The sequence below is a fragment of the Shimia sediminis genome (genome assembly GCF_003990645.1).
In the GTDB taxonomy this organism is placed as follows: Bacteria; Pseudomonadota; Alphaproteobacteria; order Rhodobacterales; family Rhodobacteraceae; genus Shimia; species Shimia sediminis.
This window is the reverse complement of the sequence record NZ_RYZK01000004.1, coordinates 337,242-393,502: the sequence shown is the minus strand read 5'-3', so window position 1 is coordinate 393,502 and position 56,261 is coordinate 337,242. Positions and strand designations below refer to the sequence as shown.

57 protein-coding genes (2 of these 57 cut by a window edge) are annotated in these 56,261 nt (G+C 57.6%); 28 read left to right on the top strand and 29 right to left on the bottom strand.

Annotated features, from left to right (window positions below):
- The 5 genes from EK369_RS11950 to EK369_RS11930 all read left to right on the top strand — a co-directional run.
- Positions 1 to 51, top strand: partial view of a branched-chain amino acid ABC transporter permease gene (locus tag EK369_RS11950; RefSeq protein ID WP_206198081.1) — the end only. It extends 945 nt beyond the left edge of the window; the window shows 51 of its 996 coding nt (coding positions 946–996); its start codon lies off the left edge, out of view; the stop codon is at positions 49 to 51.
- Positions 52 to 76: 25 nt separating this feature from the next.
- Positions 77 to 952, top strand: a complete 876-nt coding sequence (locus EK369_RS11945) for a dioxygenase family protein (protein WP_127114461.1) — start codon at positions 77 to 79, stop codon at positions 950 to 952.
- A 4-nt stretch (positions 953 to 956) separates the two neighbouring features.
- Complete coding sequence (locus EK369_RS11940; RefSeq protein WP_127114460.1) at positions 957 to 1,796, top strand: 3-oxoadipate:acetyl-CoA acetyltransferase; 840 nt, start codon at positions 957 to 959, stop codon at positions 1,794 to 1,796.
- 214 nt (positions 1,797 to 2,010) lie between these two features.
- Positions 2,011 to 3,069: a TAXI family TRAP transporter solute-binding subunit gene (locus EK369_RS11935; protein ID WP_127114459.1), complete on the top strand. Its 1,059-nt coding sequence runs from the start codon at positions 2,011 to 2,013 to the stop codon at positions 3,067 to 3,069.
- Between the two features lie 23 nt (positions 3,070 to 3,092).
- Positions 3,093 to 4,991: a TRAP transporter permease gene (locus EK369_RS11930; RefSeq protein WP_127114458.1), complete on the top strand. Its 1,899-nt coding sequence runs from the start codon at positions 3,093 to 3,095 to the stop codon at positions 4,989 to 4,991.
- 614 nt (positions 4,992 to 5,605) lie between these two features.
- Here EK369_RS11930 and EK369_RS11925 read toward each other — a convergent pair.
- The 5 genes from EK369_RS11925 to EK369_RS11905 are packed head-to-tail and all read right to left on the bottom strand — an operon-like array spanning position 5,606 to position 8,596.
- Positions 5,606 to 6,076 (bottom strand): flavodoxin domain-containing protein, encoded by a 471-nt coding sequence (locus EK369_RS11925; protein ID WP_164726973.1) that lies wholly within the window; start codon positions 6,074 to 6,076, stop codon positions 5,606 to 5,608.
- Between the two features lie 22 nt (positions 6,077 to 6,098).
- Positions 6,099 to 6,902, bottom strand: a complete 804-nt coding sequence (locus EK369_RS11920) for an IclR family transcriptional regulator (RefSeq protein ID WP_127114456.1) — start codon at positions 6,900 to 6,902, stop codon at positions 6,099 to 6,101.
- Positions 6,903 to 6,954: 52 nt separating this feature from the next.
- Positions 6,955 to 7,524 carry a cupin domain-containing protein gene (locus EK369_RS11915; protein WP_127114455.1) on the bottom strand — a complete coding sequence of 190 codons (570 nt, stop codon included), beginning with the start codon at positions 7,522 to 7,524 and terminating at the stop codon, positions 6,955 to 6,957.
- A gap of 20 nt (positions 7,525 to 7,544) precedes the next feature.
- Positions 7,545 to 8,237: a cupin domain-containing protein gene (locus EK369_RS11910; RefSeq protein ID WP_127114454.1), complete on the bottom strand. Its 693-nt coding sequence runs from the start codon at positions 8,235 to 8,237 to the stop codon at positions 7,545 to 7,547.
- A 38-nt stretch (positions 8,238 to 8,275) separates the two neighbouring features.
- On the bottom strand, positions 8,276 to 8,596 hold the full coding sequence (locus EK369_RS11905; RefSeq protein WP_164726972.1) for an SCP2 sterol-binding domain-containing protein: 321 nt from the start codon (positions 8,594 to 8,596) through the stop codon (positions 8,276 to 8,278).
- A gap of 263 nt (positions 8,597 to 8,859) precedes the next feature.
- Here EK369_RS11905 and EK369_RS11900 point away from each other — a divergent pair, with 263 nt between their 5' ends.
- Positions 8,860 to 10,080: an NAD(P)/FAD-dependent oxidoreductase gene (locus tag EK369_RS11900; protein WP_127114452.1), complete on the top strand. Its 1,221-nt coding sequence runs from the start codon at positions 8,860 to 8,862 to the stop codon at positions 10,078 to 10,080.
- Between the two features lie 178 nt (positions 10,081 to 10,258).
- Entirely contained in the window at positions 10,259 to 10,618 is a 360-nt protein-coding gene (locus EK369_RS11895) for a YceI family protein (protein WP_127114451.1), read from the top strand.
- A gap of 22 nt (positions 10,619 to 10,640) precedes the next feature.
- On the opposite strand, the gene EK369_RS11890 is transcribed toward EK369_RS11895, so the two are convergent.
- From EK369_RS11890 to EK369_RS11880, 3 genes are all read right to left on the bottom strand, one after another.
- Entirely contained in the window at positions 10,641 to 11,051 is a 411-nt protein-coding gene (locus tag EK369_RS11890) for a DUF4345 family protein (protein WP_127114450.1), read from the bottom strand.
- Positions 11,052 to 11,199: 148 nt separating this feature from the next.
- A complete protein-coding gene (locus tag EK369_RS11885) occupies positions 11,200 to 11,913 on the bottom strand; it encodes a dienelactone hydrolase family protein (RefSeq protein ID WP_127114449.1) in 714 nt (237 codons plus the stop codon).
- A 52-nt stretch (positions 11,914 to 11,965) separates the two neighbouring features.
- Positions 11,966 to 12,955: a TAXI family TRAP transporter solute-binding subunit gene (locus tag EK369_RS11880; protein WP_127114448.1), complete on the bottom strand. Its 990-nt coding sequence runs from the start codon at positions 12,953 to 12,955 to the stop codon at positions 11,966 to 11,968.
- A gap of 352 nt (positions 12,956 to 13,307) precedes the next feature.
- Between EK369_RS11880 and EK369_RS11875 the strand changes: the two genes are divergently transcribed.
- Entirely contained in the window at positions 13,308 to 13,676 is a 369-nt protein-coding gene (locus tag EK369_RS11875; protein WP_127114447.1) for an antibiotic biosynthesis monooxygenase family protein, read from the top strand.
- Between the two features lie 116 nt (positions 13,677 to 13,792).
- On the opposite strand, the gene EK369_RS11870 is transcribed toward EK369_RS11875, so the two are convergent.
- The 4 genes from EK369_RS11870 to EK369_RS11860 all read right to left on the bottom strand — a co-directional run bounded on the left by EK369_RS11870 (position 13,793) and on the right by EK369_RS11860 (position 15,985).
- On the bottom strand, positions 13,793 to 14,374 hold the full coding sequence (locus tag EK369_RS11870; RefSeq protein ID WP_127114446.1) for a DUF2269 family protein: 582 nt from the start codon (positions 14,372 to 14,374) through the stop codon (positions 13,793 to 13,795).
- A 174-nt stretch (positions 14,375 to 14,548) separates the two neighbouring features.
- Positions 14,549 to 14,998, bottom strand: a complete 450-nt coding sequence (locus tag EK369_RS11865) for a hypothetical protein (protein WP_127114445.1) — start codon at positions 14,996 to 14,998, stop codon at positions 14,549 to 14,551.
- A 385-nt stretch (positions 14,999 to 15,383) separates the two neighbouring features.
- Positions 15,384 to 15,542, bottom strand: coding sequence for a hypothetical protein (locus tag EK369_RS21790; protein WP_164726971.1), 159 nt, complete (start codon positions 15,540 to 15,542; stop codon positions 15,384 to 15,386).
- Between the two features lie 176 nt (positions 15,543 to 15,718).
- Positions 15,719 to 15,985, bottom strand: coding sequence for a hypothetical protein (locus EK369_RS11860; RefSeq protein ID WP_127114444.1), 267 nt, complete (start codon positions 15,983 to 15,985; stop codon positions 15,719 to 15,721).
- A 262-nt stretch (positions 15,986 to 16,247) separates the two neighbouring features.
- Here EK369_RS11860 and EK369_RS11855 point away from each other — a divergent pair, with 262 nt between their 5' ends.
- On the top strand, positions 16,248 to 16,526 hold the full coding sequence (locus EK369_RS11855) for a hypothetical protein (protein ID WP_127114443.1): 279 nt from the start codon (positions 16,248 to 16,250) through the stop codon (positions 16,524 to 16,526).
- A gap of 343 nt (positions 16,527 to 16,869) precedes the next feature.
- Here EK369_RS11855 and EK369_RS11850 read toward each other — a convergent pair whose 3' ends face one another.
- Both EK369_RS11850 and EK369_RS11845 read right to left on the bottom strand, forming a co-directional pair.
- Complete coding sequence (locus tag EK369_RS11850; RefSeq protein WP_127114442.1) at positions 16,870 to 18,051, bottom strand: 3-hydroxybenzoate 6-monooxygenase; 1,182 nt, start codon at positions 18,049 to 18,051, stop codon at positions 16,870 to 16,872.
- Between the two features lie 98 nt (positions 18,052 to 18,149).
- Complete coding sequence (locus tag EK369_RS11845) at positions 18,150 to 18,896, bottom strand: class II aldolase/adducin family protein (RefSeq protein ID WP_127114441.1); 747 nt, start codon at positions 18,894 to 18,896, stop codon at positions 18,150 to 18,152.
- A 147-nt stretch (positions 18,897 to 19,043) separates the two neighbouring features.
- Here EK369_RS11845 and EK369_RS11840 point away from each other — a divergent pair, with 147 nt between their 5' ends.
- On the top strand, positions 19,044 to 19,982 hold the full coding sequence (locus EK369_RS11840) for a LysR family transcriptional regulator (RefSeq protein WP_127114440.1): 939 nt from the start codon (positions 19,044 to 19,046) through the stop codon (positions 19,980 to 19,982).
- 116 nt (positions 19,983 to 20,098) lie between these two features.
- Here the strand turns inward: EK369_RS11840 and nagA are convergent, their stop codons facing one another.
- The 4 genes from nagA to EK369_RS11820 are packed head-to-tail and all read right to left on the bottom strand — an operon-like array spanning position 20,099 to position 23,911.
- Entirely contained in the window at positions 20,099 to 21,244 is a 1,146-nt protein-coding gene (gene nagA / locus EK369_RS11835) for an N-acetylglucosamine-6-phosphate deacetylase (protein ID WP_127114439.1), read from the bottom strand.
- Positions 21,241 to 22,269: an SIS domain-containing protein gene (locus EK369_RS11830; RefSeq protein WP_127114438.1), complete on the bottom strand. Its 1,029-nt coding sequence runs from the start codon at positions 22,267 to 22,269 to the stop codon at positions 21,241 to 21,243. The genes nagA and EK369_RS11830 overlap by 4 nt, the downstream gene beginning before the upstream one ends.
- 17 nt (positions 22,270 to 22,286) lie before the next feature.
- Positions 22,287 to 23,036: a GntR family transcriptional regulator gene (locus EK369_RS11825; protein ID WP_127114437.1), complete on the bottom strand. Its 750-nt coding sequence runs from the start codon at positions 23,034 to 23,036 to the stop codon at positions 22,287 to 22,289.
- Positions 23,033 to 23,911, bottom strand: coding sequence for a glucosamine kinase nucleotide-binding domain-containing protein (locus tag EK369_RS11820; protein WP_127114436.1), 879 nt, complete (start codon positions 23,909 to 23,911; stop codon positions 23,033 to 23,035). Before EK369_RS11820 ends, EK369_RS11825 begins: the two co-directional genes overlap by 4 nt.
- Positions 23,912 to 23,932: 21 nt before the next feature.
- Between EK369_RS11820 and EK369_RS22300 the strand changes: the two genes are divergently transcribed.
- The 7 genes from EK369_RS22300 (at position 23,933) to EK369_RS11790 (ending at position 30,087) form a co-directional block, all read left to right on the top strand.
- On the top strand, positions 23,933 to 24,055 hold the full coding sequence (locus tag EK369_RS22300; protein WP_268920612.1) for a hypothetical protein: 123 nt from the start codon (positions 23,933 to 23,935) through the stop codon (positions 24,053 to 24,055).
- Between the two features lie 20 nt (positions 24,056 to 24,075).
- Entirely contained in the window at positions 24,076 to 24,984 is a 909-nt protein-coding gene (locus EK369_RS11815; RefSeq protein ID WP_127114435.1) for an N-acetylmuramic acid 6-phosphate etherase, read from the top strand.
- Positions 24,981 to 26,234, top strand: a complete 1,254-nt coding sequence (locus EK369_RS11810) for an ABC transporter substrate-binding protein (protein ID WP_127114434.1) — start codon at positions 24,981 to 24,983, stop codon at positions 26,232 to 26,234. Before EK369_RS11815 ends, EK369_RS11810 begins: the two co-directional genes overlap by 4 nt.
- Before the next feature lie 68 nt (positions 26,235 to 26,302).
- Positions 26,303 to 27,217, top strand: a complete 915-nt coding sequence (locus EK369_RS11805; protein WP_127114433.1) for a carbohydrate ABC transporter permease — start codon at positions 26,303 to 26,305, stop codon at positions 27,215 to 27,217.
- A gap of 10 nt (positions 27,218 to 27,227) precedes the next feature.
- Positions 27,228 to 28,067 (top strand): carbohydrate ABC transporter permease, encoded by an 840-nt coding sequence (locus EK369_RS11800; RefSeq protein ID WP_127114432.1) that lies wholly within the window; start codon positions 27,228 to 27,230, stop codon positions 28,065 to 28,067.
- Positions 28,064 to 29,098: a Gfo/Idh/MocA family protein gene (locus EK369_RS11795; protein ID WP_206198080.1), complete on the top strand. Its 1,035-nt coding sequence runs from the start codon at positions 28,064 to 28,066 to the stop codon at positions 29,096 to 29,098. The genes EK369_RS11800 and EK369_RS11795 overlap by 4 nt, the downstream gene beginning before the upstream one ends.
- Positions 29,095 to 30,087, top strand: a complete 993-nt coding sequence (locus tag EK369_RS11790) for an ABC transporter ATP-binding protein (protein ID WP_127114431.1) — start codon at positions 29,095 to 29,097, stop codon at positions 30,085 to 30,087. Before EK369_RS11795 ends, EK369_RS11790 begins: the two co-directional genes overlap by 4 nt.
- A 350-nt stretch (positions 30,088 to 30,437) precedes the next feature.
- Here EK369_RS11790 and EK369_RS11785 read toward each other — a convergent pair whose 3' ends face one another.
- Entirely contained in the window at positions 30,438 to 31,241 is an 804-nt protein-coding gene (locus EK369_RS11785; protein ID WP_127114430.1) for a phytanoyl-CoA dioxygenase family protein, read from the bottom strand.
- 158 nt (positions 31,242 to 31,399) lie between these two features.
- Between EK369_RS11785 and EK369_RS21785 the strand changes: the two genes are divergently transcribed.
- The 3 genes from EK369_RS21785 to EK369_RS11770 all read left to right on the top strand — a co-directional run bounded on the left by EK369_RS21785 (position 31,400) and on the right by EK369_RS11770 (position 34,067).
- Positions 31,400 to 31,588, top strand: coding sequence for an ATP-binding cassette domain-containing protein (locus EK369_RS21785; protein WP_164726970.1), 189 nt, complete (start codon positions 31,400 to 31,402; stop codon positions 31,586 to 31,588).
- 400 nt (positions 31,589 to 31,988) lie between these two features.
- Positions 31,989 to 33,002 (top strand): helix-turn-helix domain-containing protein, encoded by a 1,014-nt coding sequence (locus tag EK369_RS11775; RefSeq protein WP_127114428.1) that lies wholly within the window; start codon positions 31,989 to 31,991, stop codon positions 33,000 to 33,002.
- An 81-nt stretch (positions 33,003 to 33,083) separates the two neighbouring features.
- Complete coding sequence (locus EK369_RS11770; RefSeq protein ID WP_127114427.1) at positions 33,084 to 34,067, top strand: ATP-grasp fold amidoligase family protein; 984 nt, start codon at positions 33,084 to 33,086, stop codon at positions 34,065 to 34,067.
- Here the strand turns inward: EK369_RS11770 and cysK are convergent.
- The gene (gene cysK, locus EK369_RS11765; protein WP_306461213.1) at positions 34,061 to 35,050 is read right to left on the bottom strand and encodes a cysteine synthase A; all 990 of its coding nucleotides are present in this window, start codon (positions 35,048 to 35,050) and stop codon (positions 34,061 to 34,063) included. The two genes, EK369_RS11770 and cysK, sit on opposite strands and share 7 nt — an antisense overlap.
- A 175-nt stretch (positions 35,051 to 35,225) precedes the next feature.
- On the opposite strand from cysK, the gene EK369_RS11760 reads away from it, so the two are divergent.
- Positions 35,226 to 35,654, top strand: a complete 429-nt coding sequence (locus EK369_RS11760; RefSeq protein WP_127114426.1) for a c-type cytochrome — start codon at positions 35,226 to 35,228, stop codon at positions 35,652 to 35,654.
- 24 nt (positions 35,655 to 35,678) lie between these two features.
- Positions 35,679 to 36,122, top strand: a complete 444-nt coding sequence (locus tag EK369_RS11755; protein ID WP_127114425.1) for a c-type cytochrome — start codon at positions 35,679 to 35,681, stop codon at positions 36,120 to 36,122.
- Positions 36,123 to 36,140: 18 nt separating this feature from the next.
- Here the strand turns inward: EK369_RS11755 and EK369_RS11750 are convergent, their stop codons facing one another.
- Positions 36,141 to 38,600, bottom strand: a complete 2,460-nt coding sequence (locus tag EK369_RS11750; RefSeq protein WP_127114424.1) for a GcvT family protein — start codon at positions 38,598 to 38,600, stop codon at positions 36,141 to 36,143.
- 135 nt (positions 38,601 to 38,735) lie between these two features.
- Between EK369_RS11750 and EK369_RS11745 the strand changes: the two genes are divergently transcribed.
- Positions 38,736 to 39,335 carry a TetR/AcrR family transcriptional regulator gene (locus tag EK369_RS11745; protein WP_127114506.1) on the top strand — a complete coding sequence of 200 codons (600 nt, stop codon included), beginning with the start codon at positions 38,736 to 38,738 and terminating at the stop codon, positions 39,333 to 39,335.
- 49 nt (positions 39,336 to 39,384) lie between these two features.
- On the opposite strand, the gene EK369_RS11740 is transcribed toward EK369_RS11745, so the two are convergent.
- Genes EK369_RS11740 through EK369_RS11730 form a run of 3 tightly spaced genes read right to left on the bottom strand, consistent with a single transcriptional unit; the run spans position 39,385 to position 44,013 of the window.
- Positions 39,385 to 40,059: a TetR/AcrR family transcriptional regulator gene (locus EK369_RS11740; protein WP_127114423.1), complete on the bottom strand. Its 675-nt coding sequence runs from the start codon at positions 40,057 to 40,059 to the stop codon at positions 39,385 to 39,387.
- A gap of 1 nt (position 40,060) precedes the next feature.
- Positions 40,061 to 41,602, bottom strand: a complete 1,542-nt coding sequence (locus EK369_RS11735) for a trimethylamine methyltransferase family protein (RefSeq protein ID WP_127114422.1) — start codon at positions 41,600 to 41,602, stop codon at positions 40,061 to 40,063.
- A complete protein-coding gene (locus EK369_RS11730; RefSeq protein WP_127114421.1) occupies positions 41,599 to 44,013 on the bottom strand; it encodes a GcvT family protein in 2,415 nt (804 codons plus the stop codon). Before EK369_RS11730 ends, EK369_RS11735 begins: the two co-directional genes overlap by 4 nt.
- A gap of 309 nt (positions 44,014 to 44,322) precedes the next feature.
- Between EK369_RS11730 and EK369_RS11725 the strand changes: the two genes are divergently transcribed.
- Positions 44,323 to 45,966 carry a sulfatase-like hydrolase/transferase gene (locus tag EK369_RS11725; protein ID WP_127114505.1) on the top strand — a complete coding sequence of 548 codons (1,644 nt, stop codon included), beginning with the start codon at positions 44,323 to 44,325 and terminating at the stop codon, positions 45,964 to 45,966.
- 90 nt (positions 45,967 to 46,056) lie between these two features.
- On the opposite strand, the gene EK369_RS11720 is transcribed toward EK369_RS11725, so the two are convergent.
- On the bottom strand, positions 46,057 to 47,112 hold the full coding sequence (locus EK369_RS11720) for a saccharopine dehydrogenase C-terminal domain-containing protein (RefSeq protein ID WP_127114420.1): 1,056 nt from the start codon (positions 47,110 to 47,112) through the stop codon (positions 46,057 to 46,059).
- 14 nt (positions 47,113 to 47,126) lie between these two features.
- Positions 47,127 to 48,659: an L-piperidine-6-carboxylate dehydrogenase gene (gene amaB, locus EK369_RS11715; RefSeq protein ID WP_438672163.1), complete on the bottom strand. Its 1,533-nt coding sequence runs from the start codon at positions 48,657 to 48,659 to the stop codon at positions 47,127 to 47,129.
- Between the two features lie 113 nt (positions 48,660 to 48,772).
- Here amaB and EK369_RS11710 point away from each other — a divergent pair, with 113 nt between their 5' ends.
- A complete protein-coding gene (locus EK369_RS11710) occupies positions 48,773 to 49,207 on the top strand; it encodes an Lrp/AsnC family transcriptional regulator (RefSeq protein WP_127114419.1) in 435 nt (144 codons plus the stop codon).
- 38 nt (positions 49,208 to 49,245) lie between these two features.
- Here EK369_RS11710 and betC read toward each other — a convergent pair whose 3' ends face one another.
- Both betC and EK369_RS11700 read right to left on the bottom strand, forming a co-directional pair.
- Complete coding sequence (gene betC, locus EK369_RS11705) at positions 49,246 to 50,766, bottom strand: choline-sulfatase (protein ID WP_127114418.1); 1,521 nt, start codon at positions 50,764 to 50,766, stop codon at positions 49,246 to 49,248.
- A 379-nt stretch (positions 50,767 to 51,145) separates the two neighbouring features.
- Positions 51,146 to 52,108 (bottom strand): NAD(P)-dependent oxidoreductase, encoded by a 963-nt coding sequence (locus EK369_RS11700; RefSeq protein WP_127114417.1) that lies wholly within the window; start codon positions 52,106 to 52,108, stop codon positions 51,146 to 51,148.
- Positions 52,109 to 52,235: 127 nt separating this feature from the next.
- On the opposite strand from EK369_RS11700, the gene EK369_RS11695 reads away from it, so the two are divergent.
- A complete protein-coding gene (locus EK369_RS11695; protein ID WP_127114416.1) occupies positions 52,236 to 53,111 on the top strand; it encodes a LysR family transcriptional regulator in 876 nt (291 codons plus the stop codon).
- On the opposite strand, the gene EK369_RS11690 is transcribed toward EK369_RS11695, so the two are convergent.
- The gene (locus tag EK369_RS11690) at positions 53,108 to 54,010 is read right to left on the bottom strand and encodes a LysR substrate-binding domain-containing protein (RefSeq protein ID WP_127114415.1); all 903 of its coding nucleotides are present in this window, start codon (positions 54,008 to 54,010) and stop codon (positions 53,108 to 53,110) included. The two genes, EK369_RS11695 and EK369_RS11690, sit on opposite strands and share 4 nt — an antisense overlap.
- A gap of 122 nt (positions 54,011 to 54,132) precedes the next feature.
- On the opposite strand from EK369_RS11690, the gene EK369_RS11685 reads away from it, so the two are divergent.
- Positions 54,133 to 55,872 (top strand): amidohydrolase, encoded by a 1,740-nt coding sequence (locus EK369_RS11685; protein WP_127114414.1) that lies wholly within the window; start codon positions 54,133 to 54,135, stop codon positions 55,870 to 55,872.
- Positions 55,872 to 56,261: the beginning of a CobW family GTP-binding protein gene (locus EK369_RS11680; protein ID WP_127114413.1), read on the top strand. It continues 540 nt past the right edge of the window; the window shows 390 of its 930 coding nt (coding positions 1–390); it begins with the start codon at positions 55,872 to 55,874; the stop codon falls past the right edge of the window. The genes EK369_RS11685 and EK369_RS11680 overlap by 1 nt, the downstream gene beginning before the upstream one ends.

The following is a 56,261-nucleotide window of genomic DNA, read 5'->3' as shown; positions in this document are numbered from 1 at the left end:
GAGCTTTTGTCACTACGACAGCTGCCTCCCACCGAAAACCAAGCGCGCTGACACACATACAAATAGAGGTATACCCATGTCCAATCTGGTTGATCTTTCAAAAATTGACTACTTCACCGAAGAGTCGTCCGTCGAGGCCGTGCTTGGGCGCAATGGCTCGAATGCCGATGACCGCTTGGTCCAGGTCTGGGGGGCTCTCGTCAAGCACCTACACGCCTTTGCCAAGGAAATTGAACTGCGCCAAGATGAATGGGACCTTGCGATTGATTTCCTGACCGCAACCGGACAAATCTGTGACGAGAACCGGCAGGAGTTTATCCTTCTGAGTGATGTCATGGGGTTCTCGATGCTGACGGATGCGATCAACAATCGCCGCCCCGAAGGCGCGACCGAGAACACGGTGTTTGGTCCGTTCCACGTCGAGAATGCTCCTGAATATGAGATGGGAGCGAATATTTCATTGGATGGGAAAGGCCAATCCTGCCTGTTCGAGGGCCGAGTACTGGATCTTGAAGGAAACCCGGTCGAGGGGGCTCGGGTTGACGTCTGGTGTGACAACGAAGACGGCTATTACGATGTGCAGCAGCCCGGTATCCAGCCAAAATGGAACAATCGGGGGGTCTTCACCACTGGCTCCGACGGCAAGTATTCTTTCAAAGGAAGCAAGCCGGTGTCCTATCCCATTCCTCATGATGGGCCGGTCGGCAAGCTGCTGATCAAACTGGACCGTCACCCGTATCGCCCCGCGCATATGCACTACATGGTCACGGCACCTGGATTTCAAAAAATCGTAACCCACACCTTTGTTGGCGAAGATGAATACCTCAAGTCTGACGCCGTGTTCGGTGTCAAAGCGTCGCTTGTTGCTCCGTTTGTTGAAAACACAGAAGGGGACACGATGTGGCGTTCGCCTTTCGACTTCGTAATGGTTCCAGAGAAAACGGGATCATAAGGAAATGACACAAAAGCCTTGTATCATTTGCGTGGCGATAACAGGATCGCTGCCGCAGAAGTCTGACAACCCGGCTGTGCCGATCACGGTGTCGGAGCAGATCGAAAGCACTCAGGAGGCTTTTGAAACGGGTGCGACCATCGCGCATTGTCATGTCCGGAATGACGATGGCAGCCCAACGTCGGATCCTGAAAGGTTCGGTCGATTGTTGGAGGGGTTGAACCAGCACTGTCCTGGTATGATTGTTCAGTTTTCAACCGGTGGCCGCTCCGGTGCTGGGCATGAACGGGGGGGCAGCTTGACGCTTCGGCCGGACATGGCGTCTTTGTCGGTTGGGTCAACCAACTTTCCAACACGCACCTACGACAACCCTCCAGATCTTGTCGATTGGCTGGCTGCCCAGATGACGGAACACGCTGTGATGGCGGAAATTGAGGCCTTTGACCTCAGCCACATTCACCAGGCTGTTGGGATGAGCAAGGCCGGAAAATTGCCCGGGAAACTGTATGTCCAATTCGTCATGGGGGTGCGGAACTCAATGCCTGCCGACAGGAATGTGTTTGACTATTATGTGAGCACCATGGAGCGGCTGGCGCCCGAGGCAGAATGGTGTGCGGCAGGGATCGGGCGTCACCAACTAGAACTGAATGAATGGTCCGTCGCAGCTGGTGGGCACGCGCGAACAGGACTTGAGGACAATGTCCGGCTTGACCGTGAAACCCTTGCGCCTTCAAACGCTGCGCTGGTTGCCCGTACGGTGGAGATATGCCACCGCCATGAGCGCTCGGTGGCGACTTGGGCAGAGGCGCGGTCGCTTCTTGGTCTCAAGCAGGTGGTTGGTTGATCCGTTGGGTGGCCGGCGCGTGCGTTGGCCACCAACTTCTCAGATGTCCGAAGCCGACCTTTGTCCATAAGATTGAGCTGGATCTGGAAGAATAGGCAACACGTACTGGTCCGCCTCACGACGACAAACAGATACCCAATCATGTATGTTTGAGGCGGTGTATTGTATTATTGTTGTATGGAAATTCTGCTAATGATCGTTCCCACCATAGCGGTTGGCTCATCACGCCGAAATTATTTCGGCAAACTTAAAACGCTCTCAAACGCGCGCTTTTTGCCAGGAAGAACCAAGCCAACTTAGAAAGGGAGAGATCTTAATGTTCAGCAAATCCAATTGGGTAGCCTCAATCGTATTGGCAGCCATGTCGTTCGGGACGGCGGCAAGTTCACAAAGCCTTGGTATCGGTGCCAGTAAGCAAGGCTCGCAGAACTATGCGGCCAATGCCGGCTTCGCAAAGCTTCTGGTTGACGAGCTGGGGTATGACGTTCGTGTCCAGTCTTTTGGTGGCTCCGGACAAACAATGCCTCTTGTCGACAACGCTCGCCTGGACTTGTTGCTTGCGCCTAGCCCAGACTTTTCAGCTGCTGCCGGTGGAACCGGTGCGTTCGAAGGACGACAGCTTGGCAACTTGCGAATCGTCGCCGCGATGGGTGGTTCTGCCTATGGATTCATGGTCAACAAGGCCAGCGACATGACGATGGTGTCGGACTCCAAGGGTAAGACAATCACCTACGGATACACCGCGCAGCCTACGCTCCGACCACAAGTCGATGCGATTCTTGCCGGTGGTGGTTTGAGCATCGATGAGATGAAGCTGGACAACGTACCTTCGGTCCCCAACGGCGTCGATGACCTGATTTCAGGCACGGCAGAGGTCGCCTTCTTCGCTCTGGCAGGCGGTAAGACCCGTGAGGCAGACGCAGCTATTGGCGTTCGCTGGCTTGGCCTGGAAGATACCCCAGAAGCGCTTGCGGGGGTGCGAACCTTCGTGCCAACCGCTTACATCGATACAGTTCCTGCCGGGTCTGCCCCTGGTGTCGAGGTCGATACGAACATGATGTTCTATGATTACGTTCTTTTGGCTGGCGCTCATGTGTCGGACGACACGATCGCTCCGATTGTCGAATACATCCATCAGAACCCGGAAAAAGTTCGCGCCATCTTTAAGACTTTTGCCCGTTTCGATCCCGCAAAAATGGCGCCCGACATGGGGGACCTCGTCTATCATCCGGCTGCGGCGGCTTACTATCAGCAGAACGGTGTTTCGCAGTAGACTTTGCTGAATAGAGAAGAGTGATGAGCGCGACATCAAACACCACCTCACGTGTGGAACTGGTAAACCAAGTTCTGAGAGGGCTCATTGTAGCCCTCTCAGCCATTTATGCGGCCGATCTACATCGTTATGTCGGCGTGCCTGTCTATGATGCGCAGCTCCTGGTCGCGTCCTTCGCTCTTGCCGTTGCTTCAGGGTTTCTGAGTTTTGCGGAAACGACGAAAAACTCTTTTGTGCGGGGCATCACCGCTTTATTTGCAGCGATTGTGCTTGTGACAGGTGCCTTTGTTGCAGTGAGCTTTGTTCAACTATCCATGGATGCTCCGTTTACCCCGCCATCTCTGGTTGCGATCTGCTTTGTCCTGCTTGGTGGATTGTTGCTGCTTCTGCGTCGCGCGGCGGGAACAGGAATTCTTATCGTAGCGCTGGTTTTTATAGCCTACGGGCTCTGGGGGCATCTGCTCCCCGGTGACCTCCAGAGCCGGCAAACCTATTGGGACGAATTGGTGATTTACTTAAGCCTGGATGCCAACGGCATACTGGGCACGGCTTTGAAGGTCGCTGTGGTCATCGTGGTTCCCTACTTGCTCTTTGGCCAGTTTCTCACCAGTTGCGGTGCGGCGGAGTTTTTCAATGACCTTGCGCTGTCGGGGATGGGACGTTTCCGGGGTGGCCCTGCCAAGGTTGCCGTTGCCGCCTCTGCGCTGTTTGGATCAATCTCTGGGTCAGCGGTTGGAAATGTGGTGGGAACCGGCGTTGTCACGATCCCTATGATGAAGAATGCCGGCTTCCAAAGCAGATATGCAGGTGCGGTTGAAGCGGTTGCTTCCACCGGAGGCCAATTGGTTCCACCGGTTATGGGGGCCGCGGCGTTTATAATGGCCGATTTCATCGGCGTGGATTACTCGACTGTAATGCTTGCAGCATTGCCATCTGCATTGCTGTACTACTGCGCTATTTTCATTAATGTTGATCTGACCGCGGCCAAGCGTGGAGTTGCGCAAGTTGATGAAGCGGACATCCCCAGCGGCCGCGAAGCTTTAAAGCAGGGATGGCACTTTATCCTGCCTTTTGCGGTTCTGATTTACACACTGTTTGCGATGCACATGCGCCCGGAACGGTCCGCGATCCTGTCTATTCTGGTTCTTCTGGCTGGCAGCCTTGTGTTTGGCTACAAGGGCAAGCGCATCACCTTTACGCAGATCTGTAGGGCCATCGCGTCGACTGGTCGGTCTGCAATCGGGTTGATAATCGTCTGTGCCGCAGCCGGTTTGATTATCGGCATTTTGAACATTTCTGGTCTCGCTTTTAACCTGACTTTGCACATTGTGACCGCGAGCGGAGGCAGCTTGCTGCTGCTTGCCATTATCACCGCATTAATCTCAATTGTGCTTGGCATGGGTATGCCAACGGTGGGTGTGTACATTCTGCTGGCAACGCTGGTCGCTCCCGCGTTGATCGAATTCGGCGTTCCAGTGATTTCGGCGCATCTTTTTGTGTTCTACTTTGGTCTGATGTCCATGATCACTCCACCTGTTGCTCTGGCATCTTTTGCAGCAGCAAACATTGCACACTCTTCCGCCTGGGAGACGAGCAAAGAGGCAATGAAATTGGCTTGGCCAGCTTATCTCGTGCCTTTCCTTTTCCTGTATGCACCAGGTTTGATCCTGGAAGGAGACCTGATGCTGGCGCTCTGGTCGGTTGCAACGGCGCTGGTCGGAATCTACATGGTCACCGCCAGCTTTGTCGGGTATTTTCTTTGCCCGAGAGGGATGGCAGCCCGGGGAATCCTGGTGGTAGGCGGGATACTGTGCCTTTTACCTGCCGATTTGCATGCTTCAGGGATCTGGACCGACATCGGTGGCTTATGCGTGCTCGGAGCATTCCTGATGATTGCCAGAGGTCGGTTCAGAACCGCCTAATTGCGTCAAGTTTGTCAGAGACTCCCGAGCTTGCGATGCTGGCCGGAACAGTGGACTGCAACACCGATTTCGGTGAAAGATTTGGACTGAGGGGCATGCGGGCGATCACGCTTTGATGGCAGCCGCTGTGGGGGAAGAGGGCACTAGAATAGGTGTCCATCCACTCTTTCCACTTCTTGGCGGGTAAGGCCGTCGAAGGATTTGTTTTTTCGCAGTTGAGGTGTCAATTATGATTGTCTGTCAATTGATGGTACGCCTGCTGACCGGACAGAAGAGGGGGCAGACCTAAAGGGTGCCGACTATGCGGAAGAGCGTATCCTGATGTTGTTGAAAGATCAGGTGATCATCAGCAAGATAGAGATACGATTGTCGTGTTGGGGCGGGACAGCATGTCTTTTTGCCGTCGCCGCCGATTCTTTCGCAATGGGAACCAAAACTCAACGGAACATAACCCCACACAGGCACAGGCATCAGGGTGTAATCTCGAAAATATCCGACAATTTTGAAAGTGAGTTTGGAAAGCTGGCGCTTGCGGCGAGCTTTTCAAGAGCGTTTTGTTTCCCGGTTGTGCCTACGGGTGGCATCGCGTCACGTCAGGCGAGAAGTGACGGTAATCACGCCGGTTCTTTGGTCAGCGCTTCAATCCAGCCGTCAATCCATTCCAGCGCTGCGTCTTCCGGGTAAACACCGGACTTCGCGTCATGTTCCATGCGATCCACCAGACGCTTCGCGCCCAGTTCTGCAAAGATTGCATCAAAGGCCTTGCCTCCGCCGCAAAAGGTTTGCGGATAGTCCATGCTGCCCAATGCGATAACGCCGTAACGCACGGATGACAAATCAGGTCGATCCTTTGTAAGGAGTTCATAAAACGCTTTGCCATTGTCGGGCACTTCGCCTGTTCCGTAAGTCGAGCTGCAGATCACATAGGTATCGCGTGCATCCAACATCTTTTGCGATGCCTTTTCCATGCGAACGACACGAGCCTGGTGGCCGGCCTCTAAAAGCTTGTCGGCAACTTCGTCAGCGACCATTTCAGCCACGCCGCTCATCGACGCAACAAGAACAACAATTTGTTGATTGCTCATTTTTTCCCTTTCGCAAACCCCGTTACTCGGGTTTTGCACTGTCAGAACCGGCCGAACCGGGACGTTTTTCATTGAAGGCTGCTGAGAGGCCCAAGGTAACTTCCTGGGCGGCGGCCTGGACATAAATCGATAGCCGTTCGACCATCTGTGAATTCACTTCATGTTCGTTCAGAACAAGCGTTATGCTGCCAATTACCGATTTGTTGGCTGCGAATATTGGCGCCGCGATTCCGACTTTTCCCAGGTCCAATTGGCCATAGGCAACAACAAGAGAGTCGTTGCGGATCTGTTTCATATTGCGCCGGAACTCTTCCCAAGAGGCCCCAAGACCTGCGGCTTCGATTTCTGCCTCATGATCGGCAAAAATCACCTTGAGGTTGCGCGTGGGAATGTATGCAAGGACCACACGAGAGGCGGCTCCAAGAAACAGGCCCAATGGTCGCCCCCGTTCGTAGGAGAGCACCTTTTCCGGATCAACAAAACCTTCACTATGAACGCACATGACCTGGTGGCGAAATTTTCGACACAACAAGGTTGAACCGCTGTCATCGGTCAGGTCGACCAACCGTCGCATGACCGGTGTCGCAGTTTTCACCAATTGATCTTGGCGCCTGATCATTCTGTCGAACTCGATAATCGCTGGCCCAAGAGTGTAAACTCCTGGGTTCAGAGCTTCGACCAAACCAAACGCGCTGAGGCTGTTGAAATAGCGGTACGTTGAGCTGCTAGACAGTGAAAGGCGTTTCGTTGCTTCTTCAACTGTCCACTCAGGTTCCTCAATGGTGAAAAGCTTCATGACGGACAAGAGTTTATCTGCAGTTGTCATCAAGCTTTTCTCCAGTAATTCGTTGGCCAATATTAGTTAAATGCAGCACGACCTACCAGTCGTCGTCATCATCTGTTTCAGACGTCAGCTCATCTACAATTTCCTGCCACCTATTGCCCGTTGTATCTACAGGCGGATGAATCTCTCCACAATTGCTACAGGTGCGCATTTCTGCGTCACTGTTGAAGGCTTCAGTCGACCGCAAGTAGGCCTGTTGAGGGAGTTCCTCAGCGGTGTCCCACGTGACCCGAGCCACCTCAGACGAGCATTTTTCGCAGTACCAAGCAACAGCCTCAAGGCCGGCGTGTTCAGCCTTGTAGCGGTACTGAATGGTCTCTTCCGAAGGCACCACACGGTGTGGCGTGCGTGCGGGTACATAGATCATTTCGCCCGGTGTGCCATTGATGTAGTTCACGCTGCTATCACGGAACTCAACTTTGGCGGCGCCGGACATCAACACGATCATCGTATCCTTTTCACAGATCAGGTGAAAAGGCTGAATGCGATCGCTGCGGCTGATGTTGGCTTGAGGGTCCACACCCTCCGAGATTGCTGGGTACTCGTCAAAGCAGCCGATCTGCTGAGCGAGTTGGTAAGTCTGGTGAAATCGCCTACGTGGCATCTTTCTATCTCCTCGCTAAATCAAGCGGACGTAGCTTCGATGAGCAAATCACGGCAATGCTCACTTGCTTCGTAGTTGGTGTGGTAGTTAGTCCAGCCCCAAACGTTCATCGGGAACAGGTCATGTTCATGACCGCATTCCGAGCACTTCCGGATCTCGGGGTTTTCGTTGTATTCTTGGCCGAATTCGTAGCTTTTCAGAAGCGTTTCCAACGGAGCATAATAGCCAGGAACAGGGCCGCGGATTTCGTTGTAGTTCACAACATCAAATTCGTGGTCCAGCATTACATTCTGACACTTGTGACAATGGAATGTCAGGCCTTCATGCTGCCGCACGCCCTCTGCGGATTGTCGCTGCACGATAATCATGAGCAACACATTTTCCGGGTCTCTTTCGTTTTCGAAGAACGATCCCACGTGGTGGCTGCGTGGACCAACCATGAGTGTGCCCGTTCTAACCGCCGATCCTTTGGACGCCAGGCAAAGAAAAGTTTCATCAACAGAGTTGGTGTGGTGAAAGTGACCCATGCCCGCCTCTCCCAAGTCGCCCTGGAACAGAGCAATGCCGGGAACAAGACATTCGTCTGTCACGTAAGGAAACGGTGTGGTGAGTGTCGTGTTGGCCGTCCGTGCTGCATGGAATGCATTTGCCGCCAAAGGTGGGCGGTCTGGATCGGGTGGCGCAATTGTCAGCTGGGTGCTGTCTGTGCTCATTGGCTAACGTCCCATTTCGAGTTTCAAATAATGTCCGATTAAGCCCGGTCGGGCCCAATGATTGAACCGAGCTTCCAGCCTGCATCAACGTTACCGTCGATGGTCATCCGGCCAGCCATAAATGCTTCGGTTGGGTCCTTGCTGCCGTCAGAGATCTTGCAGAAGTCACCGAACTTGATGTTCACGACTGTTTCAGCGTCATTGTCTTCGTTGGAAACAACATGAGGAACATTCTTGGCGTCGATATAGATAACACCTTCGTCACCGAAGTTGAACTTGACGGTGTGGCCAAAGCCGCTGTCTTCGCCAACACGTTTGCGCATTTCCTGTGTCATTTCGTCTAGCGTCGGTTTTGTCATCTGGTCTTTCCTCCCATAGAGCGATGTTGTGAGTTTGAGGCGATCTGTGAGACCGTCTTGTTGAAGCAAAAATCGCATATATTGGGAAAAGAGTCAATTGCTGCGGTGAAATTTGTTGTTAAAAGCGAAAAATGATGACATATGATGCTGAAAGATACGTTCCGTAAGCGTGTTGGCTCCTTGGTGCCTGCCTGCGCTGGGCGGAGTTTCTAACTACTGCAAGGGGTCGTTGTGTCCCGGCTGATGAACGAAGGGGTGGAGTTTTGCCACAGAAACGAAAAATCGTGATTGTTGGAGGTGGACAAGCAGGAGGCCGCGCGGCTTTGGCCGCGCGTGTAGCAGATGAATCTGCCGAAATCTCTCTGATCTCCAATGAGTTTTGCGCACCCTATGAGCGCCCAATTCTCTCCAAAGCGATGTTGCTGGATGGGGAGACCAAGCTTCCCTGTGTTCTTGACGAAGTCACGGCCGAATCTCAGGACATCAACCTGCACCTCGGCCTAACAGCGACCGGTATCGACCCGGCCGCCCAAATAGTTCTGTTCGGCGATGGCACCAGCATGACCTATGACAGGTTGATTCTTGCAACGGGCAGCCGACTAAGGCGTATTTCGTTGGAAGGTGCGGATGAGGGCAATGTTCACTATCTGCGCAGCATGGACGACTGCACCAAATTGCGCGGCCAGCTGACCAAGGGCAAAAAACTCGCCGTCATTGGTGGAGGGTTCATTGGCCTTGAGGTCGCGGCAACCGCGCAAAAGCTCGGGTGCCACGTGACGATCATTGAGGCGGGTGAAACTTTGTTGCCCAGGATCGGGTCACCAACGGTCAGCGCGTTTGTACAAAACTATCACACCGAAAATGGGGTCCATTTTCTGTTTGGTGTACAAGCCAAGGCAATGGTCGGCGGCAATCTGCAATTGTCTGACGGGACGTCGCTGCCGATCGACATGATTCTGGCGGGAATTGGGGTTGATCCCGAAACTACATTGGCAGAGTCAGCTGGGTTGGAGGTCGAGAATGGCATCAAAACAGATAGCTATGGGCGGACGTCCGATCCAAATATTTTTGCCATTGGTGACGTGGTGAACCAGATGAACCCTGCCTACAATCGTCACATGCGTTTGGAATCTTGGGAAAATGCCAATATCCAGGGCGATGCCGTCGGCAAGTCAGCGGCTGGGGAAATGACCGAAGTTTCAACAATTCCTTGGTTCTGGTCGGATCAGGGTGATTTGAATATTCAGATCCTTGGTCTCTTAGACCCGGAGCAAGCCTGCGTTGAACGCGCGGGCGAGGAAGGTGGACTTACCCTCGTTCAGCTAACCGAAAACAAAATTCGAGGGGCTGTTACGATAAACCAGGCGCGTGATATGCCACTGCTGCGTAGAATGATAGCGGATCCGAGTTTTCACGGTGACGAAGCCAGTTTCAGTGATGAGGCGGTTCCTCTTCGAAAGATTATGAAATCAGCACGCCGTTAAATGCGCTTTGCGTCTTGCAAAGTGGTCGTGCCTGCGGCTGACGCTGTAAATTGCGGAGCTGTTCCATGAGAGCCGTTCGGCGCTTCTGACCACCGCGGCCTGCATCGCAGCTACACGCGTGTATGGCTGAATAGGCAAGGCTCCGGTTGCCTCTCGCGTTCCGCTCTCGACTCCCGTATTGTGGCCGTTTACCGGCCTTGAGAAACGAGATGCCAATTTCACGGTTGGTGGAGATTTCTTTTCTGCATCTACAGCAGACCACATCACCTTTGCTTCGATACATATTGCGGTGACGGGTGAGATTGCAGCCCTGATCTCAAGGGACCCAATGATGAATGGCGCGGCCCAATCTGTGACGCTTAATCCTGGTGCCAAATGGCTCAAAGCGGGCTCTTACAATAAAGAGCAAAAAGATTGTTCGACTGTAAGCGCGACAATCTCCTTGATTCGTTGGAATTCTGGCTTGGGTATGTATGCGTCCGTTGTCAGCGACAAAGTTGATGAATTCATCTCGATCGAAGCCAAGAAGGCGAGCTGATCCACGCGTACACTCAGGCGTTCTATGCGGGCCTGGATACCAGAAAAAGGCTGAGCAGGCCGACGATGGACAGGGTGAACGGCACCAGTTCTCTGGACAGGATCGTGATCTGGGCATCGTTCAAACCATCGAAGTTGATCCCCAGCAGCCGAGTGACGACGACAAGAGTCAACGTGGTGCAAACCGCTACCAAGCCAGGCTTGAGGAACGAGCGAAAGAAAACACCATAGAGGGCAAACAGCCCCAACCCTAGGTGGAAGCCTCCAAAATCAACCCGAATACTGGTGATACCATCGGGTGCCAGAACGGCCGTCCCGCTGATAACGCTGGGATCCAAAACGCCTGTTACTCCGGCAAGGCACATGATCAAGCCGCACAGAAGCAATGCGGCTCTAGGAACCCACGACAAGGTTTTTCGTGTTTTGGTGGACATTTAGGTTCTCCCAAGTAACGAGACTGCAGATTGGGGGCGGGAACATGCCGCCCCTTTTTGAAAGATTTATGAGGTCAAGTGCCGAACTTTGAATTCTACCCTTGAGGTCGTTTCAGCTACCAAAGTTTGGTACTGGCGGTGTTTCCTGTCAGGCGCCAAAATGGTTTTGGAAAAAGTCCAGTGTCGCGGCTTCGGCGGAAACAGCAGCTTCTTCTGCGCGGCCTGTTCGTCCTAGTCGGGCGAATGCGTGACCAACGCCTTCGTGTACCGTCACCGTGCTTCCGCTTGATTGTTCAACATGGGCTGTGATGGCAGCTTGGGCTTCTGGTGGGCACAGATGGTCATCAGCGCCAAGATGAATCAACAGCGGTGCCTGCGGGCCTGTGCTTGTGTCGAGGTCTTGGCTGATTGCCACAGGATAAAAGCACACGACGGCATCCGCCGCATTCGACGTTGCCATGCGAAAGGCAACGCGGCCACCAAGGCAGTAACCAACAACACCAATTTTACCCTTGAGTTTGCCGTCCTCGCGAAGAAGCGCCGCCGCGGCATCCATGTCGCCCAGGCTCGCTTCCAGATCGAAGCCCTGCATCAAGGTCATTGCCTTGTTGCGATCCTCTTCCAGAGCAGCATTCAGTTCGATACTGCGTTCCTGGCGCCAGAACATGTCAGGTGCAATGACATCGTATCCTTGCTCGGCAAACCAGTCCGAGGCAGCTCTGATATTGTCATTCACTCCGAAAATTTCTTGAATCAGGACGAGTCCGCCGATGGGAGCATCCGATACAGGCCTGCTGCGGTACGCCAAAAAAGATTGACCATCTGATGCTTCGATAGTGATGGTTGTGCTTTCAATTGCCATTGATTTGCTCCGTTTTGCGCGACAATGCGCGCTTAAAATTTAGGGGAGGGAGTTACCCGGTAACGCCTGCTTCTTTGTAGTAACGAGCTGCGCCTGGGTGCAGGGGGATGGGCGAATTTGCCATGCGTTCCGGTACGATCGGATAGCTTAATGGGCTGTGATGGGCTGGAATGTGACGGAATTGCTGTTCGATCACCTCACGTGTCTCAACAAGACACCAAGTCAGCAAATGGGCCAGATCTTCGGGCATGTCGTCGCGCACCAATACCGCAAAGTCAGAGAAGTTCAGAGCAGGCATGTCCTCGGTTTGACCCTCCCAGAAATTCGCGGGGATAACGGCGCGCGGCCAGCCAAACTTGGTCTCCAGCGCGTCAAGCGCAGCGTCTTCGGCGGGCAGAAACACCAATGACCGATTTGCCACTGCATCCCGCCACCAAGGTGTCATGTAGGCTTCTTGCAGCAAGGCATCGACTTCACCGTCGCGCATGCGGAAAACGGACTGCTCGGGTCGGGTGTCCGTGATCAGCTTTCCCCCCCACGATTCCAGAGTGGCTTGATCGATGCCATGCGCCTCAAGGTAACGTGCTGCCGTGTAGCCAATCAGATTTGTCCCGTCATCTTCTGACGTGGCCAGGGTGATTGGCGGTTTTTTTTCGCGCAGCTCTTCAAAAGTGGATACGCCGAACTTTGGATCAATGGCAAACACCATACGGTCTGTTTGCGGAAGAACGGCGAGTGCGCGCAGTCTTGGGAGCGGATTTCCTTCGAAAACTCCCTCGCCAGTCAGCGCTCCGGGTAGCATCTGTACTGGGGTCGCAATGCATAGGTCGACTTCGCCGTTGGAAACCGCAATCGGTGAATCGGCTCCGGCAATCAGGTTCCAGATTGCAACACGCGATCCTTTTTCCGTGCGATCGCAGACCTCCTGACACAGCCAAGAACAAATTCGGTGAAAGTTGGCTTGCCCCCAGTCGCCTGTAAAATTCAGTCGAACACTGCGATCAAGTCTGGGCTCATTTAGCTTGGAGAGGTCAGAGGTCATTTTCGGTCATTTCCTATTTTCATTGCCTATTTATAGGATAGATGTTACATTAGCAATGTCTGTATTCCCATAAAGTGGGAAAAATGGAGAATAAAGTGGCTGATCAGCGTTAGTCTGCTTTCGTGAATTCTACGAGCCATTCCAGCTCGAGCTATAATGGGCATTTGAAATGTATGATCTAAGTGACAGAGGCTATAGAATCGGCTACAAAACAATAGCAGGCTATGTTGATCGCAGAACAGCATGAGCCCTTTGAGACTAGTCATAGTACTTTGCAGCGACTTGAGCGCTCCGAGAAGCACCGAGCAGTACACCCTTCGATAGATCAAAACCAACCAATCAGGAGAAAGAAATGGCGAAACTTGTAGAACTTGATGAGGTCGTAACACTGGCCGACCAACTTGCGACCAGTGAAGGTCCGGTCGTGTTGGTCAATGTTTTTTCCATCGACCCAAAAGACGAAGATGCGCTGATCAAGGCTTGGGCGCATGACGCCGGTTTCATGAAGTCGCAACCGGGTTACGTTTCCACGCAGATGCACAAAGGCCTCGCAGGAAGCGGGAGCTACATGAACTACGCGATCTGGGAAAATGTGGAGTCTTTCCGCAATGCATTCACCAACCCAGAGTTCCAAGCCCGGATTGGACAATACCCCGAAAGCGCGGTCGTGCGTCCGCACTTGTTCTCGAAACTTGCAGTGCCCGGTTTCTGCGTCGCATAGCGATCTCAAAAAAACAGCCAAGGCCCGGAACGTCTGTTCCTCGGGCCTTGGTCACCATGCCGGGCGCGCAACGACCCATCACCTCAAGCGGTGTTTTGCGGGTGCCCGGGCAAATGCTAAAAGGCCCCTGTGTTCCGGCGCTTGGCACGTTCGTTAAATCCGGGCAGGAAAACCGTTGCTATCAACGCCCATTCCAACGCAAATCCGATGCCTGCCAGGACCATCACCCAGTTTTGAGGTTGGAAGGTTCCGAGCGTCAGGATCAGGATCAGGAGCGAGACATCCAAGCCTAGGACAAACATCGAGAAACCATTGTTGCGAAGGGTCTCGATGTCGCGAAGCGTGTGGTCGACATTAAACAATCGCCCAAGGCGCCGCAGGTCAAGCCGCACCTTCACGTGTAGAACAATAAGCCACAATGAGAACAGCCCAACCATGCCCCCCAGCCACGGTGTAACCAATACCTCGATGGGCCCGTAATAGTTCGCGATCAGCCACCCCCCTGAAGCAAAAAGGACAGCGGCCCCGGGCAGGGTCAGCGCATTGTAAGACACAGTCATCACGCGAACAGCGCTGAAATGAGACTCCTGTGTTGCCATGCGACGTGACAGGATGTCCTGAACCAACACGGAAAACAGCCCGGCAGAAACCAGCAATATTCCAATGAGATGTGCGAGTTTCATCAAAGTGAATAGCATTTGAGCGCCTCTGGTGATGTGCGAGATAGATGGGCTTGTGTTCGGTTTGGGCCCAGTCGAACAGGCAAATCTGTACCCTTTCGGCCCACGGCTACGTGTAATCCAATCAATGTCTTGCAAACTGCAGGGATATGCCTTTTGCGCTGGCAGGCCTCATACCTCATACCTCATACCTCATACCTTCGCTTTGCGGCGGAGGCGGCCTTTTAAACGCAGTCCGTCGCGCATGCTCATGCCCAAGAGGGTTAGGTTCGTTGCGCCAGCGAACAATTCGAGCGTCTGGACGAGATAGAAGGTACTGTCGAATTCACCAGACTTGGCTTTTGCTGCAAGAAAGAGCGCCGCAGGAATTAGGATCAGAACTCCGTTTGCCGCAATGATTGGCATCCTCCGAGCTTTGGCTCCTAGAACTCCACCGCGTCGTTTGCCTGCAAGAGAGAAGCCGGAGCCACCAACAGCAGCCATCGCTGGCACCAGCACTAAAAACCCCCACGGGATTGATGATTTAACTGCTATGACTTGAGCTTCGGTTCCGAAGAGCTCAACTGCAACGGTGGAAAACCAGAAGCCGGCGATTATGAAAAAGGCCAGCGCGCCTGCAATTGGGTGGATTTTCTGTTTCACGGGACATCTCCATTCTTAAGTTCACTACAATAGCGAGCTATGTTGTTTTTACCGGGTTTCGGTGCATCTAGCCTTGTCTTGCCGTTTATATAGTAAGCTATGCAAAAAATACAACCCTACGCTCAAAAATGGGCTGCAAGTCCGGCAACAGAAGAGCCATAGCTCTCTGTTCTCGGGTTCTGAATGCTTCAGGTGCGGAAATTGGGCGATTGCAGCTTTGGGTTAAGGTGGAGCCTATTGAAACAAAGGCGACCAAAGTGGCCGTTCTTAGGTGCACATTGCGTGGAGCACTATCTCAAGCGGCGGCCCAAAATGCCGCCCTTTGGCCTACACGGTGCCGCCAAGATATCTAGAACATTTGAATGTAGGCGACCGCGAATCCATTTTATTTTCGCACGCCGTCAAGCCCAAAGCGGACCGAGTAAGTAATGTCAAAGTTCCCGCCGGTTCTGGTCAGGTAGGTTATGCCAAGTTCAACAATGCCATAGGTGGGGTCGTCCAGAAACTCATCCAAATCGTTTACAAGCTCATGTTCGATACCCAATGTGGCCTTGGGTGACTATGTTCCCGGCGTCAGCGCTTTGGAGATTCTCGCCTTCGCCCAGACGCTGCCGTAACGCATCACTGGTCCATCAACACCGGAACACCGATTGCCGAAATTATCCGCGGTCTTCTCGATCCAGGTTTTTGGTACAGGACACCCGCGATCGGGGTCAGCACTCAGCCCTGCGGAAGCCAGCCGATGTGTGACTTATCGAAATGCTCCACCAGCTCAGATTGAACGTACAGCCGGTCGTCATCTTGTTTCCGGGTGAGCGTCGATGCCGGGCTCTGGGGCAGTGAAATATCCGTTTCACCTAACATGTACTCGATTCGCGCGGACATACCCCAGTTTTGGTTGAACTGTTTCAGAACGTCAGCACGCAAGCCCCACCCGGTATACGTCCGATCGGCTACGCCAATGCTTTTTGGTGTCCGTATTTTCATAGAACGCACCAAGGGCAAACAAGGTGCTTGGGTCCAGGAATTTGACAAACAGGGCACCTAGTCGAACTGTCTGAGCATCGAACTGTACAATGCTGCCGCTGCCACTTGCATGTTCGGCACCGTTGTTACCCGCGAAACACAGATACGGTTCTACGCGATACCGAAAGACTCGTTTGAAAGACAGCTTTCGAGAAGGCCCGTGCTCGCAAGATTTTAGATGCCAGCTATGCCTAAGGGCAACTGGCCTGCCGGCCGGCGCCTCATGACCGATGTTCGTCAGCCAACACCATGGTTGCTGTGGCAGCAGGTGCCAAACGCAAGGGTAGCGCTTTGTTGTTATGGTTTCCTCTTGAAAAGTCGGAATAAAGTTCTTGTTGCTTCCCAAAATCCACACAATCCTCAAAAAGAAAAACGCCCAAAATGGGCCGGAAAGAAGTCGAAAAGTACAGAAGTTTCTGTGAAAGCTTCTCGCCGCAGCGACATGGTTTTGACACAAGGGGCCGCCACAAATGATCTCCCGGAGGGCAACGAGATCGACTAAAGGCTTGCACGACACGGACCCGTCGTCGTGCATCGGCAGACCTGGCGAATCCTTTGGTTGGCGTGTGCAGGACTTTTAGCAAAGGAGTGACACGCGTAGCTGCGTTGAGGCAGCCCTACGGGCCAATTATGGACGGCAGTGGAACTGGCGGCTGTCGAGTTGGGCATTTGAATCAGCCACGATGTCAATCCTCAGGGAATTGGTACGAACCACCTCGGAGCGTAATCAACTCGTTCGCAGGATTTGCGTAACTCTGTTCGGTGCAAAGATACAATCGACGGGTTGGGCGTGCAGCACTGCCAACCACTGCAAGAGCCGCGGCCTTTGTCCGTGTGGGTGGTTGTCAGCTCTCAAGCCCGTTTGAGCCGTACAACCAATAAAGCTGATTGCACCATTCTTCGGTCGTCATGTTCGACATCACGTGATCACGCACGGCGGCCTTGGTGCCATCGGGGTGGTATATATAGTCACCGATCAGGCGCGAGTTCATCTGGACCCGAGCGGTCCGCACGCGCCGTTGATTTTGGTAAGTCTCCAGCGCATTCTCAATGTCACCCCCGTAGTTTTCCATGCAATGGGACAGCGACACTGCATCTTCCAAAGCCATACACGCCCCCTGCGCAAAGTACTGCAACATTGGGTGTGCAGCATCTCCCAGAAGGGCAACGCGACCCTCGCGCCAATTGGAAATCGGGTCTCGATCGCAAAGCACCCAAAGCTTCCAATCCTGCCCGTGTTCAATGATCTGACGGGCCTGCGGGGCGATATCTTCAAACCCCTGAATCACTTCTCTGCGGCTCACAGGACGCCCCGAGATGTTCTCTTGCAGATCACGGTGATAGGTGACAACCAAGTTGTAGACCTTTCCGCCCTTCAACGGATAGTGGACGATGTGGCACTTGGGGCCTGCCCACAAAGTGGCTGCATTCCATCGCAGTTCCTCTGGCATCCGTTCGGTAGGAATGACGCTCCGGTAGGTTGCATGGCCTGAAATCCTGGGCTCGCCGTCACCAATCATTTGTGCGCGGATCGGTGAGCGAAGCCCTTCCGCGCCAATCAGGGCCGCGCCATTGATGGTGCCCTGCGAAGTATGCAGACTGACGCTTTTGCCGTCTTGTTCATAACCGCTAACCAAGGTGTTTGTGCGGATGTCGATCAGGTCACTTGCTTCGCAGAAATCCAGCAAAACTGTGTGTAAATCCGCGCGATGAATAACCGCATAGGGATTTCCCATACACTGTCGAAATTCCTCTCCCAGTGGGATTGAGGTGATGGAATCGCCGCTTTTTGCATCCATGAGTCGCAAGGACTCCACGAAAACTGCCTTTGATCGCGCCTCATCCCCGATACCAAGGTAGTCGAAGGCGTGAAACGCGTTCGGGCCAATCTGCACGCCCGCCCCGATTTCTCCCAGAATGCGAGACTGCTCGACGACAATTGACCGGAAGCCTTTTCGGGCGAGTCCGGCAGCGGTTGCCAGGCCACCGATTCCGGCACCTGCAATCAAAATAGGCTCTAATGGCACAATTGCCTCCCTAGTCAATTTGCCGAGAGGGCGCACAGGCGACCCTCACTTGCAGATGTCCCTCTGCCGCTGTTGTCTTGTTGAGGACCCGACGCGTGCTACAGACCGGCATACCCTGCGCGTGACACCCAGAAATCCCAGGCGCGTGCAAGAGGCATGTCGCCCAGCAACATCGCGCTGGTTTTGTCTATTTCCCCGTCTGTCAGGTGTTTGAGTTCACCCAATGCCAGCGACTGCTGCACCAACGCTGCGTTGTCTTTCAAGCCAGTTGCGACCATGCAGACTGCCCGCAAGTTGGCGGCAACGCAGATACACCCGTGCCCCCGCAACAAGGCTACGCGGTTTTGTCCAAGCGTGCGAGAGAGCGAGTGCCCCATGTCCATTCGATCGACCAGCATGTTGGTGTCTCCAAATTCGTCCTGGCTGTCCCAGGTTGGAACTTCTTTTCCGATGACCGAAGACATGTGAAAGATGGGACGAAGAGACACATCATTCATGGTAAAGGGGATGATCGAGCGGGCATGGTGGTGTGCAACCGAATTCACATCTGGCCGGTCTTTGTAGATGGCCCCATGAATATGGCGCTCATTGTAGGGTCTGCGGTGATCTTCACCGATCAACTCTCCTTCCAGCGTGAACTCCATGATATCTTCACGGGTCACATTTACCGGGCTGCGCGATCTGGACAGAAAGTAACGATCGTTCCGCAATGGATGCCGTACGCTGACATGACCAAAGCTGTCGATAACATCCTCTCTCGCGAGAATTCTGTTGGCCAGAACCAGCTCGGTTATCGCTGCATCAACAAGCTGAGTGTCGTTTTTTGAGGCATGGTCAAGAGGCATCTAGATCTCCAAGTATATTTTAGATGCAGACTAGAAAGGTTGTTGGCTGGTGAAAAATATATAGTATGGCGCCGATTCATATCTTGGAGCGAATGTATCTTTGCGCGCTCGCCATGCGCAGACAGGCACTATCTTGGAGGTATCTAAATGCGGTCGCTTGTTAGCCAACTTACACTCCACAAATTGGAAGTGTTTTGCCACGTCGCCGAATTGGAAAGCGTGTCGCGCGCGGCCGAGGCGTGTAGAATTGCCCAGCCGGTGGTGACAACGCATATCAAATCTCTTTCGGAGAAACTGGGCGTTCAACTGACACAGCGCAATGGGCGGCGGATCACGCTTACCGAGGATGGTAAGCGTATATATGTCTGGGCCAAGGAAATCGTGTCGCAGACGCGAGAGCTGGAACAAGAGCTCAAGGACCGAAAGTCGGGCAAGATCGGCAATGCCTCAATCGCGGCATCCATGACATTGGGGTCATACATTTTGCCGTCGATCGTATCTCGGTTCAAGCAAAGCCACGAACAAAGCAACATCTCAGTTCAGGTCGCCAGCCCGAAGCTCGCCAGCGAACAAGTACTAAGTGGCGATTGTGACTTTGGTTTGACGATTATCGACCAGATACACGGTGTTGGTGGACTGAATGTGACCCCTTTGTACAAGGAACGACTGATCTTGGCTGGGTCGGAAAAAACCACTTTTGTCGGTGACCACGTAACCCCAGAAAAGCTTGTGAATCTTCCGTTTGTGACGGCCAAAACTGACTCTGCACGCCGGGATCTCGAAGACTACGCGCTCATGACACATGGCCTCACACGCAGCAACGTAGCACTGGAGCTCGGGCACGGAGAGGCAATCAAACGGGCCGTCCGGGCTGGCGCAGGTATCGCGTTTCTTTTCAAATCCTCCGTCATGGACGAACTGGAAATGGGAACGCTGCGAGAAATCAGAACGCCCGGGATGTCTCTGGCCTTTCCAATTTATTTGGTGCAACGACAGAACCGGCTTCTCAGCGCATTTCAGAAGAAGCTCATTGACTACATTTGTTCGGAAATCAGAGATCTGAATCAGGACGAGCTATTGCCCTGAAGAAAGAACAAACTGGTTCCTAGCAAGCGTTTCCAAGCGTCGGCACACTGCCTCTCCGAGCGGTCTTGCCTGTTTATTGGGGGTGGTTTTACTTACACAATCCAAATCAGCGCCACCTAAGAGGCAATCACGGCATCCCGCACTATGTACGTGCCACCAGTATGGCCCCTGGTCAGCCTGACCACGTTTGAAATCTCATCGAACCGGTAATCCAGCCCGACCAGTGCCGCGGGTATCGAGGTGGCAGCCCTGAGAGCTGAAGCCAAATCTACGCCGACCTTTTCGACCATCACCCGCACCGCCGTCGACAGGTCAAGGTCCGCACCTGCAAGGGTTCCGTCAGCCAGAGTCAGAACACCTGCGTTGCGCCGGATCAAGCGATCACCGAGTTCAAACTCGGTTGCATCTGTCCCGGCCACGGCCATTGCGTCGCTGACGAGAAAGATCTGTCCGGGACCCGTCTTGGCCTTCCATGCCGCGCGAATTGTGTCGGGGTGTACATGTACCGCATCTGCGATCAGGCCCGCGTGCACATTGCCGTTGGACAGGGCCGCGCCCACAAGCCCCGGCTCCCTGTTGCCCAGCTGGCTCATGGCGTTGAACAGATGTGTGACGCACCGCGCCCCGGCAGCGATATAGCGCGCGCTGGTTGCGTTATCTGCATCGCTGTGCCCGAGAGAAACCAGAACGCCCGTCTCCGCCAGAGCTGTGACCTGTGCTTCGGTGACATTTTCTGGCGCAACGGTGACCTTGAGCCGGGGCAGGGCCGTTGCCGCCTTTAGCAAAATGTCCAGATCCTCGGCTTCCATGGCCCGGATCAGGGTGGCATCATGAGCCCCTTTGCGCGCAATCGACAAATGCGGGCCTTCGAGGTGCAAACCGGCGATGCCCGTAACGCCCATGCGAATGGCCTCTTGCGTGGCGTTGACGGCCGCGCGGGTCTTGTCCCTTGTATCGGTAATCAGGGTTGGCAAGAAGGCTGTGACCCCCAGCCTGCGATGGGCCGCGGCCATGCGCCGGAGCGTTGCGACCGACGGATCCGAGTTGAAAAGGACACCATCGCCGCCATTCACCTGAAGATCCACGAAACCGGGAAACAGGATGTCTCCACCAAGGTCGATCTCCTGTTCCGCGCTGGGCATGTCGGCCTCTGGGACAAGTCCGGCAAACCGACCGTTTTCAAAATGCGCGGCCTGCGTCTCGTGCAGGTCCACCCCGTCGAAAATGCGGCCATTTCTGAAGGTGAGAGAAGCCATGGTCATACCGTTTCAGTGACCTTGTTGAGGTGCCGGGGCTTGTCGGGATTGATGCCCTGAGCCCGCGCAATTTCTTCAACCATCGCGTAAAACGAGACAATGGCCGGGATCGGGTCGCACAGCCAGTGGTCGGTGCGTACATGAGGCAGTGTCGTTGCGCGGTTGGTCTTGTCAGTCACCGCAAAAACGTTTGCCCCCTTGTCGGCCAGCGCATCTGCAGTCTCGGCCACTTTCTGTTCGGCCTTGTCGCGCGCGGAAAAGACGATCACCGGAAAACCACGGCCGACAATCGAAACCGGGCCGTGCAGAACCTCGGCCGACGAGTAGCTCTCGGCATGAATGAGACACGTTTCCTTGAATTTCAGCGCGGCCTCGTTGGAAATTGCCCAGGACGGGCCGCGACCAATGGTAAATAGCGACCGACCGTCGATTGCCGCGGCGACAGCAGACCAGTCACAATGCGTGGCACGCTCAAGAAACGCGGGCAACGCGCGAATTGCGCGCAAGAGGTCGTCATCCTCGCAGAGTTCAGCCAGAAACCAGAGCCCGGCCACCAGCGACGTGACAAAGGTTTTGGTGGCCGCGACGCTCAGTTCCGGACCGGCGTGGATCGGCAGGGTGACATTTGCGGTCTGACCCAACCGCGAAGCAGCATTGTTCGTGATTGCGACGGTCAGGGCACCGCTGTCGCGCAATGCCTGGGTCATGGCCACGATGTCAGGACTCTGGCCCGATTGCGAAACCGAGATGCCAACGGCACCTCGCGCCTCAAGCGTGACCCCGTAGACTGAGCTGACAGACGGCCCCACCGACGCCATGGGAAGTCGCAACAACAGTTCGCTGGCGTATTTCAGAAATGACGCCGCGTGATCGGATGACCCGCGTGCGACGGAAATGAAATAGCGCGGATCGGTGTCGCGGGCCAGGGCGGCGGCCGCTCGGATGGCATCGCCGCCCTCGGTCAGCAGACGCTCTACGGCCGACGGAATTTCGCGCACCTCCTGGTGCATCAGGGTGGGCATTGTTGACATGTTTGGCAGCCTTTCTCTCAAAGGCGCAGCTCGGCCACGAAATCGTAGGCGTCGCCGCGGTAAAGCGAGCGGGTAAGTTCAGCGACCCGACCACTGGCCAGGTAAGAGGTGCGTTCTATGGAAAGTCCGGCCGCTCCTTCCGGAACATGCAACAGGCCAGCCTCCCGCGCTTCGAGGTTGATTGCGGAAATCTTCTGGACAGCCCGGACCGGGCGTACCCCCCTCTGATCGAGCACTGCATAAAGCGATGTGGTCACCTCGAGCGGGTTGGGAAGCACGTCGAGCGGCAGCGAGGCACGCTCGAGCGCCATGGGTCGTCCCCCTGCTTCACGCAGGCGATGAATGCGGGCCACTTCGGAACCATCAGAGAGGTTGAGCGCATCCTTTTCCGCTTGTGTCGGCAGAAAAACCCCTCTTTCGAGCCAGAGCGACGTGGTCTCCATGCCGCGCCCGGCCATGTCCTCGGTAAACGAGGTCAGATGCGACAGTGACTGCTCCATGCGATTCATCGGCTCGCGGATGAAAGATCCAGAGCCTTGTCGCTGTTCGATCAGCCCTTCACGCACCAGCTCTTGGATGGCCTTTCTGACCGTGACCCGGGACAATTCGGTGATTTCCGCAATCTCGCGCTCGGGCGGCAGCGAAGAATTGGGGGCCAGCAAACCGCTTTCGATGCCGCTTTCCAGCCTCTGGCGCAATTGCACATAGCGCGGGCCTTCGTTTTGGCCGAGCCAGGCTTCGGGGCGCAGAAACTCGGCGGCATTCATGAGGACATCTCCGTTGCAAGTTCACAGGCCAGTTCCAGCGCGCCGGACAGGGGCTCACCTGCCGCCGGCGCAACATCGACCTGCATCTCTGGGGGCAGATAAGGCTGGAACTGAGGGGCAATGCCGCCTGTCAGGCAGATCGTCAATCCCGGCTGCCACCCGATAGAGGACAGGCTGCGCGCGATTTCTGATGCCCCATCTGTCATGATACGTGTGCCCAGGGGGTCGTTCTCTTGTGCTGCCTGCGTCACCATCGGTGCAAGTGCGCCAAACTCAGGTGGGCGGGCCGTGCGACCAAAGCTGACAATCCCGGCAGCCCCTCCGAGTTGTGCCAACAGTGTCTCGCTCAGCGCTGTCATTTGCGCGCGCCCATCAACTGCCTCGAGCGTAAGGCGCAGCGCAGTCCGGCCAACCCATTGCGCTGAGGCCTCATCCCCCAGAACCGGCCCCCAGCCGCCCGAGAACCGGGCGGTGCCGGCAATCTGCGCTGCATAAAACGACCCGGTTCCAGAGTGCGCAACGGCCCCCTCGCGATCTCCAAGAGCGCCGCGCAGTGCGGCAAGCCGGTCGTCCTCCACGCGCAAAATCTGAAATGGCAGCGCGGCGCGCAGTCGGTCGGCAATTTCCGGGCCAGTGACGCCCGCCAGACCAACGAATGCCGGATAGCGTGCAAGTGCATCAAGCCCGATGCCCGCCCGCTCTGACAGGGCATGTAGTGCCTTCATGATCTGGGCCACGCCGCCGTCAAAGTCGCTCGTGACATTGGCTGATCCGGTCTCTGCCGTCAGCACACGCCCTGCCGTGCGCAGCGCAACGCGGCACCGCGTTCCACCGCCATCGACGGCCAGCACGTTGGTATGATTGGGCTTGTTCATAACAATACCTATATAATACCTATGAACCAAACGAAAGACCTAAAGCGTGCCAAATTGGCTGAAATGGCTGAAATGGCTGAAAAACTTACCGAAACTCTGCGCCGAAAAGAAATGATGGACAAAAGGTATTATAATGGTATTTAATCGGCGAAAGGGGGAATCACATGCCGATACCGGGAACCGAAGCATTGCACGATCAGGCGAAGGGTCTTGATGGCCGCCCGCTTGCCGAGGCGGCGGTGTTGCTGGTGGACGGGCAGATCGCCGCGGCAGAGGCAGTGCGCGCTGTTGCATCGGACATTGCCGGTGGCGCCCGTATGCTGGCGCGGGCTTTACGGGCGGGTGGCACTCTTCACTATGTCGCAGCCGGGTCGTCCGGCCTGATGGCTGCTGCCGATGCCCAGGAGCTGGGTGGCACCTTTTCGATATCCCCGGATCAACTGCGTATTCACATGGCCGGTGGCCTGCCCACGGGCGTCGAAATGCCCGGTGGCACCGAAGACGAAACAACGGGCCTTGACCGGGCGCTGGGCGGGCTGGGCGCTGACGACGCCGTGATCGCGGTCTCGGCCAGCGGCACCACGCCCTATACTCTGAAGGCCGCCGCACTTGCGCGCGCGACCGGGGCCAAGGTTATCGCGATTGCCAACAATGCCGGATCGCCTTTGCTGGAAATGTCCGACCACCCGATCTTGCTGGCCACCCCACCCGAGGTGCTGTCAGGGTCGACGCGCATGGGCGCGGGAACGGCCCAGAAAATCGCGCTCAACATGCTCTCGACCCTCATGGCGATCGAGCTTGGTCATGTCCATGATGGCATGATGGTGAACCTGCGTGCGGACAACACCAAACTGCGCGCCCGGGCCACTGGTATCGTCTCGCACGTTGCCGGGGTGGCCGAGGATACGGCCGCCGCCGCACTCGACGTCTCTGGTGGCCTCGTTAAACCCGCTGTTTTGGTTGCATCAGGGCAAACCCCCGATGCCGCCCGAGCTCTTCTTCGTGAAACCGAAGGAAATCTGCGCGCCGCGCTGGCGCGACTGAAATCAAGCACCCAAGGGAGGATGTCATGACACGAAACACAATTGGAATCGCGCTGCTTACAACTGCGCTCGCCACCACGAGCGCGCTGGCAGACGACGTAACGCTGAACATCGAAAGCTGGCGCAACGATGACCTCAAGCTGTGGCAGGAAAAAATCATTCCGGCCTTCGAAGCCCAAAATCCCGGTATCAAGGTGAACTTTACACCCTCGGCCCCGGCAGAATACAACGCTGTTCTCAACTCGAAACTCGACGCAGGGTCTGCAGGCGACATCATCACATGCCGCCCCTTCGATGCATCGCTGGCGCTTTATGAAGCAGGCCACCTTGCCGACCTCAGCGGTCTGGACGCGATGAGCAACTTCTCGGATGTCGCGAAATCCGCGTGGCAGACAGACGACGGCTCGGCCAGCTTCTGCGTGCCGATGGCTTCGGTGATCCACGGCTTCATCTACAACAAGGATGCCTTTGCCGACCTCGGCATCGCGGTGCCCGAAACCGAGGACGAGTTCTTTGCTGCGCTCGAGGCGATCAAGGCCGACGGCAGCTATATCCCGATGGCCATGGGCACCAACGACCAATGGGAAGCGGCCACGATGGGCTACAACAACATCGGTCCGAACTATTGGAAAGGTGAAGAGGGTCGCCTGGCCCTGATCGCCGGTGACCAGAAGCTGACCGACGAAGCCTGGGTCGCGCCTTATGCAACGCTGGCCCGCTGGGGCGCGTACCTTGGTGACGGCTACGAGGCGCAGACCTATCCCGACAGCCAGAACATCTTTACCCTCGGCCGCGCAGCGATCTATCCTGCCGGGTCCTGGGAAGTCTCGGGCTTTAACAGCCTCGCAGATTTTGAGATGGGCGCCTTCAAGCCACCGGTGCGCAAGGCTGGTGACACCTGCTATATCTCGGATCATACCGACATTGGCATCGGCATGAATGCGGCAACTGCCAACCCGGAAGCAGCCCAGACGTTCCTGGCCTGGGTCGCCAGCCCAGAGTTCGCCACGATCTTTGCCAACGCTCTGCCGGGCTTCTTCCCGCTGTCGTCGGCGCCTGTCGAAATTGCCGATCCGCTGGCGGCAGAATTCGTCAGCTGGCGTGGTGAGTGCGAAAGCACGATCCGCTCCACCTATCAGATCTTGTCGCGCGGGACACCGAACCTGGAGAATGACACCTGGGGTGCGTCCGTGGCCGCAATCAAGGGGGCATCGTCTCCTGAAGAACTTGGCCAGAAACTTCAGGACGGCTTGGCCAGCTGGTACACGCCGCAGCAGTAACCTCCCGACACTGCTCATCGCCCCGGACGCGGATGCGCCCGGGGCCTCTCAATCCCGGAGACTGACCCATGAACAAGGCTCGCATCCGCTGGCATATTCTCGTGTTCCTTGCGCCGGCCGTCATTGTCTATTCCGCCGTGATGGTTTTCCCGTTGTTCAACACGCTCCGGCTTGCTTTGTATTCACGGGTTGACCAAGAACGCGTCTTTGTCGGCCTCGAAAACTTCCGAACCCTGTTTTTTGACCCGATCTGGTCAGAGCAATTCTGGAATGCGCTTGGCAACAATTTCTGGTTCTTCATTGTGCACATGCTGGTCCAGAACCCGATTGGCATCGCATTGGCGGCGCTGCTCAGTCATCCGCGCCTGCGGTTCGCGGCCTTGTACCGGTCGGCGATATTTATCCCGACCATCCTGTCCTTCGTTATTGTCGGTTTTGCATGGAAACTGATCCTTTCGCCGATCTGGGGCATCGCGCCCGGCATGTTGGACTGGGTCGGCCTCAAGTCGCTTTATGCGCCCTGGCTTGGCAAAGAGGAATACGCGCTGACCACCCTGGCGCTTGTCTCGGTCTGGCAGTTTATCGGCATTCCGATGATGCTGATCTACGCAGCCCTTCTGACCATTCCCGAGGAAATACTCGAGGCGGGTGAGGTTGACGGGATTACCGGCCTGTCCGCGTTCTGGAAGATCAAGCTGCCGCTGATCCTGCCGTCGATCGGGATCATCTCGATCCTGACGTTTGTTGGCAACTTCAACGCCTTCGACCTGATTTATGCCGCACAAGGAGCGCTGGCGGGCCCGGACTTTTCAACGGACATCCTGGGGACCTTCATGTATCGCACTTTTTTTGGCTTCCAGCTTCAACTTGGCGATCCGCACATGGGATCCGCTATTGCCGGTGCGATGTTCGCAATCATCCTGATCGGTGTTTGCATTTACCTCTTTGGCATCCAGACCCGGATGCGCCGCTATCAGCTGTAAGGGTGACGCTATGAACAAGGCCCGCTCAAACCCCCTTAACACCGTGATGATGCATGGGGCGTTGATCCTCTACACATTGATCGCGCTGTTCCCTGTTTTCATCATCATTATAAACTCGTTCAAGGAACGCAGGTCGATTTTCCGCGAGCCTTTGGCGCTGCCGAATTCCGAGAGCTTTTCGACCATTGGCTATGAAACTGTGATGAAGCAGGGGGATTTCTTTCTCTACTTCCAGAACTCGATGATCGTGACCGTGGCCACACTGTTCTTCGTGTTGCTGTTTGGTGCGATGGCAGCCTATGCGCTGAGCGAGTACAGGTTCAAAGGCAACCTGTTGATGGGGCTCTACCTGGCACTCGGGATCATGATCCCGATCCGGATCGGCACCGTTGCGATTTTGGACATGATGGTGGCTACAGGGTTGGTGAATACTCTTTGGGCGCTGATCCTGGTCTATACGGCACAGGGCCTGCCGCTGGCGGTGTTCATCCTAAGCGAATTCATGCGCCAGGTTTCGGACGACCTCAAAAACGCCGGTCGCATCGACGGGCTCAGCGAATACACGATCTTTTTCCGCCTCGTGGTTCCGCTGGTGCGTCCTGCGATGGCAACCGTTGCGGTGTTCAACATGATCCCGATCTGGAATGACCTCTGGTTTCCGCTGATCCTGGCTCCGGCGGAAGAAACGAAAACGCTGACGCTTGGATCGCAGGTCTTCATCGGCCAGTTCGTGACTGACTGGAACGCAGTGCTGTCGGCGCTGTCCATGGCGATCCTGCCGGTGCTGGTGCTGTACGTTATCTTCTCGCGTCAGTTGATCCGAGGCATCACGTCGGGGGCAGTCAAATGATCCGCGTGCTTGTCGCCGGGTTGGGGAACATGGGCGCCAGCCATGCACTGGCACACCATGCCGATCCCAAAGCCAACATTGTCGGACTGGTGACCCGCTCGGGCAGGGTCGATCACGCTGATCTCGCCAGCTACCCCATGTTCACCGACTTTGGCGCGGCACTCGCTGCGACGACGCCGGACCTGGTGATCATCGCGACCTATACAGACACCCACGCCGACTATGCCATTGCCGCGTTGGAGGCCGGTGCGCATGTCTTCGTTGAGAAACCCCTCGCGATGACCGTGGCTGATGCAAAGCGCGTGGTTGAAACAGCGACACGTACCGGTCGCAAGCTTGTCGTCGGCTATATCCTGCGCCACCATCCCTCGTGGGTAAGGTTGATTGACGAGGCGCGCGCCCTGGGCGGACCCTATGTGTTCCGCCTGAACCTCAACCAGCAAAGCACGGGCGACGAATGGGAAACCCACAAAGCGCTGATGCAAACGACCTCTCCCATCGTGGATTGTGGCGTGCACTATGTGGACGTCATGTGCCAGATCACCGATGCTGCACCGGTGCGGGTGCATGGCATGGGGCTGCGGCTCAGCGATGAAATCGCGCCCGACATGTACAACTATGGCCAGTTCCAGGTGGTCTTTGCGGACGGATCCGTTGGCTGGTACGAAGCCGGATGGGGCCCAATGATGTCGGAAACCGCCTTTTTCGTGAAGGACATCGTCAGCCCGAACGGCGCGGTGTCCATTACCGAGGGCAACAAGGGGGCCTCGTCGGACATTGATGGCCACACCCGTGTCGGCGGCATTCTTGTCCATACGCCATCAGGCGACCGCAGCATCGACATGCCGGAAGAGCCCGGGCATCAGGTGCTTTGCGACGCTGAACAGGCATTCATGCTGCGCGCCATCACCGATGACATCGACCTGACCCGCCACATGAGCGACGCCGTAAGCTCGCTCGCTGTTTGTCTGGCTGCGGACGAAAGCATCCGCACCGGCCAGCCCATTTCGCTTGAGGAGGCGCTGAAATGACCGCTCTTTCCCTGAAAAACGTCAACAAGTTCTTCGGTGACGTGCATGTTCTGAAAGACATCAGCCTCGAAGTGGATGAGGGCGAATTCGTCGTCTTCGTCGGTCCCTCGGGGTGTGGTAAGTCCACGCTTTTGCGCGTGATTGCCGGACTCGAGGATGCGACATCCGGCGACATCCACATCGCAGGCGCACAGGTCAACCGAACTCCGCCGTCAAAACGCGGCATCGCCATGGTGTTCCAAAGCTACGCGCTTTACCCGCACCTCAATGTGCGCGGCAACATGACCCTGGCGCTCAAGCAGGAAGGCCAGTCAAAGGCGGTCATCGAGGGGCGCGTACAAAAGGCGTCACAGATGCTGGACCTTGGGTCTTACCTCGACCGCTACCCAGCCGAGCTTTCGGGCGGGCAGCGTCAGCGGGTTGCCATCGGGCGCGCCATCGTGCGCGAACCCAAACTGTTCTTGTTCGACGAGCCTCTGTCGAACCTTGATGCAGCCCTGCGCATGAACACCCGCATCGAGATTGCCAACCTGCACCGGCAACTGGGCGCCTCGATGATCTACGTGACACATGACCAGACCGAGGCCATGACGCTGGCGGACAAGATCGTCGTTCTGCGTGATGGTCGTGTCGAGCAGATCGGCAGCCCAATGGAGCTTTACAACAACCCCGCCAATCAGTTTGTGGCCGGTTTCCTAGGCTCGCCGTCGATGAACTTCCTGCCCGGTGATCTGTTGAACGGCGGCGATCATACGATGGGCATCCGGCCCGAGGATCTGTTCCTGGCAGAAGAAGGCCCGCTTGCGGTGCGTGTCAGCCACGTTGAGCATCTTGGCGGTGACACAAATGTCATTGCCCACGCGAACACCCATCAGATCACCGCGCGATTGTTTGGTCAGCATCAGGTGACAGTGGGCGAGGAATTGCGGCTCGGGTTCAAGCCGGAAAGTACATACGCCTTTGATCAGGACGGTGGGCGCTTGCGCTGAACGCGCCCGGCGCCGATTGATCCGGTGGGCTTAATGCGCCGACCCAATTGTAACGACTGTCTGCGTGGCTTTGTTGCCATAACCCGTTCAGGTCAGCGGACTTGAAACAGCCCTAACTTGAACGACAGAAATCTCATTCCCTTCGGCAAACGTCTTGGCGTGTAAGCGGCTTAGATTTGAGCGGGGGCAGATGACGTTGCAAATGAAATTGGTTGTTGATGGCGTCACGCGCAGACAGAAAACGTTGCACTGACCCAGGAGATTTGAAAGGGCCCATTCGTCTTTCCCGTCAATTCCTTCCTGAATAGCCCTTAGTATTGCAGGCACTTTCTTCTCTTTGCGTCCTGACTCTAGACAGACTTCGGCCAGATCACCGGGAACCAGTCTTCGCGGAGCCGCTGACCGGGGTGCATGTCGTGATCGGGGAAGGGGGGCGAGGTGCGGCCGGGGCGTTCGACGTAGCGGGCGTCATCGCCGACGAGGCGCAGGGAAAAGGCGCGGCGGCGGGTGTCCGAGGTGTTGCCACGCGCGCCGTGCAGGATGTCATAGTTGAAGGCCACGGCGTCACCCGGCTCCATTTCCCACTCGAGCACGTTCATGCCTTCGGCGTCCGGATCGGGCACGGGCATGTAGTCGTCGACATTAGGGAAATAGCTTTCTTCGCTGACCCAGCGCATGGGCAGCACGGGTTTCTCCCAGCGATGCGAGCCTGCGACCATGCGCAGGGTGGCCTCTTTGACGGGATCTAGCGGGGACCAGAAGCTGATGGTCTGCTTGCCCTCAACAAAATAGTATGGGCCATCGGTGTGCCAGGGCGTGGCGAGCGAGGTTCCGGGTTCCTTGACCAGTACATGATCGTGAAAGACCTGAACCGATTGGGATTGCATCAGGTCGGCGGCGACTTCGGCGGCAGGAGAGTTGGCAATCACCTCGCGAAACTCGGGGATATCCTGCCAGTTGCAGTAATCGTCAAAGAAGCGACCGGACTCGCCCTCTTTGAAGTTTTCCGAGGCAAAGGGGCCGGGGTGTTCCATGTTGTGCGCCACACCGGCCCGAAGGGCGTCGACGTGATCGGCAAAAAGACCCTTGATAAACACAACGCCATCACGCTGAAAGGCGTCGATGTCGGCTTGGGTGATCAACGGGTTGGTCATCTGGTCTCTCCTTGGCTGCGTCCGCCCAGTGGTGCGAGGTCAGCGCGACGCCGTCAAGTGCGCTAGCGTCGCGGTATGGTCGCAAAAGGGCAAAAGAGCGTGGATTTCACGAAAGAGGTAAGGTTTGGTGTCGTCCATCTGATGCATCGCATGGGCTCGTGACTTTGACCTCCTCTCTCCCCCATCTCGACCTGAGCACCCTGACCAAACGCTTTGACAGCTTTACGGCTTTGTCGGGCATTTCCCTGCAGGTCACAGAGGGTGAGTTCGTCTGTTTTGTAGGTCCGTCGGGGTGCGGTATGACCACGTTGCTGCGCGCTGTATCCCAACCCGACTGTGGCACATAAAGTGGCCTAGAGGCTTGGGGCAACGTGTTTAGCCGTGCGGAAATCAATGCGCGGGTTGGTGAAATGCGGCCCTCGTGGGGTTGGCCGAGCAGGGGGCGGATATTCCATCGCAAATCACCGACGGGCGACAAAATCGCGATGCGCTGGCTCGCACCTTGGCAGCGGCGTCACGGCTTTTGCTGCCGGACGAACCGCATTCGGGCCTGAATCCGAAGGAAAGAGAACAGCAGCCTTGCGAGATTCTAGATGTAAACACACGTATAGGGCTGACCGCGCCGTGGTTTTTGCCATTTAGGGGTACGAACAGGCAAAAAGCTGGACCTTTGTTCGCACACCGCTACCCTGCCTAGCATGTGCCCGGTTGTCCGGGCGACCATGATCGGGAGGGGAGCACCAAAAAATGGTAGATCTACGCGTGCAGCGTTTGAGGTTCCTGCTGCAGGCCATGGATGATGTGTCAGGCTCGACCGAAGCCGGGGACATCACCCTGGCCAAGGTGGGGCTGAGCCGTGCCAAGGTAGCCAATGATACGGTCACCCTTGCCCAGAACGCCGAACCGATGATGCTGCGCCATGCCTGCGAAGTTCTTGGCGATAACAGTTTCGGCGCGCGCGCAGGACTGGGGTACAACGATTACACGACACTGAACGCCTACATCACCAAATACTCGCGCACCTTGCAGGAGGCGATAGAGAATTCGAGCAAGTATTTCACACTGCTCGATCCGACATTTGAGCTGGGGCTGCGTGTCACATCCAACGCGGCTTCTTTTGAGATCGAACTTGCCGATCCAGGTATCGCAAAGTTTCACCGCTATATCGAGTTCACGATGTTCAGCGGGCTGGGCCGGATGCGGAGCATTACCGGTGTCGAGTTTTACCCTTTGCAGATGCGGATGCCGCATCAGGCCCGCGATGTCGCGGCAGAGATCGAGCGCATTGCGGGCTTTCCGGTGGTCTTTGGGGCAGAGCGCTGCGAGATGTTGCTGTCACGCAGCACGTTGGAGCTGCCGATACCGACCTATGATCCAAGCCTGCGTGACCATCTGAAGCAATACGGCAATCAGCTGCACTCGGCCAATCGCCGCAGGGCCAATGACTTGCGGTCGCAGGTTGAAGGCATTCTGGCCGCCAATCTGCCCGGCCGTATCGTGGCAGCCGAGGATATGGCCGCCAACCTTGGCATGAGCCGCCGGACGTTTGCCAGACGCCTGAGCGAACAGAACCTGAGCTACCGGGAAATTGTCGATGCCATGCGCTGCGACCTTGCATGTACCTATCTCAAGGACGGCTTTCACATCGCCGAGATAGCCTTTTACCTGGACTATGCGGATCAGGCCGCTTTTTCGACCGCCTTCAAACGCTGGACCGGAGAAAGCCCCAGTGCTTATCGCAGGCGCATACTCAAGAGTTAGGCCACACGGGATGTCGCGTTGACATGGGCTTGCCCGCATTGCAGGGTCGCGGCTTGAACACCTTTAGAAACAGGCGCATCCATGTCCAAATCCGTTCGGCCCAGCCTCTTCACGCGACCGTTTGATCTTGGTCTTTTGCAGAGTGTGGCTGTGGGGATCATGCTGCGCCATTGGTATGCGACGGGCCTGTATTGGTACAACCACCGCAAGCTGCCACGGATCGCCGTTCCCAAGACCTTTAACGACAAGATTTTCTGGCGCAAGATCGTCGATCGCAATCCGATGTTCGTGACCTTCAACGACAAGGTGAAGGTGCGCGATTGGGTCAAGGATGTGATGCCAGAGTTGCCACAGACCGAGATGCTGTGGCACGGGCCGGACCCCAAGAGCATTCCGGACGACGCCTTACACGCGCGGGCTATGTTCAAGGCAAACCATGGCTGCGGCTGGAACAAGATCTACGACCCGCAAACCATGTCGCGCGAGGATGTGGTGACCATGCTGGAGCAATGGCTGCAAGAGACCTTTGGCGGCAAGCTGTCGGAATGGGCCTATGCGCAGATCCCGCCGCAAGGGTTGATCGAGGAAATGCTATCGTATCCCGATGGCGCGCCGCCTGATAACCTGAACGTGCACTCCAGCGACGGCAAGGTCCTGTTTGTCGGGTTGTACAAGGGTAGCAAACAGACACGTCGCGAGATCGGGTTCTTTGATGGCGAGGCCAGACGGCTTCCAATCAGTGTTGGCCAAACCGCCCCGTTGCGCGAGGATTATCAGCCATCACCCGCCCTGTTGAAAGCGCTTGAAACCGCCAAGGTGTTGTCCAAAGGCTTTGACTATGTGCGGTGCGATTTCATGGGGACGGATCAGGACATCTGGTACAATGAGATCACCACCTATACCGGCAGCGGTCATCTCAAGTTTTCTGATCCTGAGCTGATTGGCGAGATTCAGCAGGACTGGGACCTGCGAAAATCCTGGTTTCTGAGCACGCCGCAGGGTGGTTTCAAAGAGATTTATCGCAAGGCGTTGCTCCGGGAACTGACCCGCCGCGTCGCTCAGTAACCTTCAAAAAGGGCGGTCGACAGGTAGCGCTCGGCAAAGGATGGCACGATCACCACGATCTGTTTGCCTGCCATCTCGGGGCGCCGGGCGATTTGCGCTGCGCTCCAGATCGCCGCACCAGACGAGATGCCCGCTGCAACCCCGTCGCAAAGCGCCAGTTCCCGCGATGTGTTCAGCGCCTCGTCTTCGCCAACCGCGATGACCTCATCCACAAGGCTGACGTCAAGGTTGTCGGGGACAAAGCCACCGCCGATGCCCTGGATTTTGTGCACCTCGTAAACACCACCCTTGATCGACTGCGCCTTTTCCGGCTCAACCGCAACCATGTGCAGGCCGGGTTTCTTGGGCTTTAGCGTGCGCGCCAGCCCGGTGAAGGTGCCGCCCGTCCCGATACCTGCGACCACCACGTCGACGCCGCCTTGGGTGTCATTCCAGATTTCTTGGGCGGTCGTGTTCTCATGCACCATCGGGTTGGCGGGATTGTCAAACTGGCTGGGCCAGTAAGAGCCGGGGATTTCCTTGAGCATCTCCTTGGTCTTTTCGATGCTGGCCGAGATGCCGGGCGCCTTGGGCGTCAGCACGACCTCGGCCCCGAGGAACCGCAGCATGCGCTGACGCTCGATGGAAAAGTGCTCTGGCATGACCAGGATCAGCCTGTACCCCCGCGCGGCGGCGACAAAGGCAAGCCCGATGCCGGTATTGCCCGAGGTGGGTTCGATCAAGGTCATGCCGGGGTGGATTTCGCCCCGTCGCTCCAGATCAAGGATCATGTTGACGGCGGTGCGGTCTTTGACGCTGCATAGCGGGTTGAAGTATTCGAGCTTTAGCAACAGGTCCGCCTTGAGCCCATGTTTGGCGCTATAGTTCGGCACCCGTACGAGGGGCGTGTTGCCAATGGCCTCGACCACGCTGTTATAGATGCGCCCGCGCCCTTGGGTTTTTGGCATGACGGTTTCAGTCTCGGTTGGTGCCCCGTCGGTCATGCTGGCCAAAGCCTCCTGATTATGCGCAGTAATTGTGCCGCTTGTGGTTAGGTCAAATGGACAGAAGAACTCGAGGGCGGTCAACCCGAATGCTCACGAAACTGTCAGAAGGTCGCGCTTGACCCTCCACTGGGTGGAAGGGCCAGAGACGGGATGGCAACATGGGGAGAGCAATATGAAAGCTGGTGTAATTGGGGTCTTGGCCCTGGTTTTGGGTCTTGGGGCCTATGTGTTTTTGAGTGGCACTGCTGAGGAAACACCGCAGGCGGCACCGCCACAAGGTGACGCGCTTGCCGCGATAACCCTGCCAGAGGCACTCGGCCCAAATGCCAAGATTGGGCAGCGCGTGTTTCAGGCCAAATGTGCAGATTGTCATGGGGTTGATGCGGTTGGCGTCGATGGATCCGGTCCACCCTTGGTTCACAAAATATACGAACCCTCGCACCATGCAGACGAAGCCTTTCAACGGGCGGTGCAATTGGGTGTCCGGTCCCATCATTGGCGATTTGGAGACATGCCTGCCGTAGATGGCTTGACGCGGGGCGATGTCACGATGATCGTGGCTTATATACGAGAACTGCAGCGCGAAAACGGCATCTTCTGATGCCTGTCGAACAGGAGAGATTTAATGAAACAAACTTCATTGGCTTTGGTGGCCCTGACCCTGTCAGCTACGGTTGTGATCGCTCATGGGGGCGTCAAGAACCCGGCGGTCATGGCGCGCATGGATGGCATGTCAGCAATTGCCGACAATATGAAAGTATTGGGCGGTATGGCCAAGGGCGCTGTCGCCTTTGATGCGGCCAAAGCGAATGAGGCTGCTGGCGTGATCGCTGTCGAAGCCGCCCGCATTCCGGTGTTGTTTCAAGTCGAAGAAACCGATCCCAAGTCAGAGGCCAAGCCGGAGATTTGGGGTGACTTTGGGGATTTTGTTGCCAAGGCCAACACCCTTGAAACTGCGGCCGATGGGTTATCCGGTTCGATCCAAAGTGCCGATGATCTCGCAGCGGGCATGAAGTCCTTGGGGCAGAGCTGCCAGAGCTGCCACGAAACCTATCGCATCAAGAAGTAGGCGGATGGACGGAAAAGGTCAGCATCTGATCTTTTCCATACCGGGATCAAAGAGAGGTTTCAGTGAGGCGGTCGCAGGAATGCGCTCGCCTGCCACTTCGACTTCCCAAGTGCCATCGCTGACCACCGCCGCAGTCAGAGGTTCGTCCAGTTCCGCAAACCCGATGCCAACCGCGCCGCCCAGGCTGTGGCCATAGCCACCGATCTGCATGTGGCCGACCTCTTGGCCATTCAGGTAGATGCATTCGTTGCCATAAAGCAGTGGTTCGGGATCGTTCAGCAGGAACTGCAACATGCGAACCTTAGGGACGCCTTGGGCCTTGATCGCGGCCAGTGCGTCGCGCCCGATAAAGCCGCCGGGTTTGTCGAGTTTCACCGCAAAACCGAGACCGGCGGAAATCGGGTTGTCTGTGTTGTCCACATCGAGGCCAAAGTCACGATAGGCTTTCTCAAGCCGCAGGGAGTTCAGAGTTTGCATGCCGGCGTCGCGCAGGCCGAATTCCTTGCCTGCCTCTTTCAGCAGGTCGTAAACCTGCACGGCGGCGTAGGATGGCACCTGCAGCTCCCACCCCAGCTCACCCACAAAGGTGACGCGGAACGCCTTAACCACCCAGTAGCCGACGTCGATGTCTTGGCAGGTCATGAAGGGGAAGGCATCGTTTGACATGTCGGCAGAGGTGACTTTTTCCATCAACATCCGTGCCTTGGGGCCGTGAATATTGATCTGCGTGATGGCGGGGGTGAGATCGGTGATCACAACGACCTCGCCGTCCTGAATGTGGCGTTTCATGCGCATCAGCGTGTGGCCGTGGCTGTTTTCGCCCACCACCACCATGAACTGATCTTCGGCGAGGCGGGTGACGGTGAGATCGGCCTCGAACCCGCCGTGTTCGTTGACCCAAGCGGTATAGACCAAGCGCCCCGGATCCACGTCAACCTCATTGCAGGACAAACGGCTCATCAGGGCAAGCGCGTCGGGACCCTCGACATTGAACTTGGACATGGTGGACATATCCATGATGATGACGTCTTCGCGGGCGGCACGGTGTTCTTCGGCGTGCCAGTCGAACCAGTTCTGACGGAACCAGCTGTATTTTTCGATCTTGGCCTGCTCCGGAGTGGGCGCAAACCAGTCGGGCATTTCCCAACCGTGGCCTTCGGCAAACCACGCCCCGCTGGCGGCGAGGCGATCATGCAGCACCGATCGTTTGAGATCGCGCGCGGTCTCATAGCCGTCATTGTGGTAGTGCTGGCCGAACATCTTGCCCAAAAGCTCCGGGCCACGGTCACGGCGAAAGGCCTTGGTGGCTTCGTGCCGGGTGAAGCGGTTGACGTTGATGCCGGTGACGTCGATCTGCGGATGGCCGCTGACGATCCATTCCGCCAGCACCTTGCCGGTGCCCGCGCCGTTCAGGATGCCGAGAGAGTTCATGCCACAGGCCACATAGCAATTGCGCAGCTCAGGTGTTTCGCCAACCAGAGGGGCAAGGTCGGGTGTGAAGCTTTCCGGACCACAGAACAGTTTGCGTACACCGACATTCAGTGTCTCGGGTACGCGGGAATAGGCCAGCTCCAGATGCGGGCCGACGCGATCCCAGTCGGGTTCAATCTCGCCAAAGGCAAAGGTCTCGGGGATGCCGTCAAGCTTCCAGGGGGCTGCACCGGGTTCGAACAGGCCTAGCATCAGGCCGCCCACCTCTTCGCGGTAGTAGGTATAGGTTGAGGGATCTTCGAGCACCGGCAGGTCGCGGCTAAGGCCGTCGATGTTTTCGGTGATGAGGTAATAGTGCTCAGCCGCCTGCAGGGGCAGGTTGATACCTGCCTTAGCGCCCAGTTGGCGGGACCACATGCCGCCGCAAATGACCACGTTCTCTGCGGTGATGGTTTGCCCGTCGGCAGTTTTCACGCCTGTCGCCGTGCCGTTCGTTGCCATGATTTCCGCGACGGTGACGCGTTCGAAAATCTGCGCTCCGCCCATGCGCGCGCCCTTGGCGAGCGACATCGTGACATCGACCGGATTGGCGCGGCCATCTTCCGGGGTGTAAAAGCCCGCGAGAACATCGCTCATGTCGCCGATGGGGAACAGTTCAGCGGTTTCTTCGGGTGAGATTTCGTAGATATTGATGCCGTGGCGGCGCATGAAGGGCGCAAGGCGGCGCATTTCATGTACGCGCTCTGGGTTGTTGGCAATCTGGATGTATCCGACATCGCGGAACCCTGTGGGCAGGCCGGTTTCTTTCTCAAGGTTGGCGTACAGATCGCGTCCATGGGTGTAGATTTCGCATTCGGCCTCGGATTTCAGCAACCCTCCGACAATCAGACCCGCAGCGTGCCAGGTGGTGCCGCTGGTCAGCTGGTCGCGCTCCAGAACAACCACGTCGGTCATGCCCAGTTTGGTCAGGTGATAGGCGGTGTTACAGCCGATCGAACCGCCGCCGATGATCACGGTTTGCGCATGGGTAGGGAGGGAACGGGACATGGCGAGGCTCCTGGTGGGATTCGAAATTTGATCAAATTACTGCATTGACTTTAGAGGGAAGGCAAGGAATTGTTTGAACAAGTGTTCAGTGGAAATCTTTAAGTGTCTGTAAAAACAGAAAACAAATCTCGTGCCATGACGTCTGAAGGCAGGCGAAAGCAGCTGATTGAGGCGACGGTGACGTGCATCGCCCTGCATGGGCTCTCTGGCACCACCTTGCGCAAGGTCAGTCAGCAGGCCGGTTTATCGCTGGGGTTGGTGAACTTTCACTTTGCGACCAAGGACGTTCTCTTGGAGGAAACCCTACGCACGCTCGCCGAGGAGCACCGCGTAAGATGGAAAACGGACGTGATGCGTGCCGACCTGGACGCCGAGCAAAAGATCCATGCGATTGTCGAGGCCCAGTTTCACTCGCGTATCTGCACGCGTAAGAAACTGGCCGTCTGGTTCGCGTTTTTCGGCGAGGCGCGCTATCGCAAATTCTACCGGAAAATCACGGCGGACATTGATGAGGAACGCATCGAAGTCAGTCGGGCGTTGTTTGCCGAGATTGCAGAGAACAGTGAGATGTCGCGGTCGCCTGAAGAGTTGGCTCTGGCGCTCGAAAGCCTGTTTGACGGCACCTGGCTGAACATATTGATGTATCCGGATGCCTTCTCAAAAGAGGCCGCGCGGGATCAGGTTTTGTGCTATTTGGCCCTGTGCTGTCCCGGTCGGTTCATGCAAAAGAGTTGACAACCTTCCGCCGCGTGCGCGTCAGGGCAGCCCGCAGACCGAACTGCGATCACCCCTCTATCGTCACCTTGGTCGCGAACTCTTGAAAGGCCAGCACCGCGGCGGGATCGGGGTCTACCCCGGTAAAGCCCAGCAGGTACCCGGACAGCCGGTCCATGCGATCCTGCATCGGCTCGCGCACCTCCAGTGCATGATACCCCAGCTGCATGAAATAAATGATGCGCGCACGGACATCGGCGTCATAGGGCGAATATCCGTGACGCTCAAACATCCGGGTGACCGCCATGATCCGCACCTTGTCGGCCGTGTCGATCATCTTGCGGATCGCATCGTCACGGCGCGACCATTCGCGCACGGCAAAATCCAGCCCGCGGTCGAATTGCCTGGGGTCGACAAAGCAACGGAAAAAGTTGCACACGGCCTCGGAAATATTGTCGGCCGGGCGTTCGGTGTTTGAGACGATAGTGCGCGTGTTGCGGACCTCCCAGTCGTCCAAGAGCGCGGCCAGCAGGTCTTTGCGGTTCTTGAAGTACCAGTAAAAACTGGAGCGCGACACCTCTAGCCGTTCCGCCAGCGCCAGCACTTTGACCTCGGCCACACCATCGTTGACAAGCGTGTCGCGGGCGACGTTCAACCAGTCTTCGCGGGTGACTTTGACATGGCCCGTCAGCGGGGTCTTGTCGGGGTTGTCGCGATGCAAAAGGGGCGTGGTGCGGGCGGTCATCTCAGCTCTCGGGTGGGGCGCCACCTGCGGCGGTGCGCTTGTCGATATAGGTCTGAAGGTCGTCCAGACGGTCATGATCTACGCGAGTGCCGGGGCTGTTGGCAACGATGTCTTTCCAGACCGCCGTGGCGCGGGTCGAGGCATCCTGTGCACCGCGTTCGGTCCATGTGCCGAAGTTGGCATAGTCGTGCACAACGGGCTCATAGAACTCGGTGTTGTAGCGTTCCATGGTTTGCGGGGCTGAGAAGAAATGGCCTGAGGGGTCAACGTGGCTGAGAGCGCTGTCAAAGCCGATCTCGTCCGTGCCGGCCTGCGCCCCGGCACAAAGCTCGGCCACCATGTTCAGGACTTCGGCGTCTGTCACCAGCTTCTCGTAGGACACGGTCAGGCCGCCTTCGAGCCAGCCTGCCGAATGGATGATGACCGTGGCGCCGGCCATGAGGCAACCCCAGAGGCCAAACTGGTTTTCGTTGGCCGCCTGTACATCGTTGAGGTTGGATGCGGACCCCGCCGCAGAGCGCCAAGGCAGGCCGATATGGCGGGCAAGCTGGCCTGCGGCGAGCGAGGCCTGAAAATGCGATGGCGTGCCAAAGGCGGGGGAGCCGGATTTCATGTCGACGTTCGAGGTGAAGGTGCCATAGCAGATCGGCGCGCCGGGCTTGGTAAGCTGCACCAGCGTGATCGCCGCCAGTGCCTCGGCGTGGCTGAGTGTGATGGATCCGGCAACCGTAATCGGGGCCATGGCGCCCATCAGGGTAAAAGGCGTGACGATGGACATCTGCCCATGGCGGGCAAAGTCGATCAGCCCTTGAGCCATGGGAATGTCCAGCGTGCGCGGGCTGTTCGTGTTGATGATGGTGTAACAATGCGGGTTGGCCTGAAACGCGCTGTCAGTCAGCCCCCGAAAATCGCGCACCATCTCGAAGCATTCCGTCACCTGGGGCGTGCCGCGCGAAAAGACAAAAGGAAACTTGTCAGAATGCTCCATCTGGGCGCGGGTGGTGAAATAGTGGCGCAGATGGGTTTCAACGTCCTGCGGCTCGACCTGGGGCGAGATCATCTGGAAGACGTCGAAATGGTGGGTGAGCTTCAGGTATTCGATGTAGTCACGGGCCGAGCCGGGGCGGCGACCGCGTTCGAGGTCGGTGGCGTTGGGCGCTCCGGCCCCGGCCTGAAAAACCAGACTGCCCAGTTCCAGCACAAAGTCGCGATCCCGCACGCCAGCGTGGCAGTGAATGGATTTCGGGGCCGAGGCGATGGCCGCGTCCACCATGTCGCGGCCAATCCAGACCATTTCACTGTCTTCATCCACCCGCGCGCCGCCTGCGGCAAAGATCTTGCGCGCTTCTGGCAGAAGAACCTTCATGCCCAGCTCTTCCAGCGTGCGCAGGGCGGTGTCGTGCATGTTAGCGATCTGGTCAGCCGAGAACACGTCCATGGTGGGGAAGGGGTTCTTCAACTGGCGATAATTCACATCGCGTTTCGGCGCGGCCTCCTCGGCGCGGGCGCGCCTGCGTCGGCCTCGGGTGGGGGTGTCGGTCATGATCCGCCTCGCATTGCTGTGCCGGTGGGGTCGTAGGGCGAGGGCGCGATGACCTTTGCAGGACGCGCGGCGCCGACGATATGCACGCTGAGGCTGGTGCCTTCTTGTGCCGCGTCGCGGTCGATCATGGCCATGGCGAGGGATTTGCCAACGGTGTGACCGTAGCCGCCGGATGTCACGAAGCCAACCCGTTGATCGCCGTTCCAGACGGGTTCGTAGCCGCTGGCATCCGCGTCGGCGGCGTCGATTTCGAGGGTGGCCACAAGCTGGTCCGGGCCATTGCCATCACGCTCTTGCAGAGCTGCGTCACGCCCCACGAACGCGCCTTTGTCCCAGTCGATCCAGCGGTCCATGCCGGTTTGACCGGCAGTGTACGCCTGGGTGAATTCTGCTGACCAGATGCCAAAGCTTTTTTCCAGCCGGAGGGAGAGGAGGGCGTTGAAGCCCACCTCTTTCATGCCGAACTCGGTGCCTGCCTCAAGCAGGGTTTCGCGCAAAGTGATGTGTTCGGCGGCGGAGCAGTGGATTTCGTAACCGAGTTCACCTGCGACCGAGAGGCGACCGACCTTGCAGCGCAGCATGCCGATATTGAAGGTGCCGCATCCCATGAATTTCAGGTCTCCGATGGGGCCATCGGTAAGTTTTTCCAGCACTTTCAGGCTGTTGGGGCCGGAGAGGCTGAACCCGACCGTGGCGTCTGCGATGTCGCGCAGGGTGACGTTTTCGCCCATGTGGTCCTGGAACCAACGCATGTGCCATTCGCGTAAGTAGTAACTGCCCATGATCCACCAGGTTCCGTCGCCCCAGTTGAACACGGTGAGATCGCCCTTCATGCGGCCATCGTGGCCGAGCATCGGTGCGAGTTTCGCACGGCCCGGCGCGGGTAGTTTCGAGGCCATGATCTTGTCGAGCCACGCTTCGGCGCCGTCGCCTGAGACTTCAAAGCGGGAGAAGCCGGAGATGTCGAGGAGGCCGACGTTTTCGCGCACGGCTTTACACTCGGCGGCGACGATGTCGAAGGCGTTGGAGCGTTTGAGGGTGGGGGTTTCGACGAAGTCTTCGGAAGGTGCGAAGTAGAGTGGCAGTTCAAGGCCATAGTTGGCGCCCCAGCGGCAGCCAGCGGCGGTCATGCCATCATAGGCGGGCGCCTTTTTCAGCGGGCGACCTGCGGGCAACTGCTCGTTGGGATAGGTCATAACGAAGCGGCGTGTGTAGAACTGGCCAGTGGTTTCCTTGATGAAACGTTTGTTCTGGGCGTAGTCGCCAAAGCGGGCCACATCCATGCCGAAAACATCCGCCTCGGGTTCGCCGTGGATCATCCATTCAGCCAGCGATTTGCCGACGCCGCCCCCTTGCAGGAAGCCCGCCATGACACCACAGGCGCACCAGTAGCCGGGTTTGCCACGAACGGGGCCGACCAGCGGGTTACCGTCGGGGGCAAAGGTAAACGCCCCGTTGACCCATGTCTTGACGCCAACTTCTTGCAAGGCGGGATAGCGTTCAAAGCCAAGGGTCAGTTCTTTTTCGATGCGGTCGGGGTCTTCCTGTTGCAGTTCAAAGCCGTATTCCCACGGCGCGCCGTCGACCATCCAGTGTTCATGGTCGATCTCGTAAATTCCCAGAAGGATGCCTTTCTGGTCCTGACGCATATATGTGAAACCTTCGAGATCGACGGTCATCGGAACCTCGAAATCCAGTTGCTCCAGCTCGGGGATGGTGTCGGAGATCAGGTAGTGGTGATTGAGCGGCGAGACCGGCAGTTCGATGCCCGCCATGCGCCCGACCTGTTTGGCCCAGAGACCAGCCGCGTTTACCACGTGTTCAGTGTGGATGGTGCCCTTTTCGGTCACGACCTGCCAGCCGCCTTCAACCTGATGCAGTTCCAGAACGCGGTTGTGTTCGATCACCTCGGCGCCGCGTTTCTTGGCGGCCCCGGCATAGGCGTGCACGGTGCCGGTGGTGTCGACATAGCCTTCGCGGTCGGCCCACATGCCGCCGAGGATGCCTTCGGTGGACATGATGGGGCAGAGTTCTCCGGCCTCTTGCGGGGTGATCAGGCGGCAGTCGTCAATGCCGATGGACTGGAAAGTGCGATAGGCCGATTGCAGCCATTCCCAACGGTCCGGTGTGCCTGCCAGCGTCATGCCGCCGGTCATGTGCATGCCGACGGATTGGCCGGATTCCTGCTCGATCTCGGACAAGAGGTCGATGGTATAGGCCTGCAGCGAGGCGATGTTAGGATCGGCATTGAGGGCATGGAACCCACCCGCCGCATGCCAGCTGGAGCCAGCGGTCAGGACCGAGCGTTCGATCAGGCAGACATCGGTCCAGCCGAATTTCGCCAGGTGATAAAGCACCGAGGCGCCAACGACCCCGCCCCCGATGACCACGGCACGGTAATGCGATTTCATGTGTGTTTTCCCCTTGATGAGGCGCGGCGCGTTTGGATTGCAAGACGCGCGCATCCTATTGGACATGTTTGTCCAGAGTGTGGTTGATTCTGGACAGGTTTGTCCAGAACTTTTGAGCTCTGTTGTGGTTCGGAGTAAACTGGGGGCTGACGCGGGGCGGTGAGATGGTTAAACTGTTCACGAAATTGCGGACGGCAGTCCGGACAGCGAGACGCTATGAAGACCCTATAATCCGACCCGAGCGGCAGTGTAAAAAAGGTGGAGGGATGACCCATGAGTGACAAGACGGCAGGCTCGGGCGACGCGCCCCTGAACATCCTGTTCATCATGTATGACCAGCTGCGCTTTGATTACCTGAGCTGTGCCGGACATCCGCATCTACACACCCCGCACTTTGACAGGGTGGCCGAGATGGGGGTGCGGTTCACCAATGCCTATGTGCAGTCGCCGATCTGTGGTGCTAGCCGGATGAGCTTTTACACCGGGCGTTATGTGTCGAGCCACGGAGCGCAGTGGAACGGGTTTCCCTTGCGGGTTGGTGAGATGACGCTTGGGGATCATCTGCGCAAGGTCGGGATGGATTGCTGGCTTTTGGGCAAGACCCATATGAAGGCAGACAAGGAAGGGATGGAGCGGCTGGGTCTTAGCCCCGACAGCGTGATCGGGGCACGGCAGGCAGAGTGCGGTTTTGATGCGTGGATCCGTGATGATGGCCTGTGGGGCGAGGGGCCGGATGGCTTTTATGACGAAAAGCGCTCGCCTTACAACGAGTACCTCAAATCCAAGGGGTACGAGAGTGAAAACCCCTGGGCCGACTTTGCCAATGCGGGGATTGATGAGGACGGTAACCTGGCCTCGGGCTGGATGTTCGCCAACGCCGACAAGCCCGCCAACATCCGCGAAGAAGACAGCGAAACACCCTGGCTGACGTCGCGCACCATGGAGTTTATCGATCAGGCCAAGGGTCCCTGGTGCGCCCATGTGAGTTACATCAAACCGCATTGGCCCTATATCGTGCCCGCGCCCTATCACAATATGTATGGCGCCAACCATGTGCCCGCCCCCAACCGGTCTGACGTCGAGCGGCAAGACCCGCATCCCGTTTATGGCGCCTATATGGAGAACCCCATCTGTTCCGCGTTCCAGCGTGAAGAGGTCCGTCAAAAGGTGATCCCCGCCTACATGGGTCTGATCAAGCAATGTGACGATCAACTGGGGCGGATTCTGGAGCATCTGGACCAAAGTGGGCGCACGCAAAACACGATGATCGTTCTGACCTCGGATCACGGGGACTATCTGGGAGATCACTGGATGGGGGAAAAGGACCTGTTCCACGATCCCAGCGTCAAGATCCCAATGATCATCTATGACCCGCGCAAGACTGCGGACGGAACACGTGGGTCAACCTGTGATGCGCTGGTCGAGAGTATCGACATAGCTGCGACTTTTGTTGACGCAGCCGGTGGCCAGGTGCCTGATCACATCATTGAGGGGCGCTCTCTCATGCCTTGGATCAATGGTGAGGAACCGGAGTGGCGCGAGTTTGTGATCAGTGAATTTGACTATTCCGCGACCGGGCAGGGGGCGAAACTGGGGCTTGAGCCGCGCGATGCCCGCCTGTTCATGGTTTTTGACGGGCGGTTCAAGATGATGCACGCCGAGGGCGGCTTTCGTCCGATGCTGTTCGACCTCGAGACTGACCCCGAAGAGTTTCACGACCTGGCCAAGGGCGACGCGCATCAAGAGGTTCTGGACCGCCTCTATGGATATCTGGGTCAATGGGGGCGGCGCATGTCGCAGCGAGTGACCGTGTCAGAGGATGACATTCGCGCCAAGCGCGGCAAGTCCGGCCGCAAAGGGATCCTGCCCTTCCTGTTCGATGGCTCGGAAGTCGACGAAGAGCTGACCGCAAAGTACCGGGGTCGGGCCGCTCAGAACCATCTGGAAACCTAGCATGGGGCCTGTGTGAGCAGGCCCAAAGGGTTATAAAACCCTTTGGGCCAAACCGTTTCGGGATGGCTTGTGCCCCAAGCAGACCGCACCTCAGGCGTAAAGCGCACCGGTGCGAGTTTTTAAAAACGCGTCCAGTGGGATGTCTTCCTGTTTCAGAAAACCCTGACCGGGCAGTGCACCGTCGCGCACCATCTCGATCACTGCCACGACCGAGGCCGATGTGGTCCATGAAATCGCTGTGCGCATGCGTCCCGCGATCTCGATTGGGCGATAGGCGCGCACGAATTCCTCGCGGCGCATGTGGCCGTCGATGGTGCCTTCGGACGCAACATGCACATAGACCACATCGTTGTCCGTGGGCGGTTTGGCGTTGACCAGAATGTCGCCCGCGTCTTCGCGGCGGTCGCGCATCAGAAGCTCATGGAAGAAGAAGTTCATCAGCTCGGCGTGACCGGGATAGCGCATGGTTTTGTAGTCGATATTGTCGACCTGCCCGAGATAGGTCTCGCACATGGTGCCAAGCCCGCCAGAGGTGGTGAAAGCTTCGAGCTTCATACCGTCGATGTAAAGCGTTTCAAGCCATTCCATCGGCGAAACCCATTTGCGCACACCCCCTTCGATTACTTCGCAATCGTTGAGGTATTCGTTCACAACGCCATCCGGTGACCAGTTAAAGGCATAGCCCATGAGGCCGGTGGGGTTTTGCGGCAAGGCACCCACGCGCATACGGCATGAACGGCAATGGTCAAAGTCTGCGATCTGCTTCGCGCCGACAATGCCGACAAAGCCGGGGGCGAGGCCACATTGCGGCGCCATGACGCCCTTGGAGGTCTTGCTGAGGTCGAGAATGGCCTGAGTTGTCGGCACGTCCTCGGTCAGATCGAAATAGTGGATGCCTGCCGCGTGGGCCGCGGTTGCGACAGCGGTATTGAGGTGGAAGGGCAGGCAGGACAGCACGGCGTCGCAGGTACCGAACAGCGCGGCAAGCGCGGTTGGGTCGGTGACGTCGGTGGCCTGTACCGCAAAGGGCATGTCCTCGCGCGGGGCATGCAAATCGTGGCCGGTGACTTCGAGCCCGGAGTCGTGCAGCAGACGTGCGGCAAGAGCCCCGACCTTGCCCAGGCCGAGAATAGCAATCTTTTTCATGGCGTTACTCTTTTTTAAATGTCGAACTTGATACCCTGCGCCAGCGGCAGCTCGCGCGAGTAGTTCACGGTGTTGGTCTGGCGGCGCATGTAGCCTTTCCACGCGTCCGAGCCGCTCTCGCGTCCACCGCCGGTTTCCTTTTCGCCGCCAAAGGCACCGCCGATTTCGGCACCCGATGGACCAATGTTGACGTTGGCGATGCCACAGTCGGACCCGGCGGCCGAGAGGAAGTATTCGGTCTCGCGCACGTCCGTCGAGAAAATGCAGGAACTGAGCCCCTGGGGCACTTCGTTTTGCATCTCGATCGCCGCGTCCAGATCGCGGTACTTCACCACATACAGGATCGGGGCGAAGGTCTCGTGGTGCATGATGGCCGATTGCGCCGGCATCTCGACAATGGCCGGGTGGACATAGGCCGCGTCACCGTGCGTGTCGGTCAGGGCCTGGCCGCCGCCGTGCACAGTGCCGCCCTCAGTCTTGGCCTGTTCCAACGCGCGGTCCATGGCGGTCATGGCGTCTGTGTCGATCAGCGGGCCGACAAGGGTGCCGTCAGCCAGCGGGTCGCCGATGGGCAGGCCTGCGTAGGCTTTGACAAGGCGGGGGATCAGGGCGTCGTAGATGTCTTCGTGCACGATCAGGCGACGCAGGGTGGTGCATCGCTGACCTGCCGTACCGACAGCCGAAAAAACGATGGCGCGCAGGGCCATTTCGAGATCGGCCGAGGGCGCGACGATCATGGCGTTGTTGCCGCCGAGTTCAAGGATGGTGCGACCAAGACGCTGTGCCATGTCACCCGCCACGGCGCGACCCATCGGTACCGAACCGGTGGCCGAGATGATGGCGACGTCCTTGGAGGCCGTGAGCGTCTCGCCCAGATCACGTTCGCCGATCAGGGTCTGGATCAGACCCGCCGGGGCTTCATCGCCAAATTTGACCATGACGGTCTCGCAGATTTTTTGCACGGCGAGCGCGGTCAGCGGGGTTTTCTCGGATGGTTTCCAGATCACTGGGTCGCCGCAGACCAGCGCCAGTGCCGCGTTCCAGCACCACGGCGCGACGGGGAAGTTAAAGGCGGTGATGACGCCGCAGGTGCCCATGGGATGCCAGGTTTCACGCATGGCGTGGCCGGGGCGTTCCGAGGCAATGGTCAGGCCGTAAAGCTGGCGTGAGAGACCCACAGCAAAATCGCAGATGTCGATCATCTCTTGTACTTCGCCCAGGCCCTCCTGATAAATCTTGCCGCATTCCAGCGTCACAAGGCGGCCAAGGTTCTCCTTCTCCTTGCGCAGTTCTTCCCCCAGAAGACGCACCAGCTCGCCACGACGCGGGGCAGGCACCATGCGCCATGTTTTAAAGGCCGATTTGGCTTGTGCGATTTGGGCTTCGGCATCGGCAACCGTGTGCATTTTCAAGGCCGCGATCTCGCTGCCATCGACCGGGGTGGTCACGGAAAGCGTACCGCCCTTGGTTTCGAAATCCGTCAGGCCGCAATTCGAGAGGATTGTGTTGTACTTGGGTTTTGCGGTTGTGCCGGTCATCTGCGCCATCCTGTTCGCTTGGGTGTTTGACACAGTGTTTGTCAGATGCGCGTTAGGCAAAATGGGAAAAATCATTGCAAAACGGGAAAATTTTGTCATTTTGACAGGCGCAGGAGGACGCCATGGATGATCTGGACAACAGACTTTTGAGGTTGCTGACCAAGGACGCGCGGGCCTCGGCCACTGATCTGGCCGCGGCGTTGAACGTGTCGCGCGGGACGGTGCAGAACCGCATAGACAAGCTGGTGCATACGCGGGTGATCAGCCGCTTTACCGTCGAACTGGGCGAGTCCGAAGAGGATCACCAGATCAGTGCATTCACCCTGATCCGATTAAAGGCGGATGACGGCAAAGTCACGATTGCCGGGCTCCGGCGGATCGAAGAGATCGTGGATGTTCACACGCTGAGCGGGGCGTTTGATATCGTGGTGGACCTGCGCACCTCGTCGCTAAAGCGGTTGGATGCGGTGCTGGATCGGATACGCGCCCTGCCGGATGTGGCAGAGACGCAGAGCCATATTCGGTTGTCGTCTGTCGGTAACCCACGGCGGGTCTGAGGCCAACCCCAATGTGGGAGTGGCCTTGTTTTACAGGGTTAGTGGCCGCTGTCGGGGGCCGGATATTGCATCCGGTGCAGCACGTCGTCCCACGACACATGGTTGCGAACAAACTCGTTTGCCGCATCGCGGGGCGGGGAATAATCCCAGCTTGTTAACTGTCCCTTAATCATTGCAGCATGCACCGCGCGGCGTTGCTTCTGGGTGGCGATGACATCCGCGCGAACCTTGTCAGCGTCCCAGTAGTTGGCGGCTTCTGCGGCGAACTTTGCCGCGATCTCGGCATGGGCCGGATCATCGGCGAGGTTGCTGCGTTCCATCGGGTCCTCGATGACATTGAACAGCTGCGCCGGATCGCCGTCACAATGGATGTATTTGTACGCGCCACGCCGGATCATCAGCATGGGATGCGGCGTCATCTCGGCGCAGTATTCGCCGTAAGTAGTACGTTCACCCGCATCCGCGCCGGTTGCCATCGGCCAGAGGCTTTCGCCGCCAATGGGCATGCCCAGCTCGGGTGCAGGCGAGCCGTCGGACGACGCAATGTCGACAAAGGTCGGCAAGAGATCGACCAGCGAGACCGGCACGTCCTGCGTGCCCTGCTGAACACCGGGGCCGGAGATGATCAGCGGAACGCGCGCGGAATGTTCGAAGAAGTTCATCTTGTACCAAAGACCGCGTTCGCCCAGCATGTCGCCATGGTCTGCGGTGACAATTATGATTGTGTTATCAAATAGATCAGCCTCTTTCAGGGTTTGGACGATCCGGCCGACGTTGCTGTCAAAGTAGCTGGTGTTGGCATAGTAGCCGTGGCGCGCGTTGCGGATGTCCTCATCGCTGAGATCGGCCTGATCCGCCTCGATCCCGGCGCGCAGGCGCTGGGTGTGGGGGTCATCCATGGGGCCGGTGGCGGGCATGTCTATGTCCTTGGAATCATAGAGATTCCAGAACTCCGGTCGCGCCACATAAGGGTCGTGCGGGTGGATCAAACTGACCAGCATGGCGAAAGGGCCAGTCTTTTGCATGGCGTATTCAAAGATGCGGCGTCGGGCGAGAAAGGTGACCTCTTCGTCGTATTCATACTGGAAAGTGGTCATGGCTTGCCCCGCCTGACGCACCGCATCCATGTTGTGATACCAGTGGTCGATACGCTCGTCGGGTTGCTCCCAATCGGGGGTCCAGGCGTGGTCGGAGGGGTAGATGTCGGTGGTCAGTCGTTCCTCGAAACCGTGCATCTGGTCGGGGCCGACAAAGTGCATTTTCCCTGATAAACAAGTACGATAGCCCATTTGGCGAAGGTAGTGCGCGAAGGTTGGAATGGACGCTTTGAACTCGGCGCCGTTGTCGTAGCCGGCGATTTGGCTGACTTGTTGACCGGACATGAAGGAAAAGCGGGAGGGGGCGCAGAGGGGGGAGTTGCAATAAGCCGCATCAAAGCGGGTGCCGGACTGGGCCAGCGCAGACATGTGCGGGGTCTGGACAACCGGATGGCCGTAAGCGCCGGTGAATTGTGGCGCGAGCTGGTCGGCCATGATGATGACGATATTGGGTTGTGTCATTGGATAGACTCCTGAGTTTATTGAAAAAATGGACTCAGAAGCCTCCCGGAGGGGGCTGGTATTGCATGGGTTTCTGATGCGTGCACATCATTTCAAAAAAGCCTGACAACCAGTTTTGATCCGCATCGGATCGTGCGAGAAAACTCTGTCCCGCTTGTGACCATCCGTCAAGAACAGAGTGCAGACGCGCCCCGATCAGGCATTAGTACAATTTTAACGAAGAGGGACGGAAAACCCGTTTTAACCAAGTTGTACAACATTTACCGGGGCATTTGACCATTTTGTACCAACTAAAATCGGGGATTTAACCAAGTTGTACATAATTTTTGGTTAATTTTTGGCGTCGACGCGCGGCCCTGCGCGCCGACGCCAGAGTGTCTTATTCGGCAGCGCGGGCCGAGCCTTGGGGGATGACTTCGTAGCCGGGTTCTTCCGGTTCGTCATCGGTCATTTCCGGCGGGAAGCCGGGGGCGCGGATGTCCAGCCCGGTGGCCTCTTCCAGACGCTTGATGATGTTGGGCGACAGCTCGCGGTCGCCGTACCGCTTGATGCCGTCATCGAACATGTCGATGAGCAGCGGGCTGATTTCCAGCGGCACATTGTTGCGGTCTGCGATTTCCTGGAACAGGCCAATGTCCTTTTTCACGAGGTCCATGGTGAATGAGATATCGCGCGAGCCGTTCAGGATGACCTGGCTTTCGGTGACATGGCTGAACGAGTTGCCCGAAGAGATCTTGATCGCCTCGTAGGTGGTGTTGAGATCCATGCCCGCGGCGGCGGCGGTCACCAGTGCCTCGGCATTGGCGGCAAGGTGCACGGTGGCGAGGTAGTTGGTCAGCACCTTCAGGACCGAGGCCGAGCCCAGGTCGCCGGTGTGCAGGATGCGCCGACCCATGGTGGTGAGGAAGGGCAGGATACGTTCAAACGTGGCGCGGTCACAGCCCGCAAAGATCGAGATGTTGCCGGTGTCGGCGCGGTGACAGCCGCCCGAGACAGGGCAGTCGACAGCGGCACCACCGCGTTCGATGACCATGGCGCCCAGACGTTTGGCTTCGGCCTCGTCCGTGGTCGACATTTCCATCCAGATCTTGCCGGTCGTCACCTCGGGCAGCATTTCCTGCATGACCGCATCCGAGGCGGCGGGCGAGGGCAGGCAGGTGATGACGGCATCGCAGTCGCGCATCAGCTGGGCGGGGCCTTCGGCCCTTTTTGCGCCCTTGGCGACAAAGGCGTCAACCAGATCCGGGTTCAGGTCGTGAACGGTGAGGTCAACGCCGTTGCGCAAAAGCGATCCGGACAGTTTGTGGCCGACATTGCCGAGGCCGATGAAACCAACTTTCATATGTATTCTCCCAAGCGTGGCCACATCTGGCCGGATAGTGTTGTTTCAAGAACAGGAATAGGGACATGGCGTGTGGAAAGTAAAACGAGTAAAAGGGCAGGAAAGCACAAAAAATTTTTGGTGATACATGAGCAAACTGCCCAACCTCGTATGGCTTCGGAGTTTCGAATGCGCGGCGCGGCATCTGAGTTTCACGCAGAGCGCGGATGAACTGGGGCTGACCCAGACGGCGCTGAGCCTGCATGTGCGCTCGTTAGAGGCCGCGTTGGGGTGCAAGCTGTTCACGCGCAAGGCGCGCAAGCTGGCGTTGACCGAAGTGGGGCAGGCCTATGCGTTTTCGTTGCGTCGGTCGCTCGGGGATATAGCACTGAGCACGGCGAGCCTGTTTGGCGCGGATGGCACACAGGTGTTGACGGTGCGCGCTCCGATTTCGACGGCGTCGTTGTGGCTGACGCATCGGTTGCCAGAGTTCGTGACGGCGCATCCGGGGATCGCGGTGCGGATCGTGTCGAACATCTGGGCCGAGTCGATCGGGCCGGAGGACGTGGACGTCGAGATCCGGCTGGGGCGCGGCGGCTGGACCGGCATGTCCTACAAGAAGATTTCCACTGAGCGGATCGTGCCGATCACCCATGACAGCAATGCGCATCAGGACCCGGTCGCCATGCTGCAAGAGGGACCGCTGGTGCAGATTTTGGGCTATGAGGACATGACGCAGGCCTATCTGAGCGCCTGTGATCTTGAGGTGGCGCAACAGCGGTTTCCTTATTCGGTCGACACAACGATTGCCGCCATCGACATTGTCGCCGCCCGCGGGGGGTGCGCCGTGGTGCTGGAGCGGTTTGCAGATGATGCGCGCGCCCGAGGCCGGCCCATTGCCAAGGTCGGAGACCCGATGCCGATTGCGCAGAGTCACTATCTGGTCGGGGTGTCACCACCAGAGGTGAATGACACGGCCAAGCAGCTGTTTGAGGCCTGGCTTGAGGGGATATTCACCGACTAGACGAACCGTTCGTAGAGCGCGACCTCTTCCATCAGCCAATCCCGGAACGCTTTCTCGGCGGCGCTTAGCCGTTCTTGGGGGGGCGAGACGAGGTAGTAATTGGCCTTGGCCGAGAGTTTGCGGGAAAAAGGCTGGATCAGGTCGCCGCTGAGAAAGGTCTGGGGGGCGTAGTAGTTGTCGGAGATGGCAAAGCCGAGGCCCGAGCGGGCGATGGCGATGGCATCGTGGTTGGAGCCTGCATAGATGTTCTGGCGGGCATCGAGTTGCGGCACACCCGCGGCGATGAACCATTTGGACCAGGCCTCGCCCTGATCGTCGTGGATGAGTGTGCTGTTTTGCAGGTCGCGCACGTCGTGGGTCTGGCGCAGGCCCTCGTAGCCGGGGGCGCAGACCGGGAACATCTGGCATTCGATGAGGGGCGTGACCTGGTAGCCGGGAAAGTGGGTTTCCTCGAAAACGATGGCCATGTGGGTTTGCGGATCGAGCGGTTGTGCGCCGGGCAGCCAGAGGGCGCGGCGGAATTGCAGGGTGGGGTGGAGGTTGAGAAAGTTGGACAGGCGTTGCGCCAGCCACAGGGTGATAAAGGACGACGGCATGGCGACGGTGAGCGTGCCTTCGGTCTGTTGCTCGTCAAGGGTGCGCAGGGCGGAAGAGATGTCACGCAGGGCGCCTTGCAGCGGGGCGAGCAGGGCATGGGCCTCGCGCGAGACGGCGATGCGCCGCCCGGTGCGGTCAAACAGCTGCGTGTCGAGCGTGTCTTCGAGGTTGCGGATCTGGTGGCTGATGGCGCTGCGGGTGACGCCAAGCTCATCCGCGGCGGCAGAGAGGTTCTGGTGGCGGGCCGCGACTTCGAAGGTTTCGAGCGCCTTGAGGGATACCCAGCGATTGTTAACGCGCATGATGACCTGCGGGTTGGTTGAGATTAATTCACCAAATGCGCGAAATATTCGCCATTTTCAACGAAAAAATATGCGCTAAGCTGGGTGGACCCCAAGACTCCCCCCAATCAGGACCTGCTGACATGACACGCACGCATTACTCAACCAACGCGCCGGAAGGATTGGCCGGGGCCGAGTTGGTTTTGACCAATGGCCGGATTTACACCGTGGACCCGGAGCGCCCCTGGGTCGAGGCCGTGGCCATTCGGAGGGGGCGGTTCATGGCCGTGGGCAGCCACGCAGAGATCGCGCCGCTGATCCAGAGCTACACCAAGGTGCATGATTTGCAGGGCGCCTTTGCGATGCCGGGGCTTTATGACATGCACACCCACCCTGATCTGGCGTTGGGGCCGAAGTATTCGGATTACCTGGATGTGGGGCTGGAGACGCCTTCGGCGAGCGAGGTCAAGGCAGCTATCCTGGATTATGCCGAGCGGAATCCCGGTGACGGGTGGATCTTTGGCAAGCATTTCGTGCATTACAACCTGCGCAAGGAAGGCATCGAGCCGGGGCGCGAATGGCTGGACAGCTTTATCCCGGACCGTCCCGTGGCGATCATGGATCGCATGTGGGGCAGCTGTATGGCGAACTCGAAGGCGCTGGAGCTGGCGGGCGTCAGCGCCGAGTCGCAGGACCCCAACAACGGCTATATCGTGCGCGACACCATCACGGGCGAGCCGAACGGCATTCTGGTCGATGGGGCCTATGCGCTGATCATGGCCGCGATGCCGCCACCGCCGACCAAGGCGCTGGTGCGGGCCTATGAAGAGGGCGCGCGGTTCCAGTCATCGCGCGGTGTTGTCGCGACAAAATACGTGCACGTCTGCGAGCAACGGCTTGAGGCGCTGCGGATTGCCGATCTGGCAGGCAATCTGCCGGTGCGGGTCGAGGCGGCGATCAGCTGGCAGGATGACATTTTCCCGGTGCGGCGTCGCTGGGAGCTCTTGGCGGGCGAGCGCCATTACTATCGCTCGGCGCGGATCAACGCCAATGCGGTGAAGTTCCATTTTGACGGCACCTCCGAGCCGCGCACCTCATACCTGCTTTCGCCCTGGCCGAATGAGAAAGACTGGCGCGGGGCGCTGAACCTCACGCCCGAGCATATTGCCGATATGGTGGCGGATATGGACCGCAAGCGTATCCGGGTGATTGCGCATTGCACCGGGGATGGCGCGTCCGATATTTTCCTGGATGCGGTGGCCGAGTGTCGCCGTCGCAATGGTCCGGGCATGCGCCACCAATGCGCGCATTCGACGCTGTTGGACGAGGCCAACCTCGCGCGGTTTGCCGAATTGGACGTGATTGCCGAATTCTCGCCGGTGGGCTGGTACCCGTCGAACTTCACCCTGAACGCGCGGGGCTCGTTCGGGGAACGGCTGGCCGAGGCCTACAATGTGCGCGGTGTGATTGATGCAGGCGGGGTGACGGTCATGGGCACCGACTGGCCCGTGAGCAGCATTGACCCCTGGATCGGCTTTGAAACACTGACCACGCGTCAGAACCCATGGGGCGAGATGGAAGGCAATCTGGGCCATCCGATCACGCTGGAAGAGGCGATCCAAATGATGACCATCAACGGCGCGTGGTCGATGGGCATCGAAGACCAGTCAGGCTCGATCGAAATGGGCAAGACAGCTGATATGATCGTGCTGGATCAGGATCCCTTTGACGGCGATACCAAGGGCCGATTGCACAAGACCGAGGTCAGCCTGACCATGATCGACGGTGAGGTGGTGCATGACCCCAATGGCTGGATGAGCGGCAGCGCGTTTGAGACGCGTTTCACCGCAGAGGCACCGAATTTCCGGCCGGTGGAGCTGTGATGCGCACGCCGGTCACGATTGTCGCCGGGTTTCTCGGGGCGGGGAAAACCACGCTGATCAACCAGATTTTACAGGGCGATCATGGGTTGAATATCACCGTTCTGGTGAATGATTTCGGCGCGGTGAACATCGACGCCGAATTGATTGCCAAACGCCAGCGTGAGGTGATGGAGCTGTCCAACGGCTGTGTGTGTTGCTCGATCCAGGGTGATCTGGTGGTGCAGCTGCAAGAGTTGTTTCACTCGGACAAGCCGCCCGAGTACCTGTTGATCGAAGCCAGCGGTGTATCACAGCCGGGGCGGATTGCGGCGGTCTTTGGCTATCCGCAGCTGCGCACCCATGCGCGATTGGACGCGGTGGTGACGCTGGTGGATGCGGCGAACACCGGC

Coding starts and splice junctions, on each gene's coding strand:
- EK369_RS11735 (WP_127114422.1), bottom strand. CDS start 41,602: ATGACCGACACCCCCACCCGAGGCCGACGCAGGCGCGCCCGCGCCGAG.
- EK369_RS11855 (WP_127114443.1), top strand. CDS start 16,248: ATGACCGATGTTCGTCAGCCAACACCATGGTTGCTGTGGCAGCAGGTG.
- EK369_RS11915 (WP_127114455.1), bottom strand. CDS start 7,524: ATGCCACGTAGGCGATTTCACCAGACTTACCAACTCGCTCAGCAGATC.
- EK369_RS11785 (WP_127114430.1), bottom strand. CDS start 31,241: ATGACCAACCCGTTGATCACCCAAGCCGACATCGACGCCTTTCAGCGT.
- EK369_RS11700 (WP_127114417.1), bottom strand. CDS start 52,108: ATGAAAGTTGGTTTCATCGGCCTCGGCAATGTCGGCCACAAACTGTCC.
- EK369_RS11825 (WP_127114437.1), bottom strand. CDS start 23,036: ATGAATGCCGCCGAGTTTCTGCGCCCCGAAGCCTGGCTCGGCCAAAAC.
- EK369_RS11845 (WP_127114441.1), bottom strand. CDS start 18,896: ATGCCTCTTGACCATGCCTCAAAAAACGACACTCAGCTTGTTGATGCA.
- EK369_RS11910 (WP_127114454.1), bottom strand. CDS start 8,237: ATGAGCACAGACAGCACCCAGCTGACAATTGCGCCACCCGATCCAGAC.
- EK369_RS11885 (WP_127114449.1), bottom strand. CDS start 11,913: ATGGCAATTGAAAGCACAACCATCACTATCGAAGCATCAGATGGTCAA.
- EK369_RS11775 (WP_127114428.1), top strand. CDS start 31,989: ATGGTAGATCTACGCGTGCAGCGTTTGAGGTTCCTGCTGCAGGCCATG.
- EK369_RS11815 (WP_127114435.1), top strand. CDS start 24,076: ATGCCGATACCGGGAACCGAAGCATTGCACGATCAGGCGAAGGGTCTT.
- EK369_RS11860 (WP_127114444.1), bottom strand. CDS start 15,985: ATGAAAATACGGACACCAAAAAGCATTGGCGTAGCCGATCGGACGTAT.
- EK369_RS11690 (WP_127114415.1), bottom strand. CDS start 54,010: ATGCGCGTTAACAATCGCTGGGTATCCCTCAAGGCGCTCGAAACCTTC.
- EK369_RS11820 (WP_127114436.1), bottom strand. CDS start 23,911: ATGAACAAGCCCAATCATACCAACGTGCTGGCCGTCGATGGCGGTGGA.
- EK369_RS11730 (WP_127114421.1), bottom strand. CDS start 44,013: ATGAAATCGCATTACCGTGCCGTGGTCATCGGGGGCGGGGTCGTTGGC.
- nagA (WP_127114439.1), bottom strand. CDS start 21,244: ATGACCATGGCTTCTCTCACCTTCAGAAATGGCCGCATTTTCGACGGG.
- EK369_RS11685 (WP_127114414.1), top strand. CDS start 54,133: ATGACACGCACGCATTACTCAACCAACGCGCCGGAAGGATTGGCCGGG.
- EK369_RS11925 (WP_164726973.1), bottom strand. CDS start 6,076: ATGAGCAATCAACAAATTGTTGTTCTTGTTGCGTCGATGAGCGGCGTG.
- EK369_RS11940 (WP_127114460.1), top strand. CDS start 957: ATGACACAAAAGCCTTGTATCATTTGCGTGGCGATAACAGGATCGCTG.
- EK369_RS11805 (WP_127114433.1), top strand. CDS start 26,303: ATGAACAAGGCTCGCATCCGCTGGCATATTCTCGTGTTCCTTGCGCCG.
- EK369_RS11945 (WP_127114461.1), top strand. CDS start 77: ATGTCCAATCTGGTTGATCTTTCAAAAATTGACTACTTCACCGAAGAG.
- EK369_RS11720 (WP_127114420.1), bottom strand. CDS start 47,112: ATGAAAAAGATTGCTATTCTCGGCCTGGGCAAGGTCGGGGCTCTTGCC.
- EK369_RS11760 (WP_127114426.1), top strand. CDS start 35,226: ATGAAAGCTGGTGTAATTGGGGTCTTGGCCCTGGTTTTGGGTCTTGGG.
- EK369_RS11770 (WP_127114427.1), top strand. CDS start 33,084: ATGTCCAAATCCGTTCGGCCCAGCCTCTTCACGCGACCGTTTGATCTT.
- EK369_RS11930 (WP_127114458.1), top strand. CDS start 3,093: ATGAGCGCGACATCAAACACCACCTCACGTGTGGAACTGGTAAACCAA.
- EK369_RS11890 (WP_127114450.1), bottom strand. CDS start 11,051: ATGTCCACCAAAACACGAAAAACCTTGTCGTGGGTTCCTAGAGCCGCA.
- EK369_RS11920 (WP_127114456.1), bottom strand. CDS start 6,902: ATGACAACTGCAGATAAACTCTTGTCCGTCATGAAGCTTTTCACCATT.
- EK369_RS11870 (WP_127114446.1), bottom strand. CDS start 14,374: ATGCTATTCACTTTGATGAAACTCGCACATCTCATTGGAATATTGCTG.
- EK369_RS11745 (WP_127114506.1), top strand. CDS start 38,736: ATGACGTCTGAAGGCAGGCGAAAGCAGCTGATTGAGGCGACGGTGACG.
- EK369_RS11755 (WP_127114425.1), top strand. CDS start 35,679: ATGAAACAAACTTCATTGGCTTTGGTGGCCCTGACCCTGTCAGCTACG.
- EK369_RS11740 (WP_127114423.1), bottom strand. CDS start 40,059: ATGACCGCCCGCACCACGCCCCTTTTGCATCGCGACAACCCCGACAAG.
- amaB (WP_438672163.1), bottom strand. CDS start 48,659: ATGGCGCAGATGACCGGCACAACCGCAAAACCCAAGTACAACACAATC.
- EK369_RS11810 (WP_127114434.1), top strand. CDS start 24,981: ATGACACGAAACACAATTGGAATCGCGCTGCTTACAACTGCGCTCGCC.
- cysK (WP_306461213.1), bottom strand. CDS start 35,050: ATGACCGACGGGGCACCAACCGAGACTGAAACCGTCATGCCAAAAACC.
- EK369_RS11880 (WP_127114448.1), bottom strand. CDS start 12,955: ATGACCTCTGACCTCTCCAAGCTAAATGAGCCCAGACTTGATCGCAGT.
- EK369_RS11790 (WP_127114431.1), top strand. CDS start 29,095: ATGACCGCTCTTTCCCTGAAAAACGTCAACAAGTTCTTCGGTGACGTG.
- EK369_RS11905 (WP_164726972.1), bottom strand. CDS start 8,596: ATGACAAAACCGACGCTAGACGAAATGACACAGGAAATGCGCAAACGT.
- betC (WP_127114418.1), bottom strand. CDS start 50,766: ATGACACAACCCAATATCGTCATCATCATGGCCGACCAGCTCGCGCCA.
- EK369_RS11695 (WP_127114416.1), top strand. CDS start 52,236: ATGAGCAAACTGCCCAACCTCGTATGGCTTCGGAGTTTCGAATGCGCG.
- EK369_RS11830 (WP_127114438.1), bottom strand. CDS start 22,269: ATGTCAACAATGCCCACCCTGATGCACCAGGAGGTGCGCGAAATTCCG.
- EK369_RS11800 (WP_127114432.1), top strand. CDS start 27,228: ATGAACAAGGCCCGCTCAAACCCCCTTAACACCGTGATGATGCATGGG.
- EK369_RS22300 (WP_268920612.1), top strand. CDS start 23,933: ATGAACCAAACGAAAGACCTAAAGCGTGCCAAATTGGCTGAAATGGCT.
- EK369_RS11750 (WP_127114424.1), bottom strand. CDS start 38,600: ATGTCCCGTTCCCTCCCTACCCATGCGCAAACCGTGATCATCGGCGGC.
- EK369_RS11875 (WP_127114447.1), top strand. CDS start 13,308: ATGGCGAAACTTGTAGAACTTGATGAGGTCGTAACACTGGCCGACCAA.
- EK369_RS11795 (WP_206198080.1), top strand. CDS start 28,064: ATGATCCGCGTGCTTGTCGCCGGGTTGGGGAACATGGGCGCCAGCCAT.
- EK369_RS11710 (WP_127114419.1), top strand. CDS start 48,773: ATGGATGATCTGGACAACAGACTTTTGAGGTTGCTGACCAAGGACGCG.
- EK369_RS11840 (WP_127114440.1), top strand. CDS start 19,044: ATGCGGTCGCTTGTTAGCCAACTTACACTCCACAAATTGGAAGTGTTT.